The sequence below is a fragment of the Roseateles paludis genome (assembly GCF_039872745.1).
GTDB lineage: Bacteria > Pseudomonadota > Gammaproteobacteria > Burkholderiales > Burkholderiaceae_C > Pelomonas > Pelomonas paludis.
Genome location: NZ_JBDPZD010000001.1, coordinates 328035 through 384037, shown reverse-complemented (window position 1 = coordinate 384037; position 56003 = coordinate 328035). Strand labels below are relative to the sequence as shown.

Here is a 56003-nt window from a genome sequence, read left to right as displayed (position 1 = left end):
CGGCCGGTGGACAGGCGCTCGACGCCCACGCGTAAGAGCCAGCAGCCGGCGTCGTACTCGGCGCCAATGACCGAATCGGTCAGCCGGCGGTCGCGCAGGCTGTACTGCACGCGGCCGGCGCTGTACCAGGCGCCCTGGCAGCTGCCGCTGCTGCCCGAGCGGTCGCGGGGCACGGCAGGCCCGCCCCACAGCGGCCACTGCCAGGCGGCCTCGATCTGCTCGCTCTGGCCGCGCGCGAGGCGGTAGGCCAGGCTCAGCGTCTTGAAGGGGCCGGGCGCATAGCGGCCGCGCAGCACCGAGCGCACCGAGCGCTTGGTGTCGGGGTTGAACTCGACGGCGGCATCCGCCCACCAGCGCGGGTCCAGGTGGGCGCTGCCGGCCAGCAGGATGTCGGAGAAGCGCTGGTTGACCGGCGCACCCTCGGGCGTGATGCGCTGGTCGCGGAACAGGAAACGCTGCACGGCGCCGAAGCGGAACACCTCTTCACCCCGCTCGGCATTGACCCAGCGGCTGGTGGCCCCGACGCTGACGGCATGCAGGTCGGCCACGCGGTCCACGCCGGTGAAGGGGTTGTCCGCGTAGATGGAGTCGAAGTTGAAGTCCTTGGGCGCGGAGTCGAAGTTGGGCAGGTCGGCCTGCGCGCGGTAGGGCGTGTTCACGTAGAGCACACGCGGCTCCAGGCTCTGGCGCAGGCGCTGGCCAAAGAGCTCGGTGTCGCGCTCCAGCACCCAGCCGTGATCGAGGCTGAAGCTGGGGATGCTGCGGTTCATGCGGCGGCGGCCGTCGGGGCCAACTTCGTCCATCGAATAGGCCGCCACATTGACGGCCACGCGCGGGATCAGCCACCAGGCTTCGCCCCCCATGGGCGCGGCCACGTGGGCCAGCAGGTGGGCGCGCGAGCCGGTGCTGCCGGCCTGCGAAGTGAGTGCGCCGCCCGGCAGGTCGAAGCGGTTGAACTCCAGCTCCAGGCCGCCTTCGAGCCGCGCCTTGCGGCCCCAGGGGCGGAAGCTGTCGAGCACGGCCTCGTCGGCCGCCGTGGACGCGCGCAGGCCGATCTGCGGGCTGCGCTGGAAGGGGCTGAGGTAGCGGGTCGAGGTGTCCACCGTTTGCAGCACCTGCCAGCGCTGCATGCGCGCATAGGTCTCGACCTGGCCCCAGGCCAGCTCCTGCTGGCGCTGCACTTGCAGGTCGGTGGGCAGCAGGCGGTAGGTGCGGCTCTCGACGCGGCGCGTCATGTCCTTCCAGTAGGACTCGTCGGACACGCGCTCGGTGCTGACGCTGTAGCGCCAGTCGGCGCCCAGCTCGCCGTCGTTGCGCAGCTTGTAGGACCAGCGCTTGGAACCTGTCACGCGGTCATGCGGCAACAGGTCCACATTGATGCGACCCCGGTGGCCCGGCTCCAGGTAGCGGAACTCACTGTCCAGGCCAAAGCCCCGCCGCGTCATCACGAAGGGCGTGAAGGTGGCGTCGCGCTGCGGCGCGATGTTCCAGTAGTAGGGCTGGCCGTACTCGAAGCCGCTGCGGTTGTCGAAGAACAAATTGGGCGGCAGCAGGCCCGACTTGCGCTGCGAGCCCAGCGGAAAGCTCAGCGCCGGTGCGGCCAGGATGGTCACGCCCTGGAAGCGCAGCTTGGCGCCCTCGGCATGGCCCTCGTTGGCATCGGTGTCGATGCGCATGCTGCGCGCGGTGATCTGCCAGGCCGGCTCCTGCCCCTCCACCACCGGGCAGCTGCTGTAGTTGCCGGACTCGACCGCGATGCGGTGCTCGCCCTCGAAGCGGATGCGCGCGGCCTTGCCGGAGCCGCCGGTGGCCCCGAGGAAGTAGCTGGGGTTGAGGAACTCGCCCTCGAAGCGCTCCAGGTAGAGCTGCAGCGCCGGGCCGGTGAAGACATTGCCGCCCTGGCTGACCTGCACCTGGCCCTGGGCCTGGGCCAGGTCGTCCACAAAGCGGTAGTCGAGCTTGTCGGTGCGCAGCAGCAGGGCGCCATAGCGCAGCTCGACCGCGCCTTCGGCATGGGCTTGCTGCTCCAGCTGCGCCTCGGCACGTTCGGCGCTCAGTACCAGGGCGGGCTTGGGGGCGCCCGGGGCGCGGCTGGCGGCCTTGATGGGCGCGGCCATCACGCGGGAGCCCTTGAGCTTGAGCGAGGTGCTTGGGGCCGAAGCGGCCGCTGCCGGGGGTGTCGGCACCGTCAGAGACTCGGCCACCGCCAGGCCCTGGCCGGCAGCCCACAGGGCAAGGCACTGCATGGGGCGCAAGGCCCACGCCCCAAAGGGGCCTACAAAGCTCAGATTCAAGGGGCGCGGCACGAGAAAATCATTATCCATGAGCCCCCTTGATGCTTCGACCTCCGACAGCCTCGCCCGCACACTGCGCGAGGCCAGCCAGCAACTGCTGGATTGGCAGCGTGCTGCCCTGCAGGAGCCCCAGCCGCCAGCGGCTGACCCGCTGGCCGCAGCCGCAGCCTTGCAGGCCTTCTTCCACCGCTTGGGGCCCGCCACCGCCACCGAGCGCGAGCGCGCCGGCTGGAGCCACTGCATCCAGGTCCTGCTGGCTAGCAGCGCCCTGCCGCCACAGCGCCCGCTGCAGGCCGGGTGCCTGGGCAGCTGTGCGCATGACCTCGCCGCCCTGCTGCGCCCGCCCACCCTGGCGCTGGACGAAGCGGAAGAACTCGACCTCGCCGTGCGCTACTGGGAGCAGGCGCGCAAGGCGGGTTGGCTGGATGAAGACCTGGACGCCGACTTCGGCGAGTTCTGGCGCCGCGTCGATTGGTGTGCGCTGGCGCAGCACTTGAGCCTGCTCGGCGCCGGGCCGCACCCTGACGAGGCTAGGTTGGCCGCCTACATTGCCAAGACGGCCTCGCGCTATGCGCAGCTCTCGCCCCTCAAGCGGCTGACCGAGCAGGTCTGGCCGCAGCTCTTCGACCTCAGCTTCACGCTCCGATGAACGTGGAGCCCCTCGTCCGATCGTGCCGCGCTGAACGCGGGCCCGCCCAGCCGGTCCCCCGAGGGGACAAGGCTGTTTGCGGCATTGAGCCGCAAACAGCCTTCAGCGGGCCGGCTTGGGGCGGCCCGGCGCTCGGCCTGAAATTCGGCCCCTTTCATCGCCTACGGGGGGCACTTCGCGACTGGAAAACTCAAGTGAAAAGTTTGCTCGTGGGCCTTGCTTTGGCGACACCCTTGGTGGCCGCCGCTCAAGGCAAACCCCTCGTCTACTGCGCCGAAGCCAGCCCCGAGGGCTTTGACCCCGGCCTGTGGGACAGCAGCGGTACCAGCAATGCCACGCGCCAGATCTTCGAGGGCTTGCTCGCCTTCGAGCGCCCGGGCACCAAGCTGGTTGGCCGCCTGGCCGAGCGCTGGGAGGTGTCGCCGGACGCCAAGAGCTTCACCTTCACGCTTCGCCCCGGCGTCCAGTTCCAGACGGCGCCGGGCTTCAAGCCCACGCGGCCGATGAATGCCGATGACGTGGTGTTCACCTTCACGCGCTTCATTGATCCCAAGCTGCCATTCAACGTCGCCTTCCCGGCCAACTTCATCCTGCCCAACAACCTCGGTCTCGCGCGCCGCCTGGCCGGCATCGACAAGCTGGACGAGCGCACCGTGCGCTTTCGCCTCAAGGAGCCCGACGTCACCTTTGCGGCGGTGTTCGCCTACCCCTTTGCCGGCATCCAGTCGGCTGAGTACGCGGCGCAGCTGCTGAAGGACAACCGCGCCGCGCAGATCAACCTGCAGCCCGTGGGCACCGGGCCCTACCGCTTCAAGAGCTACACCAAGGACGATGTGCTGCGCCTGGAACCCCACCCCGCCTACTGGGGTGGCAAGCAGGCCACGCCGGCGCTCATCTTCTCCATCAGCCGCGAGCCCAATGTGCGCGTGCAAAAGCTGCTGGCCGGCGAGTGCCAGGTCAGCAGCCCGCTGCGCGATGTGGACGTGGCCGCGCTCGACGGTAAGCCCGGCGTTGTGCTGCAGAAGATCCAGGCGCTCAACATCTCCTACTTGAGCTTCAACCTTAAGAAGGCGCCCGTGAATCAGCGCGAAGTGCGCGAGGCGCTCGACATCGCCATCGACCGCAACGCCATCTTCAAGGCCCTGTTCCCGCGCGGCGATGCCACCCAGGCCACCAGCGCCTTCCCGCCCAGCATCCCTGGCTTCAACAAGGCGCTCAAGAACGAGCACAACCCGGCGCGCGCCAAAGAGCTGCTGGCCAAGGCCGGCTTCCCCAATGGCTTTGAGATCGAGCTCTGGGCCCTGCCCGTGGCGCGGCCCACCAACCCCAATGGCCAGCTCATGGCCCAGCTCATCCAGCAGGACTGGGCCAAGATCGGCGTCAAAGCCACGATCAAGACCTATGAGTGGGGCGAGTACCTCAAGCGCGCCAACAACGGCGAGCACCACGTCTACATGAGCGGCTGGAGCGGCGAGACCGGCGATGCCGATGAGTTCCTCAGCCCCAACCTCAGCTGCGCGGCCAACACCACCGGCATCAAGTTCTGCAATGCCGAGTTCGACAAGCTCATCGACGAAGCCCGGGCCAGCACCGACCCCAAGAAGCGCATCGCCCTCTACGAAAAAGCCCAAGAGATCTGGAAGCGCGAGCGGCCCTGGATCCCCATGGCCCACTCCACCGTCTATCTGCCGATGCGCAGCGAGGTGAAGGGCTTCAAGATGGCGCCCACCGGCAGCGTGGATTTTCTCGGCGTGGTGCGCCAATGACGGCCCACTCTCTTCGAGTTGAGGACCTGCCCGGCCACCCCGACTTCGTCTCGCTCGACGCGTTGGGTGCCGGCATCGCCATCGACCTGCGCTACGCCAGCCCCAACAACTTCGTCGGCCACTCGGTCTACGAAGGCCTCAACTGCCGCTGGCTGCGCCGCGAGGCCGGTGTCGCCCTGCAGCAGGCCGCCGCGTGGCTGGCCCAGCACCGGCCCGGCTACCGCCTGCTGGTGCTCGACGCCCTGCGCCCCCAACGCGTGCAAGAGCGTCTCTGGGCCGAGCTGGCCGGTACGCCGCTCACCCTCTACCTCGCCGAGCCCGCGCGCGGCTCCATCCACAGCTTCGGCATGGCCGTGGACGTGACCCTGCTCGACCCCCTGGGCCACGAGGTCCACATGGGCACAGGCTTTGACGAGATGACGCCCGCCTCCCACCCCGAGTTCGAGGCCGAGCTGCTGGCCCAAGGCCAGCTCACCCCTCAGCACCTGGTCGAGCGTGGCTGGCTGCGCGCCGCCATGCGCCACGCCGGCTTCCATGTGCTGGCCACGGAGTGGTGGCACTTTGATTTCGGGGACAAGGTGCAGGTTCGGGCGGCGTGCCCGCGGGTGCTTTAGCCGAGAGCCTTTTGCAAGCGCCCAATCGCCGTCGCCAAGGTCTCGTCCTTCTTCGCAAAGCAAAAGCGCACATGGCGCCGGTCCAGCGGCTGTTGGTAGAAGACGCTCAGCGGGATGGCGGCGACGCCGACCTCGGTGGTGAGCCAGCGGGCGAAGTCGGCCTCGGGCAGGCTTGAGACGGCGCTGTAGTCCACGGTCTGGAAGTAGGTGCCATCGCAGGGCAGCAGCTTGAGGGGCGTGGCGGCGAGGGCGGTGCGGAAGGTGTCGCGCTTGGCTTGGTAGAAGGCGGAGAGGCCTTGCCAGGGTGCCGGGTCGGCCAGGTAGGCGGCGAGGGCGTGCTGGGCGGGGCTGAAGACGGTGAAGACCGTGAACTGGTGGAAGGCGCGGAAGGCGGCGGTGAGCTTTTGCGGCGCGGCCACATAGCCGATCTTCCAGCCGGTGACGTGGAAGGTCTTGCCAAAGCTGCCGCACAAAAAGCTGCGCGCCGCAAGCTGCGGGTAGGCGGCCACGCTGTGGTGGCGGGCGCCGTCGTAGACCATGTGCTCATAGACCTCGTCGCTGACGACGAAGAGGTCGTGCTGCTCGGCCAAGGCCTGCAGGGTCAGCATGTCCTCGTGCGTGGCGATGCGGCCGCTGGGGTTGTGCGGGGTGTTGATGACGAGCGCCCGGGTGCGCGGCGTGAGGGACGCGCGCACGCGGTCCCAGTCGATGCGGTACTCCGCTGTCATGGGCACGCCGATGGCCGAGGCACCGGCCGCGCGGATCGAGGGCTCGTAGCTGTCGTAGCTGGGCTCCAGGATGATCACTTCATCGCCCGCGCCGACGCAGGCTTGCAGCGCGGTGTAGAGGCTCTGGGTGCCGCCGGCCGTCACGGTGATGTCGGTGTCAGCGTCGTAGTGGCTGCCGTAAAGCGCATTGGTCTTGGCCGCGATGGCCTGGCGCAGCGCGGGCAGGCCGGTCATGGGCGGGTATTGGTTGTGGCCAGCGAGCGCGGCCTCGCCCAGGAGGCGCAGCAGCCGTTCGTCCGCGCCAAAGTCCGGGAAGCCCTGGCCCAGGTTGATGGCGCCATGCTCGGCCGCCAGCGCCGACATGACGGTGAAGATGGTGGTGCCCTTGTCGAGCAGTTTGGCGGGGAACTTCATGTCGCTTTGGGCTTGGTGCGGCGTGCAGGCTTGGCGGTGGCGTTGCGCAGCGCGGTGAAGGCGGCGCCTTGGGCCAGCTGTGCGTCCACACGCTTGGCGATCTGGCCGCAGACCATGTCGCACAGCTGGTAGATGGACGGGTCGGCAATGCGGTAGTAGGCGTTGTTGCCGCGCGATTCGCGCAGTACAAAGCCCTGGCGCCCGAGCTGGCTCAGGTGGCGAGAGACGTTGGCGATGCTGTAGCCGGTCAGCTCGGCCAGCTCGCCCACGTTGTGCTCCTGGCTGCGCAGCAGGTTGAGGATCTGCAGGCGCGCCGGTTCCGCCAGGGTGCGGAAGAAGTCGGCCACCTGGTCAAGGGCTTGGGGAGGGAGTCCGTCCATGGAGGATGTCGCGTTATCGGCCGTGATCATGCCGCAGCCTTGGCAGGGTTTGATTGGGGACTTGCGTATTTGCATGATTGCGCAAATAATAGATTCAACGAAGCCGCGAAGCAAGTGCCGACCGGCCTCAAGACCACCCAAGAGAGACGCTCATGAAGTTCATCCCCTCCACGCGAATCCGCCCCTGGCTGCTGATGCTGGCCTTGGCTGGGGCCTCGGCGCTGGCAGCGCCCGAGAGCTTTGTGGTCCAGGCCGCCGCCGGCAGCCGGGCCATGCGCAGCTTTGACGGCGTCGTCGAGGCCGTGCGTCAGACTGCGCTGGCCGCCCAGGTCAGCGGCGCCGTGCTTGGCCTGGATGCGCGGCCGGGCCAGAGCGTGAAGGCCGGCCAGGTGCTGGTGCGGCTCGATGCCCGCGCGGCCGAGCAGGGTGCGGTGGCCAGCCTCGCGCAGGCTCAGGCCGAGCGTGCGGCGCTGGCGCTGGCGCAGAGCGAGCTGGAGCGCCAGCGTCAGCTGCGCGCGCAGGGCTTCATCAGTGCAGCGGCCTTGGAGCGCGCCGAGACCGAATTCCGCGCCAGCGAGGCGCGCGCCAAGGCGGGCCTCGCGCAGGCCGATGCCGCGCGCACCGGTGCGGGCCTGGCGGTGCTGCGCGCACCCTATGACGCCGTGGTGGCCGAAGTGCCCGCCATGCCGGGCGACATGGCCCTGCCGGGCAAGCCCCTGATGCAGCTCTACGACCCGCGCGCGCTGCGCGTGAGCGTGGCGCTGCCCCAAGGTTTGGCGCTCGACTTGGCGACGGTGCCCGTGCGTGTTGAGCTGACCGGCGCCGACGCACGCGAGCTGGCCGTGGACAAGCGCGAGCTGCTGCCCGTGACCGACCCCAGCACCCAGACCCAGACCCTGCGCCTGCAGCTCGCTGCGAGTACCGCGCCCGTGGTGCCTGGCCGCTTCGTGCGCGTGTGGCTCGACCTGCCAGCCGCGGGCGCGGGCGGCCCCGTCAGCATCCCGCTGCGCGCCGTGCTGCGCCGGGGCGAGCTGATGGCCGTCTATGTGCTCGACGCCCAGCAGCGCCCGCTGCTGCGCCAGGTGCGCCTGGCTGCGCCTCGGGGTGACAGCGTCGAGGTGCTGGCCGGCCTGCGTGCCGGTGAGCGCGTCGTGGCTGACCCCCGTGCCTTGCCGATGCGGGAGGCCCAATGAAGACCGAGCTGGGCATCGCAGGTCGCATTGCGGCGGCCTTTCAGAACAACCGCCTCACGCCGCTGCTGGCCCTGGTGGCCTTGTTGCTGGGCGTGTTCGCGGTGCTCGTCACCCCGCGTGAGGAGGAGCCGCAGATCGACGTGACCATGGCCCAGGTCTTTGTGGCCTGGCCGGGGGCCACGGTGGCCGACGTTGAGACCCAGGTGGCCACGCCGGCCGAGCGCGTGCTCTCGCAGATGGCAGGCGTTGAGCATGTGATGTCGCTCTCGCGGCCGGGCCTGGCCTTGGTCACCGTGCAGTTCAAGGTGGGTGTGCCGCGCCAGGCGGCGTTGGTGCGCCTCTTCGACACGCTCAACGCCAACAGCGACTGGCTGCCACAGGGCCTGGGCGTGATGCCCCCGGTCGTCAAGGCGCGTGGCATCGACGACGTGCCCATCGTCACCCTGACCCTGCACGGCGCCGAGGCCGACTCTCTGATGCTGGAGCAAGTGGCGCATGGCCTGGAGGTCGAGCTCAAGCGCGTGCCGGGCACCCGCGAGATCAAGACCGTGGGTGCCCCGGGCCGCGCCGTGCGCGTGCAGCTGGACCCCGCCCGCCTGGCTGCTGCGGGCGTGACGGTGAGCGAGCTGCGCCAGGCCCTGCAAGGCGCACAAGCGGGTGGCGCCGTGGGCGAGCTGCTGCGCGGCGCGCAGACGGTGCAGATCGAGGCCGGGCCCTTCCTCGCCTCCGCCGATGAAGCCGGTGAACTCGTTGTGGCCTCGCGCAACGGTCGTCCCGTGCTGCTGCGCGATGTGGCCACACTCACCGACGGCCCGCCGCCCGCCAGCCGCTATGTGTGGCACACCCAAGGCAAGGACGAGCACCCGGCCGTCACCCTCGCCATCACCAAGAAGGCGGGCGAGAACGCCATCGACGTGGCCCGCGCCGTGCTGGCCCGCGTGGATGCCGTGCGCAACACCCTGATCCCTGCGGGCGTGCAGCTCGCCGTCACGCGCAACTACGGCGCCACGGCCGACGACAAGGCGACCAAGCTGATCCAGAAGCTGCTTTTCGCCACCGCCTCCGTGGTCGCCCTCGTCGCCCTGGCCTTGGGCCGGCGCGAGGCGCTGATCGTCGGCATCGCCGTGGGCCTCACGCTCACCGCCACGCTGTTCGCGTCCTGGGCCTGGGGCTTCACGCTCAACCGGGTGTCGCTGTTTGCGCTGATCTTCTCGATCGGCATCCTGGTGGACGACGCCATCGTGGTGGTGGAGAACATCCATCGCCACCAGCAGCTGTCGCCCGGCAAGCCTTTGTTCGAGCTGATCCCCGGCGCTGTGGCCGAGGTCGGTGGCCCGACCATCCTGGCCACGCTGACCGTCATCGCTGCCCTGCTGCCCATGGCCTTTGTGAGCGGGCTGATGGGTCCTTACATGGGTCCCATCCCCATCAATGCCTCGCTGGGCATGGCGATCTCGCTGGCCGTGGCCTTCGTGCTCACGCCCTGGCTGGCAGCGCGCTTGCTGAAGTCGCAGGCTGATGCACACACCGACAGCCACGGCGGCCGCGTGGACAAGCTCTTCCACGCCGTGTTCGACCGCCTGCTGCACCCAGAGCTCGGCCGCCGCTGGCGCCGCCTGCTGTGGGCCGTGGTGGCGGGCCTGATCGCGATCTCGATGCTGCTGCCGGTGCTCGGTGCCGTGGTGCTCAAGATGCTGCCCTTCGACAACAAGAGCGAGTTCCAGGTGGTGGTGGACCTGCCTGCGGGCAGCCCCGTCGAGGCCACGGCGGGCGTGCTGCGCGAGCTGTCCGCCCACCTCGCCACCGTGCCCGAAGTGCAAGACCTGCAGGCCTACGCCGGCACGGCCTCGCCCATCAACTTCAACGGCCTGGTGCGCCAGTACGAGCTGCGCCAGACGCCGGAGCGCGGCGACCTGCAGGTCAACCTCGTCGGCAGCCACGACCGCAAGCTGCAAAGCCACGCCATTGCCACGCGCGAGCGGCCGGCGCTGCAGGCGATTGCGGCACGCCATGGCGCCAAGCTCAAGGTTGTCGAGGTGCCACCGGGGCCGCCCGTGCTGGCCCCGCTGGTGGCCGAGGTCTACGGCCCCGATGCCGCCGGCCGCCGTGCCGTGGCTGCACAGGTGCGCGAGGCGCTCGCGAAGGTGGACGGCGTGGTCGACACCGACGTGAGTGCCGAGGCCCCATCCCCGCGCGCCCTGCTCGCCATCGACCGGCGCAAGGCCGCGGCCCTGGGCGTGCCGGCCAGCGAGATCGTCGCCACGCTGCGCGCCTCGCTCGGCGGCGAAGACGTGGCCTGGCTGCGTGAGGGCAGCTTCTATCCGGTGCCGCTGCGCCTGCAAGGCGCCCCCGAGGCGCAGGGCGACCTCGATGCCCTGTTGCAGCTGCGCGTGCGTTCAAGCACGGGTGCCCTCGTCCCCTTGCGCGAACTGGTCCAGCGCGTGGACGGCCTGCGCGAGCAGCCCGTGTGGCACAAGGACCTGATGCCCGTCGAGTTCGTCGTGGGCGACACCGCAGGCGCCATCGACAGCCCGCTCTACGGCATGGCCAAGGCCCGCGCGCATCTGGCCGCCATCAAGACGCCCGACGGCCAGCCCGTGGCCGAGCACTTCATCCGCCAACCGGCGGACGGCTGGCGCGGTTACAGCCTCAAGTGGGACGGCGAGTGGCAGATCACCTACGAGACCTTCCGCGACATGGGCGCTGCCTATGCGGTGGGCCTGGTGCTGATCTATCTGCTGGTGGTCGCTCAGTTCAAGAGCTACCTCACGCCGCTCATCATCATGGCGCCCATCCCGCTCACCATCATTGGCGTGATGCCGGGCCACGCACTGCTCGGCGCCAACTTCACGGCCACCAGCATGATCGGGATGATCGCCCTGGCCGGGATCATCGTGCGCAACTCCATCCTGCTGGTGGACTTTGTGAACCTGCAGTTGCGCGAGGGCGTGCCCTTCGCCGAGGCCATCCGCCACTCAGCCATCGCCCGCGCGCGGCCCATCGTGCTCACCGGCCTCGCGGCCATGGGCGGCGCGCTCTTCATCCTCAGCGACCCCATCTTCAACGGGCTCGCCATCTCACTCGTGTTCGGCATCGCCGTCTCCACCGTGCTCACGCTGGTGGTGATCCCGACGCTGTACTACGTGGCCTATCGCAACCGTCTGCACGTCCTCCAAGGAGACTGACATGAGCACCGCCCAACGCCCCCGCATCGTCATCCTCGGCGCCGGCATTGCCGGCCTGCCGGCGGCCTATGACCTGCACGACCGCCTGGGCAGCCAGGCCGAGATCACCGTGGTGGGCGGCCGGCCCTACTTCCAGTTCGTGCCTTCCAACCCCTGGGTGGCGGTGGGCTGGCGGGACCGTGCCGCTATCACGCTCGACCCGGTCACCACGCTCAGCAGCAAGGGCATCCGCTACCTCAGCGAGCAGGCGACGCAGATCGATGCCGAGGCCAAGCGCGTCAGCCTCAGCGACGGCAACAGCCTCGACTACGACCACCTCATCATCGCCACCGGCCCCAAGCTGGCCTTTGACGAGGTTGCCGGTGCGGGCCCGGCGCATGCCGGCGGTGGTGGCCACACGCACTCGATCTGCACGGTTGACCACGCCGAGGCCTTCTGGGCCGAGTACCAGAACTTCCTTCAGGACCCCGGCCCCATCGTCGTGGGCGCCATGCCTGGGGCCTCGTGCTTTGGGCCGGCCTACGAGTTCGCCTTCATCCTCGATGCGGACCTGCGCAAGCGCAAGCTGCGCCACAAGGTGCCCATCACCTTCGTCACCAGCGAGCCCTACATCGGCCACATGGGCCTGGGCGGCGTGGGCGACAGCAAGAGCATGCTGGAGAGCGAGCTGCGCGGCCACGACATCAAGTGGATCTGCAATGCCAAGACCACGCGTGTCGACGCCGGCCAGCTGCACACCACCGAGCTCGATGACCTCGGCCAGCCGCGCCGCGAGCATGCGGTGCCCTTCAAGCTCGCCATGATGCTGCCCGCCTTCAAGGGCGTGGACGCCGTGGCGGCCGTGCCGGGCCTGTGCAATCCGCGCGGCTTCGTGCTGATCGATGAGCACCAGCGCAGCAAGGCCTATCCCAACATCTGGTCGGCCGGTGTGTGCGTGGCCATCCCGCCGGTAGAGGTGACGCCCGTGCCCACCGGCGCGCCCAAGACGGGCTACATGATCGAGACCATGATCACCGCCATCGTCGAGAACCTGGTGGCCGACCTTGAAGGCCGCCCGGCCACCGCGCGCGCCACCTGGAACGCCATCTGCCTGGCCGACATGGGCGACACCGGCGCCGCCTTCGTCGCGCTGCCGCAGATCCCGCCGCGCAACGTCAACTGGTTCAAGAAGGGCAAGTGGGTGCACCTGGCCAAGATCGGCTTCGAGAAGTACTTCCTGCGCAAGATGCGCAAGGGCAGCGCCGAGCCGCTCTATGAGAAGTACGTGCTCAAGGCCCTGGGCATCCTGCGCCTGCAAACCCCGCCGCAACAACAACCCTGAAGGAGTTCTGACATGACCACCTGGCGCATCGTCCGCATCGTCGCGGGCAGCTTCATCCTGATCTCGCTGCTGCTGGGCGCACCGGCCAGCCCGTTCTTCGTCTCGCAGTGGTGGCTGGCCTTCACAGCCTTCGTGGGAGCCAACCTGCTGCAAAGCGGCTTCTCGTGCTGGTGCCTGATGGAGCGCCTCCTGCGCAAGCTCGGGGTGCGGGAGGGCACATGAGCCACCTCGTCTGCCCCCACTGCGGCGCCGTCAACCGGGTGCCGGACGAACGCCTGGCCGAGGACCCGAGCTGTGGCCGCTGCAAGCAGCCGGTGGCGCCCGCCTACCCGGTGGCCTTGACCGACACCACGCTGCCTGACTACCTGGCCAAGACCGAGGCACCCGTGCTGGTGGACTTCTGGGCCACCTGGTGCGGGCCCTGCAAGTCGATGGCGCCGCACTTCGAGATGGCGGCGCGCCAGCTGCGTGGCGTGCGCTTCGTCAAGCTGGACACCGACGCCAACCCGGTAGCGGCCCGCCAGTTCGGCATCCGCTCGATCCCGACGCTGATCCTCTTCCAGGGCGGTGCCGAGCGGGCGCGGCTCAGCGGTGCCGTGCCCAGCAGCGAGCTGCTGCGCTGGCTGCAGGCGCAGGGCGTGGCTTGAGTCGCGGCGGCCGGGTGGCGGCAGGGCATTCCCCATGCTGCCGCAGGCCTGACAGGCGGGGTGCGCCGAGTACAGTCAGCGCGCCCCATGGACAAGCGCTGCCTGCCTCTCGACTGCATCGGCCCTGCCCGACGCTGGCGGCTTGCGGCCTTCGTTGCGCTGCTGGCTGCGGCCTTGGTGCCCGCCTGGGCGGCGCCCGGTGACCGGCCTGCCAGCGCGCTGATCGAGATCCGCTACTGGGACTGGACCAAGACCCCCAAGCGCGACGACTACCAAATGGCCGCGCTGCGCCTGGCGATGGAGAAGACCCGGCCCGACTGGGGCGACTACCGCCTGCTGCGCGTGGCCAAGCCGCTGAGCACGCCGCGTGCGCGGGCCGAGGTGTTTCGGGGCGAGCTGGTCAATGTGCACGTGGCGCCCTGGCGCCCGATTGAGACCGAGCTCGACAAGCTCAACGAGAACAATCTGCGCGTCAATGTCGGGCTGTTTGGCGGCACCTTCGGCTGCCGCAGCCTGCTGATCCGCACCGAGGACCGCGAGGCCTTCCGCCGCATCAAGAGCCTCGACCAGCTGCGCCAGCGCCAAGGCGGCATCGGCCGCGCCTGGGTGGACGGGCGGGTGATGCGCGACAACGCCATGCCGGTGGTGGACAGCGCCGATGTGGGCTCCCTGCTGTCCATGCTGGCCGGGGGCCGCTTCGACTACCTGCCCATGAGCATGCTGGAGGTGGACACCCTCTTCCAGGAACACCACCTCAGCGGCTCGGCGCTGATGGCCTCACCCGATGTGATGCTGTACTACCCGCTGCCCATGATTGCCTACGTCAGCCCCACCGAGCCGGCGCTGGCCAAGCGCCTGGACCAAGGCCTGCGGCGTGCGCGGGCCGATGGCTCGCTGGCGCGGCTGACGGCCGAGCACTTCAAGGACGAGATCGATCGCTTCAAGGCCCAGGCACCGCGTGTGCTGACCTTGCAGCACCCGGGCCTGCCGGCCGAGCTGGCCGGTGAGCCGGCGATGTGCCAGGCCGGCACCGCGCGCGGCAAGCGCTGAAGGAGTCGGCCTTCAGGGCAGGTCGGCCGGCGGTGGCGGCACATTGGCCGCGTCGTCCACTGCCTTGGCCGGGCCGATGGTGGCGCCGAGGCGCTCGCGCAGGCTGGTGGCGCCCTGGCCCAGCAGCTGCGCGTAGACGCTGCCATTGGCCAGCACATTGCGCACGTAGTCGCGCGTCTCGTTGAAGGGGATGTTCTCGGTCCAGATCGCGGCGTCCAGCACCGGGCCTTCGCGCCAGCGGCGTGGGCGGCTGGGGCCGGCGTTGTAGGCGGCGGCGGCCAGGGCCTGCGAGCCCTCGAAGGCATCGAGCACCAGCTTCAAGTAGCTGGTGCCCAGGCGCAGGTTGTAGTCGGGGTCATGCACGAGAGCCGGGCTGTAGGGCATGCCGGCCTTCTTGGCCGTCCAGCGCGCGGTGGCGGGCATCACCTGCATCAGGCCGCCGGCGCCCACGTGTGAGCGCGCATCCACCACGAAGCGCGACTCCTGGCGGATCAGGCCGTAGACATAGCCCGGGTCCACGCCCACCTCGCGGCTGGTGGCCAGCAGCGCGGCGCGGTAGGGCGTGGGGTAGCGCTGGGTCAGGTCGATCTCGGTGCGGGTGCGCTCGCTGGCGCTGATGCAGCGGTCCCAGACCTCGCGGTCGCAGGCCTCCTGGGCGGCGGCCAGCAGTTGCCGGTCACTCAGGCCGCGCATGCTGAAGTTCCATTCGCGCAGGCCCTCGGAGCGCAGCCCGAGGTCGATCAGGCGCAGCGCGCGCTGCAGGCCGGCGTGGGCGCGGGCGGCCTCACGCTCGTCGGGCGTCAGTGGCGCGGGCGGGGCGGGCAGGCGCGGGGCCTGGCCCAGCAGCTCGGCCGCCAGCCGCGGGAAGTAGGCCAGCCCGCCGCCCTGCGCCGCCAGGCTGGCCAGCTGGGTGCGGGCTTCCTCGGTTTTGCCACTGGCTTGCAGGGCCTGGGCACGCCAGAACTGCCAGCCCAGTTGACGCTGCTCGGTGGCCGACATGCGGCCCATCGCCTGCAGCACGGCCGGCCAGTCGCGGGCGCGCAAGGCAGCCCGCGTGGCGGCGCCCAGCAGCTCGTCGCTCCAGGGCCCGTCGGGCTTGAGCTTGAAGGCCTGGGCAAAGGCCTCGCCTGCGTCGGCCTGCAAGCGCCAGGCGTACTGCCGGCCGATTTGGCCCCAGAGCCAGGCTTGCAGGTCAGCCGGCAGCTTGGCCGCCCAGGTGTCGCGCAGCAGGCCGGCGGCTTGCGCGGGGTCGTTGGCGGCCACGCGGGCCAGGGCCAGTGTGGTCAGCTCGGCGTCGTCACGGCTGTGGCTGCGGGCCTGGCGCGTGAGATACCGGCCGGCGTTGTCCTGCAGGGCGGCCAGCTGCTTTTCCTTGCCGGTGCTCAGCAGGGCCACGGCCTGGCGCGCGGCTTTGGGGCGGTTCTGCTCGGTGGCCAGGCGTGCCTTGGCCCAGATGTGCTCGTGCTTGAAGGCGCGGGCGTCGAGCATCGCGGCGGCCAGGGCCTGGCAGCCGTCGTCGGCTTCCTTCTGCGCCAGCCAGGCGGCATGCGCGGCCTCGATGGAGACCTTGCTGTCGAGCACCGCCTGGGTCAGCAGGGCATAGCAGGCCACCTCGCGGTCGTCCTGCATCTTGTAGGCCGCGTGGTTGGCACGGAAGCCTTCAAAGTCGCGCCGCCGGCCCAGCTCCAGCAGCCAGTCGTTGCGCAGCCGGTCCTCGACATAGCTGCCCGGCCAGCGGGCGTAGAAGGCGTCCAGGTCAGGCTGCGACAGCGTGATGAGCCGGGCTTTGAGGTCGAAGTAGTCCACCCAGGGCGCCAGCGGGTCGGCCTGCTGGCGTGCGGCGGCGGCCAGGCGCGGCAGCTCGGCGCGGCGCTTTTTGTCGGTGGACTTCCAGGCCTCGCGGGCCTGGACGACCAGCTCGGGGGCAGGTGCCGCAGTGGCGGTCCCCAAGAGCACCAGCCCCAGCAGCGTCGCGCCGATACCATGCCCCACCATCCAACGCCTCAACACCACGGCCACCATGTCTCAAGTTCTTGATCGCCCCGGGCTGCGCCAGCAGCTGCTGGCTGCGCGCCGCGATTGGGCGGGCACGGCAGCCTTTGCGGCGGCCCAGCAGCGGGTGAGTCAGTCGCTGCGCGAACTGCTCGCGCAGCTGGAACCCGAGGTGCTGGGAGTCTACTGGCCGCTGCCTGGGGAATTTGAGGTCACGGGCCTGTCAGCACATCAAGCCCTGCCCTATGCCTTCAAGGCCGATCGCCGCATGGACTACCGGCGCTGGGATGGCCGTGCCCCGACGCAAAATGACGAATGCGGCATCCCCGCCTGCACAGGCGCCGTGGTGGTGCCCGATGTGGTGCTGGTGCCTTGTGTGGGCTTCACCCGAGGCGGCTACCGCCTGGGCTATGGTGGCGGCTACTTTGACCGCTGGCTGGCCGCGCACCCTGGGGTGACCAGCGTGGGCCTGGCCTGGTCGGGGGCTGAAGCCGCCTTTGCGCCCGAAGCGCACGACCTGCCGCTGAGCTTGATCCTGACCGAGACCGACGTGATCGTCCCCGAATGATGCCGACCCCCACCACCTTGCAAGTGCTTGCTGCCGTGCTGTTTGCGGTGGCCCTGGTGCACACCTTTGCCACGTCCTTCTTCGAGCGCCTGGCGCACCGCCAGCCGGCCCATGCCGGGCTGTGGCATCTGCTGGGCGAGGTGGAGGTGGTGTTCGGCTTTTGGGCCCTGGTGCTGGTGCTGTGCATAGCGGCGCTGCAAGGCGGGTCATCGGCCGTGACCTACCTGGAGTCGCGCAACTTCACCGAGCCCTTGTTCGTGTTCGCCATCATGGTGGTGGCCGGCACGCGGCCCATCCTGCATTACGCGGCGCTCAGCGTGCGGCGCCTGGCCCAGCTGATCCCGCTGCCCACCGAGCCGGTGCTGGTCTTTTTGCTGCTGTCCCTGGTGCCGCTGCTCGGCTCCTTCATCACCGAGCCGGCCGCCATGACCCTGGCCGCGCTGATGCTGCGCGACGTCGTCTTCACTGCCGGGGCCTCGCGACGCCTGCGTTACGCGGTGCTGGGCGTGCTCTTCGTCAATGTGTCCATCGGCGGCACGCTCACGCCCTATGCCGCACCGCCGGTGCTGATGGTGGCGGGGCCCTGGGGTTGGGATCTGGCTTTCATGCTCGGCACCTTTGGCGCCAAGGCGGCGGTGGCGGTCACGGTCAACGCGTTGGCCGTGACCCTGTTCTTTGCGCGGGAGATCCGCTCACTGGGCAGTGCACCTGACGATGCGGCCGCCGAGCACATCCCGCTGACCGTGCTGCTGGTGCACTTGCTGTTCTTGGTCGGCGTGGTGATGTTTGCCCACCACCCGGTGGTCTTCATCGGGCTGCTGCTGTTCTTCCTGGGCTTCACCACCGCCTATGCGCGCTACCAGCAGCCGCTGATCCTGCGCGAGGCGCTGCTGGTGGCTTTCTTCCTCGGTGGCCTCGTCGTGCTGGGCGGGCAGCAGCAGTGGTGGCTGCAGCCGGTGCTGCTGCGCATGGACGCGACCTCGGTGTTCTACGGTGCAGCGGCGCTGACGGCCATCACCGACAACGCGGCGCTCACCTACCTCGGCTCGCTGGTGCAGGGGCTGTCGGATGAATTCAAGGTGGCCCTGGTGGCCGGCGCGGTGACGGGCGGTGGCCTGACGGTGATTGCCAATGCCCCCAACCCGGCCGGCGCCGCCATCCTGCGCGGCCGCTTTGAAGACGGCGCGATCTCGGCCCTGGGGCTGCTGCTGGCGGCGCTGCCGCCGACGCTGGTGGCGGTGCTGGCCTTCCGGCTGCTCTAGGAGCGTGGGCGGCAGAAATCCAGGCCCGCGCCGGGGCGAGTTGCGGGGCCAATCTAGACGCCGGCGAGGCGTTGGATGGGCACCAACAACGAGCCGGCAACGACGAGTGGCCCCGCAAATCGCCCCGGCCCGAAGGGTTGACCCCAGAAGGGGGGCGATTCGGCGTTGCACCGCTTGTCCGGGGGCCCACCCCGCACTGCGCGCTGCGCCTTGCCTCGCCCCCCTTCTGGGGCCAACGCGGGCCTGGATTTCTGCCGCCCACGCTCCTAGGACTTGTCCGCCTGCGCCTGCGCCAGCACGCGGCTCACAAAGGTCGGCACGTCGAACTCCTTAGCGACCACCGAGCGGGCGCCCAGGCCCAGCAGGGCCACGCGACGCTCCTCGTCGATCTGGGCCGTCATGCAGTAGACCGGCGGCAGCACGGTGCCGGGGCGCGTCTGCGCATTGAGCTGGCGCAGCAGCTCCTCGGCCGAGCCGTCGGCCAGGTTGACGTCGCTCAGCACCAGGTCAAAGGCGGGCACGGTGTCGCCGAGGCCCGCCACCGAGGCGGCCAGCAAATCGCGCGCGCCCGTCACGGTCTCGGACAGCGTGACACCCACGCCTTGGCTCTCGAAGGCCTGCTGCAGCACCAGCGCGTAGACGGGCGAGTCCTCCACCACCAGCGCGCGGCGGATCTGCCCATCGGGCCGCGCCTCGGCCTGCGCGGCCTCAACCGCCAGGTGCAGCGCAAAGGTGCTGCCGCGCCCCGCCTGGCTGTCCACGCTGAGATCGCCGCCCAGTGCGGCAGCCAGGTCGCGGCACAGGTGCAGCCCAAGGCCGCTGCCGGGCCGGTCGCCCTCGCCCGCCGCATAGCGCTGGAAGAGCCGCTGGCGGGCCGCATCGGTCAGGCCCGGGCCCTGGTCCACCACTTCAAGTGACAGCAGCCGCCAGTCGGGCCGGCCTTGGGGGTCGGCCTCCATCGAGGCGCGCAGCAGCACCTCGCCCTGCTGGCTGAACTTGAGCGCATTGACCAGCAGGTTGCGCACGATCTGCTGCAGGCGCAGCGCGTCGATGCGCCACCAGCCCTGCATCGAGGTGGCGGGCTCGAAGCGCAGGCCCAGGCCCTTGGCGGCGGCCATGGGCAGCAGCTCGTCAATCAGCGCGCGCAGCACCCGCTCCAGCGCCTCGGGGCGCAGGTCGAGCGTGAGCTGGCCGGCATGCAGGCGGTGGCGGTCGAGCAGGCCATCGAGCAGGCTCAGCGTGCCGCGTGTGGAGCGCTGCAGCGCGTCGAGCAGCGGGCGCTGCTTTTGCAGCACGGCGATCTCGGGCGCGCTGGCCTGGGCCGGTGGCGAGGCCAGCAGCGTGGCCGCGCCGCTGACGCCCTGCAGCGAGTTGCGCACCTCGTGCGCGAGGAAGGCCAGGTAGTGCTCGCTCTGCGCCTTGGCCTCGCGGGTGCGCCCGATCTCGCGGCGCAACCGGCGCGAATGCAGCCACCAGGCCGTGCCCAGCAGCGTGAGCAGGCCGGCGGCCGCCAGCAGCCAGGGCAGGATGCGGTCCCAGTCCAGCCGGGGGGCAGACTCGGCGGCGCTCCAGGCAGCCTCGATGGCGGGCATCTCTTCCTCCAGCACCACATTGAGCGCATCACGCAGCAAGGGCGCCAGCGGCGCGCGTGCCCGGCTCAGGCCCAGGTTGTGCTCGTCGTAGAGGCCGGCCACCGTGCCGGTGATCTGGATCTCGCCGGTGGACTTGCGCCCCAGGCGCTCGTAGGTGCCCTGCAGGCCGTAGATCAGCGCGTTGACGCGCCCGCCCTGCAACTGCGCGCCGCAGTCCTCGAAGTCGCGGCACTCGACGAGTTGCAGCGTCGGCCATTGCGCCTGCAGGTAGGGGATGGCGAAATAGCCCTTGATCACGCCCACGCGCTGCTCGGTCAGCTGCGCCAGGCCCCAGATTGGGTACTGGCGCCGGCTCACGATCACCAGCGGGTGCGAGCGGTAGGGCCCCACGAAGCTGATGTACTCGCGCCGCGCTGCAATGTCGGTCAGGCCCAGCATCACGTCGACGCGGCCCTCGCGCAGCGCGGTCAGGCCGTCGTCGAGCGTCATCGGCACGAAGGTCTCGATGCTGAGGCCCGCCACGTCGGCCACGCGCTTCATCATGCGGATGCCGATGCCGTCGGCGCTGCCGTCTTCCTGGCGGATCGAGTAGGGCCGGTCGCCGGACAGATAGGCCACGCGCAGGGCAGACACGCCCTCGGGCGCGCGGCCGGGGCGGGCCTGGCGGCCGTCGCGCGGCAGCCAGCGCGCCTGCAGCACCCCGAGCTTGCCGCGCTCGATGCGCGCCAGCGCGGCGTCCAGCTGGGTGGCCAGGGCCTCATCGGCCTGCGAGGTGGCCAGGCGCATATAGCCCTGTGGGTAGCCATAGCTGCGCAGCACGGCCAGCGGCACGGTGGAGGGCCGCTCGGCAATCAGCGCGCGCAGGGCGGGCAAGGCCTCCAGCACGAAGTCGGCCTCGCCCTGGGCCACGGCGGCCAGCGCGGCCTCCAGCGTGGGGTAGCTCAGGCGCGTGGCGTCGGGGAAGCGCTCGCTGGCGATGGTCTCGCTGGCAAAGCCGGCAATCACCGCCAGGCGGCGACCCGACAGGTCGGGCGTGGCCGGCACCGAGGTGACCTGGGCGGGGCCCACGATGCCCTGCTGCACGGCCGCATAAGGCCGCGTGAAGCGCATCAGCCGCGAGCGGCTGGCCGTCTGGGCCACGGCGGTGATGACGCGCACCTCGCCGCGCTGCAATGCCGCCTGCAGGGCCGCAAAGGTCTCGTAGCGCCGCCAGGCAAAGCTCAGGCCCGTGGTGGCCGAGATCTCGGCCATCAGCTCGGCATCAAAGCCCTCGGGCGCCTGGCCGCTGGGCGCGTTCTCGTAAAAGGGCGGGAAGCGCCCCAGCACCCCGACCGCGATGCGCTGCCCGGCCATCGGGCTGGCTGCGCGGCTGGCCGGCGCGGGAGCCGTGTCGGCCGCCCAGGCTGCCGCAAAGACTCCCAGGCACAAGCACAGGGCGATGGCCCAGCCGCGCAGACTCCTCGTCATCCAATCCCCCTCGTCAGAGGGGTCAAAGATAACCCTAGCGCTGTCAGGGTGGCAATGAAGATTCAAGGGACTCGGCCGCCCCTGTGTGCCGGTATGGCGCGCCTGCCAAGAATTCATCGCTCGGCGCGGGCGGATCGCTTTCAATATCGGCCCCGCTGCTTGCATCGCGCCCGCCATGCCGACCTTGATCTCTCGCTCCCACCGCGCCTTGTTGGCCCTGCTGCTCGGCCTTGCATGCTCCTGGGCCACGGCCTGGCAGTCTGACCAAGGCGATGGCACCTACGCCAACCCGGTGTTCTGGGCCGACTACCCGGACCCCGACGTCATCCGCGTCGGCGAGGACTTCTACTTCGCCACCAGCACGTTTGCCGGCTCGCCGGGCATGCGCATCCTGCACTCGCGCGACCTGATCAACTGGACGATTGCAGGCTATGTGCTGCCGCGCCTGACCGGCTCGCCCGCTTTTGACCTGCAGGGCCGGGGCGCGAATCCGGGCGTCTATCGGCGCGGCATCTACGCGCCCAGCCTGCGCCACCACCAGGGCCACTTCTACCTGGTCGTCACGCCCGTGGGCCTGAACACGCGGCTGTGCAAGGCGGCCCAGGTGCAGGGCCCGTGGGACTGCCACGAGCTGGACCGCGAGGCCTTCGACCCCGGGCTCTTCTTCGACACCGACGGCAAGGCCTATGTGGTGACCAGCGCCAGCACCGACGGCACCATCACCCTGCTCAGCCTGAGCGAGGACCTCAAGCGTGTGACCAACGCCCGCAAGATCCACTACATCAAGGGCGGCGAAGGCGTGCACGTGCTCAAGCGCGACGGCCTCTACTACCTCTTCAACGCCGTGCCGTGGCGGCTGGGCATGAGCATCTCGCGCTCCCGCTCGCTCGACGGCCCGTGGGAGACCATCGAGAGCATCAACACCGCCGAGACCGGCGGCCACCAGGGCGCCATCGTCGAGCTGGCCGACGGCCGCTGGTGGGGCTTTGTGATGCAGGACAAGCCCGCCATCGGCCGTGTCACCCACATGAGCCCCATTTTCTGGAAAGACGGCTGGCCCATCTGGGGCACGCCCGAGGCCCCGGGCCGTGTACCGGCCCGCGCCACCAAGCCCATCCAGGGCCAGCCGCTGGCCCAGCCCGCGACGAGCGACGAGTTCAGCGAGCCTCAGCTTGGCCTGCAGTGGATGTGGAACCACAACCCCGTGGACAGCGCCTGGTCGCTGCGCGAGCGGCCCGGCCATTTGCGCCTGCGCGCGCTGCCGGCGGCGGACTTCTGGCACGCCCGCAACACGCTCACGCAAAAGAGCCAGGGGCCCGTCAGTCACGTTGAAATCTCGATGGACGTGTCGCGCCTCGCCGTGGGCGACCAATGCGGCCTCGGCACCCTGGGCCGCTACAACGGCCAGCTCTACGCCACGCGCGACGCCGGCGGGCAGCTGTCCCTGAACTGGCGCTTGATCACCGACCAAGGCGACAAGGACCCGCAGACCGTGCAGGACGGCCCGCGTGTGCCCATCAGCACCGAGCGCATCGAGCTGCGCATGGACCTTGACTACGTCACCACCAACCGCGCCCGGCTGTCGTGGCGTGCGGCAGGGCAGGCCACATGGCAAGCGGTGGGCGAGCCCTTCGATCTGAGGTTCGACTGGCGCACCGGCACCTTCCAGGGTCCGCAGGTGGCGATGTTCTGCTTCCACACCGGGGAGCAAGCCGCCGGCTACGTGGACATCGACTGGTTCCGCTTCAGCGACAAACCCTGATCAAGCGGTGATCAGCTGATCACCCCGCCGCTCCAGCACCGCCACCTGGCCGGGCTGGAGCTTGAGCGTGGCCTGGCCACCGGCCCAGCGCAGCTCGCAGCGCTCGGCGCAGCCCTCTTTGCGGGCCTGCACGCGCAGGCGCTGCACGGCACCGCCGGCCCAGTCCATGTCCAGCACAAAGCCGCCGCGCGCGGCCAGGCCTTGCACGCGGCCGGTGGGCCAGGCCGAGGGCAGGGCGGGCAGCAGCTCGACGCGGCCGCGGTGGCTTTGCACCAGCATCTCGACGATGCCCGAGGCGCCGCCGAAGTTGCCGTCGATCTGGAAGGGCGGGTGCGCGTCAAACAGGTTGGGGTAGCTGCGCTCGGGTTGCAGCAGCAGGGCCAGCACCTCGTGAGCGTGGTTGCCGTCCTTGAGACGGGCCCAGAGGTTGATGCGCCAGCCAATGCCCCAGCCGGTGGCGTCGTCGCCGCGCCGCGTCAGCGCATTGCGCGCGGCGGCAAAGAGGGCGGGCGTTTCCTCGGGCGTGATCTGGTCAGACGGGAACAGCGCGTACAGGTGCGAGACGTGGCGGTGGTGGATCTCGGGGGCGCGCAGGTCCCAGTCCTCCTGCCACTCCTGCAACTGGCCGCTGCTGCCCACGCGGTCGGGCGGCAGCTGCTCGCGCGTGGCCAGGCATTGGCGGGCGAAGTCGGCATCAGTCTTCAGCGTGCGGGCCGCCTCGGCGGTGTGGGCAAAGAGGTCGCGCAGCAGCTGGTTGTCGCAGGCCGGGCCGGCGCACAGCGAGCTGCCAAAGGGGTGGGCGTTCTCGGGCGAGAGGCTGGGGCAGGTGACGAGCTTGCCGCTCTTGGGGTCGCGCACGAGGGTCGCCAGCTGGAACTCGGCGGCGCCCTTCATCAGCGGGTAGATGCGGCGCAGGAAGGCCACGTCGCGCCGGTACAGCCAGGCCTCCCAGAGGTTTTGCAGCAGCCACACGCCGCCCATCGGCCATAGGCCCCAGAAGGAGCCGTCGGTGGGCGTGGCCACGCGCCACACGTCGGTGTTGTGGAAGGCCACCCAGCCCGGAGCGCCGTACGCCTCGCGCGCCACGCGTTGGCCGGTCTGCGCCAGGTCTTCGACGAGGCAGACCAGGGGCTCCAGGGTCTCGCCCAGCTGGCAGGCCTCGGCCGGCCAGTAGTTCATCTGGGCGTTGATGTTGATGGTCCACTTGCTCTGCCACGGCGGGTTGGTGCGCTCGTTCCACAAGCCCTGCAAGTTGGCTGGGTGGCGCGTGCCGGCGCGTGAACTGGCCAGCAGCAGGTAGCGACCGTAGTCCACATAAAGGGCGGCGAGGCCGGGGTCCTTGCCCTCGGTGGAGCGGGCGATGCGCTCGTCAGTCGGCAGCGCGGCGTTGGGGCCTTGGCCGAGGTCGAGGCTGAAACGCTCGAACAGCGCGCGGTGCGCGGCCTGGTGGGCCGCGCGCAGCTCTGCTTCAGTTCGCCCAGCCAGCTTGGCAAGCACTGCGCGGTTGGCGGCAGTGGGGTCGCCCGAGACGTCGTCATAGCGCTTGTAGCCGGTGGCGCCGGCAATCAGGAGCAGTACTTCGTCCGCGCCCTCGACCGCGAGGCCGCCGCGCTCCGAGCGCAGCCGGCCGCCGGTGGCGCGCACCTGCACGCGGCATTCAAAGGGCAGACGGCCGCTGATCTCGCCCTGGTCCGGGCTGCGGCCGGTGACGACCAGGGTGTGGCCGTCCTCGATCTGCACCTGCTGCTGGTGCGGCGCGCTCAGCTGCAGCACCACGTGCAGGGCCTTGGCTCGCGTGCTGGACAGGCGGACCACGATCACATCGTCCACCGCCGAGGCATAGACCTCGCGCGTCCAGGTGCTCGGGCGGCCAAAGTCTTTGGTTGTGAAGCTCGTGCTCGCCACCGCCCCGGCCAGGTCCAGGCTGCGCTCGTAGCCCGCCGCGTTTTCCAGCCCCGGGAAGTGCAGCGACAGCTCGGCCAGCGGCTGGTAGGCCATCTGCCCGCCGGGCTTGGGGATGAAGGTCTCGTCGGCCAGCTTCTGGGCCTCCGCGTACTGGCCGGCAAAGATCAGCTGCCGGATCTTGGGCAGAGCCTCGCGCGCCTTGGGCAGTGGCGGCGCATAGGGGCCGCCGGCAAAGAAGCTGTTCTCGTTGAGCTGCAGGCGCTCGGTCGAGATGCCGCCAAACACCATGGCGCCCAGGCGCCCATTGCCCACTGGCAGGGCCTGCACCCATTCATCGGCCGGGCGGCGGTACCAGAGGCGCTGCGTGCCGGCGGCGGGCGCCGGACTGGTTGCTGCCAGCGTGGTCAGCGGCGCGCAGGTCAGGGCGGTGGTGGACATCAGGCTTTGCTGGAGCCAGCGGCGGCGGTCGGAGCGGGGTGTGGACATGGGCGTGCGCCATCAAGGCGTTCGAATGACAGGTGAACGGCAGGCCGGACTATGGCGCTTCGGGCGCAGTTTTTTGCGCGCTGCAAACGGTTCGGATCGATAACTTCTTTTCATCCTTGCCCGTGGATGAACGAATGGATTGCCTGCATGGCGTGGCAGACACTAGCGCCCCGACCTGGGGCTGCCTCAGCCTGTGCTGATGGGCCCCTTTTCCTTGTCTGGAGCATCGATGACCACCCGTTTCAAGCTCGCCGCCGCTGGTGCCTTGGTATTGCAACTGCAGAGCGGGGCCGCCCTCGCGCAGATCCCCGTCGTCTCGGGCGCCGAGTCGCGCGCCCGTGCCATCGTGTCGCAGCTGACGCTCGACGAAAAGGTGGACCAGCTGCTCAACGGCGCGCCGGCCATCCCGCGCCTCAAGATCCCCGCCTACAACTGGTGGACCGAGTCCCTGCACGGCGCCTTCGGCCCCGGCGCGACGACCAACTTCCCCCAGCCCGTGGGCCTGGCCGCGAGCTTCAACGACAAGCTGATGCTCGATGTCGCCTCCAGCATCAGCACCGAGGTGCGCGCGGTCTATGTGCTGGAGCGCGCCAAGCCCACCTTCAACAAGATTGGCGGCGCGCTGAACACCTGGTCGCCCAATATCAACATCTTCCGCGACCCGCGCTGGGGCCGTGGCCAGGAGACCTATGGTGAAGACCCCTTCCTGACCGCACAGCTGGGCAAGGCCTTCGTGAGCGGCATGCAGGGCCCCAACCCCGACCTGCCCCATGTGATCGCCAGCCCCAAGCACTTTGCGGTGCACAGCGGCCCCGAGTCCACGCGCCACCATGCCGACGTCTGGGTCTCGATGCAGGACCTGGAGGACACCTACCTGCCTGCCTTCCGCGCCACCATCGTGGACGCCAAGGCTGGCTCCATCATGTGCGCCTACAACCGCATCAATGGTGAGCCCGCTTGCGCCAGCAACCTGCTGATGGTGCAGACCCTGCGCAAGGACTGGAAGTTCGACGGCTATGTGGTCTCCGACTGCGACGCCGTGACCGACATCCACGCCCAGCACAAGTACGCGGTGGACGCACCCGCTGGCGCCGCTGCCGCGATCAAGGCCGGCATGGACAACGAGTGCAATGGCGCCACGCTCGGCAACGTGCCGGGCCTGGGCGAGCGCTACAAGCAGGCGCTGGCCCGCGGCTACATCAGCCAGGCCGAGATCGACACCGCGCTGGTGCGCCTGTTCTCGGCCCGCTTGCGCAATGGCGACCTGCCGGGCTTGCTGCCGCAAGAGCGCGCATTCCCGGCTGCCGAGGCCATCAACTCGGCTCCGCACCGCCAGCTTGCGCTGCGCTCGGCGGTCGAGAGCCTGGTGCTGCTCAAGAACGACGGCGCGCTGCCGCTCAAGGCCGGCACACGCATCGCCGTGGTGGGCCCGCTCGCTGATGCCCGCCGCGTGATGCGCGGCAACTACTCGTCCGCCACCACCGGCCCCACCGCCACCATCGCCGAGGCCCTGCGCGCGCAGTTCTCTGCCGGCCAGGTGAACCTGGTGCCCTTCGGCCCCTCCATCACCGACGGCGACCCGGTGCCCGCCAGCGCCTTCGTCGCGCCCGATGGCAAGCCGGGTCTGCAGGCCAGCTACTTCAACCTCGAAGCCGGTTCGCCCACCAAACCGGGCCAGCGCCGCTTCCAGGCCAAGGCCTTTGCCTCGCACAGCGTCAAGCAGCTTGAAGCCCACGCCAAGGACTTCGCCGGTGCTGGCGACGTGACCCGCGTGCTCTGGACCGGCTCCTTCGTCGCGCCCGAGACCGGCAGCTACCGCCTGGGCCTGGCCGGCATCAAGGGCCAGATCACCGTGGGTGGCAAACCCGTCGTGCTGGCCAAGCGCCCCACGCACTGGGCCGAGCCCGTGGCCCTGACCCAGGTGGACCTGAAGCAGGGCGAGCGCTATGCGCTGCAGTTCGAGACCGAGTCCGGCGTCTCGCAGCCGCCCGGCATGGTCTGGAAGCGCGTCTCGCGCGACCCGCTGGGCGAGATGCGTGCCGCTGCTGCCAAGGCCGACGTGCTGGTGGCCGTGGTGGGCCTGACCTCCGACCTCGAGGGCGAGGAGATGCCCGTCAAGGTCGAAGGCTTCAGCGGCGGTGACCGCACCTCCATCGACCTGCCGCGCGACCAGCGCGAGTACTTGGCCGAGGCCGCCAAGCTGGGCAAGCCGCTGGTTGTCATCAACCTCAGCGGCAGCGCGATCGACCTCTCCTGGGCCAAGGCCAATGCCGCCGCCCTGGTGCAGGCCTGGTACCCCGGCGAAGGCGGTGGCCCGGCCATCGCCCAGGTGCTGGCCGGCACGGCCAACCCGGCTGGCCGCCTGCCCGTCACCTTCTACAAGGGTGTGGCCGACCTGCCGCCCTTTGACAACTACGACATGCAGGGCCGCACCTACCGCTTCTACAAGGGCGAGCCGGTCTATGGCTTTGGCTATGGCCTGAGCTACTCCAGCTTCCGCTACGAAGCGCCCAAGGTCGAGGTGCAGGAAGGCCGTGACGACACCAGCCTTGTGGTGCGCACCGCCATCACCAACACCAGCAGCCGCGATGGCGACGAAGTGGCCCAGCTCTACCTGACGCCGCCCACGTTTGAAGGCGCCCCGCGCCTGGCCCTGCGTGGCTTTGAGCGCCTGCACCTCAAGGCCGGTGAGCGCCGTGAAGTGAGCTTCCGCCTCAGCGCGCGCGACATCAGCTTTGTCGCCCGTGACGGCGTGCGCCAGGTCATGCCCGGCAGCTACCGCCTGAGCGTGGGTGGCGGCCAACCGGGCTCCGGCCTGCCGGCTGAATCGGCCAGCTTCTCGCTCGCGCGCCAGGTCGTCTTGCCGCGCTGATCCTTTCACCTCAACCCCAGGACCTTGCCATGCTGCAACTCCGTCGCTCCTTTGTCCGCGCTGCCCTCTCGGTGGCCGGCCTGTTCGCCATCGCTCCTGCCTTTGCGCAAGACGGCACCATCTACCCGCTCGACGCCATCCCCGAGCCCAACGCCATCAAGCTGAACACCGGCGGCGTGAAAGACCAGCCCGCCAAGGAAGGCTGGTTCCGCCAGTGGGGCGAGCCCATGGTGCACAACGTCACCACCGCCACGCTCACGCCCTTCCTGCCCGAGCCGGGCAAGGCCACAGGCGCGGCCGTGCTCGTGGCACCGGGCGGTGGCTTTCGCTGGCTGTCCATCAACAACGAAGGCTGGAAGGTGGCCAAGGCCCTGGCCGACCGCGGTGTGGCGGCCTTCGTCCTCAAGTACCGCCTCATCCCCACGCCTGACAACATCCCCGGCCTGACCGCGTCGATGAACAACATGTTCGCCGCCGTGGGCGCCGGCTCGCCCGCCAGCGCCCCGCCCGCGCGGCCGCCCGCCTTCAGTCTGGACAACCAGCTGCAGGACGCCGAAGCCGCCTACGCCTTGATCGTCTCGCGCGCCAAGGAGTGGGGCGTGGACACCTCACGCATCGGCATGATGGGCTTCTCGGCCGGCGCCGGGCTGACCATGCACAGCACGCTGAACTCCAAGACCATGAAGCTCGCCTTCATCGCCCCCATCTACGGCGGCATGGGTCCGGTTGAGGTGCCCAAGGACGCACCCGCAATGTTCACCGCCATCGCCACCAACGACTTCCTCTTCAAGGGTCAGTTCGGCGTGGTCAAGAGCTGGTTCGAGGCCGGCCGCCCGGTCGAGTTCCACCTCTACCAAAACGGCGGCCACGGCTTTGGCATGGGCTACCCGGGCAACACGGCCAACGGCTGGTTCCCGGTCTTCATGCACTGGATGGACGTGAACGGCTGGCTCAAGCCTGCTGTGGCGGCCGCCAAGTAAACGTCGGGCGCGTCAGGCGCTTCAGGCGAGAGGGTGGGTTTGGGGCGCGGCTGCTGCCGGGTCCCGCCCCGGCGGGCGGGTAACTTTCTTCTGCGGCGCCAGAAGAAAGTCACCAAAGAAGAGGCGCTGAATGCAATCCGCATTCCGCTGAAAAGCCCGCTCGCGTTGCTCGGGCCGTGCACTGCATCGAAGCGAGCCGCTGCGCTCTCGCGTCCGGCCTGTCACGAGCGTCAAGGCTTCGACCTCTTGGCCGCTTAAGGCGCGGCTGCACGCCGACGCCTGAGAGATATCCCAAAGGGGCGTCGCCCGAGCGACGCGGCTGTTGGTGGTGAGCCCGGCGTTCAGCCGCGCGTCGAACGGCCCACTGATGCGATCAATCGGGCTGGCGACAAGTCCGATGCGAGAGCGCAGCGGCTCGCCTCTCTCGCATTTCGAACTGCCAAACGCAAGTCGGCCTCTGAAGTGGAGGAAGCGCCTCTCTTTTGGTGACTTTTCTCTGGCAAGACAGAGAAAAGTTACCCCGCCGCCGGGCGGGACTCCCGGCATGGGCCTCGCCAAAAAGCCACTGCGACGAAAGCCCCCCGGGCACCGCTGCCGGCAGCAGCAACAGCCCCACAGGCCATCACCGCCGCAAAAGCCTCCGCCGTCGCATTCCCATTGCGGCTGTTGAGCCCGGCCACGCAGATGCGGCCCGAGCGCAGGATGTAGACGCCGAACTCATCCTTCAGCCGGTCCGCCTGCGCGGCCGGCAGGCCCGCGTAGCTGAACATGCAGCGCTGGAACTGCTGGACTGGCACCGGCTGATGCGGCGCCGTCGCTTGACCGATGTTGGGAAAAAGTCACCCTCGCACGAGGGAGTGACATCGAAATTGGCGGCTGGCAGCCTTGGATGATGTCCGAGCTATCTACCCCGTCTGCGCCGCCAACTGCACTTGGGGAGCTCATCCAGCGGGTCAATGCCAACGAGCCGGGCGCCCAAGAGGCGCTGTTCAGCGCGGCCTATCCCGAACTTCGGAAGCTGGCGCACTCGCGCTTGTTCGACGGCGGCCGCAGTACGGTGATGAATACGACGGCCTTGGTTCACGAGTCCTACCTGCGCTTTATCAAAGGCGGACGCTTGTATAGCGAAGAGCGGCGCGCCTTCTTCGCCTATGCCTCTCAGGTGATGAGATCCGTCATCATTGACGCCGTTCGAGAAAGCCAGGCCCAGCGCAGAGGCGGTGGCCTCACGATGCTGACCCTGGACACCTCCAGGCCCGATAGCTTGCCCAGCGCCGAAGATGACTTGCTGCGCGTGCACGAGGCCCTACATGCCTTGGCCCAAGCCGAGCCACGACTCGCCAAGGTGGTGGAGATGCGCTACTTCGGTGGTTACAGCGAAACCGAAATCGGTGAAACCTTGGACCTGACCGAACGTACGGTGCGACGAGACTGGGAAAAGGCCCGGCTGTTGCTCAGTGCTTTGATGGAAATCTGATCGGCACGCTGCGCACCTATCGTGCGGGCCCATGCCTTGATGGCACTGCCTGCGGCGCGTTGGGCGCGGATCTGAACGGCGCATGCTTCGCCGGCAGCTTGAAAGCCGTTACCTGTCCATGTCGCTGAGCCCGTCCGAAATCACCACCCTGAGCAGCCTGCTTGATCAAGCACTGGCGCTGCCCGTCGAGCAACGCCAAGGGTGGCTCGACGCCCTCGACCCAGAGCACGAATCCCTCGCCCCTCAGTTGCGCAAGATGCTTGCGCTCGATGGCCGCGCAGAGGCTGACCCGTTCCTGCAGAGCCTGCCGCGGCTGCAACGCCACGAAGCCGTCGCCAGCGCCGGTGATGCCATCGGCCCTTATCGCCTGCTGCGCGAGATTGGCAGGGGCGGCATGGGCAGCGTGTGGCTGGCCGAGCGGACCGATGGCAGCTTCAAGCGCACCGTTGCGATCAAACTGCCGCGGCTGGCCTGGGATGAAGGTCTGGCCGGACGCATGGCGCGCGAACGTGACATTGGCGCACTGCTCGAACACCCGAGCATCGCGCGGCTCTACGACGCCGGCTTCGACCAACTTGGCCGACCTTACCTGGTGATGGAGTTCGTCGACGGCCTGCCCATCGACGCCTGGTGCGCGGCGCACCAGGTTTCGCTGCACGATCGACTGCGCCTGTTCGTGCAGGTGGTGCGTGCGGTGGCCTATGCGCACGGTCGGATGGTGGTGCACCGCGACCTGAAGCCTGCCAACGTGCTCGTGACCACCGGTGGCAGCGTGCGGCTGCTCGACTTCGGCATTTCCAAATTGCTGGACGACATCGGGCCCGCTCAGCCCGGACTGACGCTCGAACAAGGGCGCGCGCTGACGCCGGTTTACGCGTCGCCGGAGCAGATCGGCGGCCGGCCCGCCACCGTGCAAAGCGATGTCTACAGCCTGGGCGTGCTGCTGTATGAGCTGTTGACCGGCAGCCTGCCCTTCAAGCCGCAGCGCGAAACGCCGGGCGCCCTGGAGGCCGCGATCTTGGCCGGTGAGCGTGTGCCCGCCAGCCGCCGCGTGACCGACCGAGACACGGCACGCGCGCTGCGCGGCGACCTCGACGCCATCCTGGGCCGCGCCCTGCATGCTGAGCCCGAGCGCCGCTATGCCAGCGCCGATGCGCTGGCCCACGACATTGAGCGCTTCCTTGCAGGCGATGCCGTCGCCGCCCGTCCCGACAGCCTGGCCTACCGGCTGCGTATCGCCTTGCGCCGGCACCGGCTCGCCGCGATCGCGGGATCGCTGATCCTGCTCTCGCTGCTGGTCGGCGGTGGCCTGGCCGTGCGGCAATCGCAGCGGGCTGCCGCCGCCGCAGAGCGCGAGCAACTGGTGAAGTCCTTCGTCGGCGACATGCTGCGGGCATCACTCAGCACGCCACACGACGGCAGCGGAGCGCGCGGTGTCGTCCAGGGTTCGGTGGACAACGGCATGCGCCTCATCCAGACCCGCTTCGTCGGCCAGCCCGCGTTGCAGGCCGAGTTGCAGGGCACCGTCGGAGCCATTTACTCCAGCATGGGGGCGTACGCCTATGCGGCTGAGTACCGGCAACGCCGACTCGGCGCCCTGCGTGACAGCGGCGCCGGTGGCCCGGCCATGGCTGAGGCCGAGGCTCAGCTCGCCGAAGACCTGTTGCGTGCCGGCAAGTCGGCGCAGGCGGCCACCCATGCCGCTCAGGCAGTTGCCTTCGCCCAGGGACAGCCTGCGGCGCTCAACGATGCCCTCGCCTTGATGGCACGCGTGCACCTGGCGGACGGCAAGCCAGCTGAGGCCGCCAAGACGCTGGACCGACTTGAAGCGGGCTTGGCTGGCGTGCGCGAAGAGACCCTCGCGCTGGCCTGGCTGCGCGCGGGGCGTGCGCTGTGGCAGATCTCGCAGGCCGTTGGCGACGAAGGCGACCGACAGTTGGCCCAGGCCATCGAGATCGCCACGCGCCGCGAGGGGCCTACCTCGCTGGCGGCCATTGACATGCGCCTGGCGCTGGCCCGTGAGCGCGGCCGCCGCAACTTCGGCGATACCGAGGCGCAGCGCCAGTTCGCGGCCGCGCTGCAGGCGCTGGAGGCCCGTGGCGGGCCCGATGCCGTGCGTGCGGCGTATGAGCGCGCCCAGCTCTGGTGGCTGCTGCCGGGGAACAATCCCCACATGCCCTACGCGCAGGCGGTGGCCGAGCTGCGCAAAAGTCAGAGCGCCATCGACAACGCTGCGCTGCCCGTGCCGGCGCTGATGCGCGCCGAGATGGACTTCTTCCGGGGCCAGATTGAAGTCCAGTACGGCAACCTGGTCGAAGCCGAGCGTTGGCTGGGCGCCGGACGCGATCTGGTGCTGCAGGCCAACGAAGCGCCCGCGCCGCGCTTCAGGGCGTTGGGCTACCTGGCCACTCTGGCGAACGAAACCGGCCGCCCCGACGAAGCCGACGCACTGTGGCTCGAACGCCAGAAGCTCCGTGCGGCCATGGGGCAGCAGCGCCATCTCTACAGCGCTTACGACTTCGTTGGGCGCGCGGCCAACTTGACCATGGCGGGCCGGTTCGACGAAGCCGGCCGGGTGCTGGCCGAGGCGCCGCACTTCGAGGCCGCAGCCAGCGGCGCGGCCATGCCCAAGGCCGTGGCAGCGCTGCATTTCGCCGCCGCGAGGCTGCAGTTCGAACGAGGCCGGTTTGCGGCCGCGCGCGCCGCGATCGCAGACGTGCCGGTGACCGTGGACGCCGGGGATGGGGTGGGCAGCGGTGCCGTGTTACGCGCGCAACTGCAGTGCGCCGACGCGCAGACGGCGCGCGCCGGTTGGGCATCGCTGGAGAAAGAGATCCAGGCCGAGGCACCCGTGCGCTATGCCCATGCGCCCTACCTGGCCTGGCTGCGCGCGCAGTCGGGCCTGTGCGCCTTGTCCTTTGGTGACCGCGCCACGGCCATGCATCGGGGGGCCGAGGCCCGAGCGGCGTTCGTCGTCCAGCCGGGTGTTCACCCCTACCACAAGGCACCGCTGGAGCGGCTGGAGGCCGCCCTTCGGCAGACGCGCCCGCAGGGTTAAACCTCCCCGCCCGGCTGCGCCATTGAAGCTGGCCGATGACTCCAGCGCGTTGAACGGCAGGGCTCTGGCCGGCCAGACCCGAGTTATTCAAGCGAGCCGTGTACAAACAGGCGGGTATTGACGGCCCATGCAAGTATCAGTCGCGCTTGCGGCGCCTGAAAGCCAGCAGGCCCAAACCGGCCATCAACAGGGCATAGGCCTTGGGTTCGGGCACGGCGACGGCGACACCAATATCCATAATATGTAGCCCGTCTGCATCGGCAACAATAGTCGAATTGGCGTAGCCGTCGATCACCACAGAAAACAAATCTCCATAACTGCAGCTGCTGGCGTCAAGGCAGCCCAGAAAATCAAGACCCCGGACATTATCGGTCGTGACGCCAGCGCCCAGCACGAAATGGACGGCACCGTTCAGGAACGTATGATTTGCCGCGATCACATCGTGCGCTAATACGCCGTTTTTCTCTGCCACTTCCAGTACCAGTTGGCCGCCGAAAAGATTGAGGTCGCCATTGATGGTGAGCGTGCCTGGGCTATTTCCAGGAAATAGTTTTGGATCCGATGGATCCACCACCCCATTGTTGTCAAATACGTTAAGGGTGGCATTGATGGTGCCGGAACCCCAGAGCTCACCACCGTAAAGGGATACGTCCCCGCCAAATGTGTTCAATGTCCCGTTGACGATGAGCTTGCCACTGTATTGAGTGAAGCTCTTGGCGACGATGTTGGCATTTGTTTGGATGTCAAACGTCCCGCTGTTGTTGATTTTTCCTTGCACTTTCCCCGGGTCCAGTGGATCAGCCGAAGATGTGATTGAAGCTCCCGCCAGCAGCGTGAAGCTTCCAGTGTCCAAGTTTTGAATGGTGCCGTTGTTATGAATATTTCCACCATGCAGGACTCTGCCAGGATTGGAGAAGTCAGCACCGACTTGAATGGTGGTCTGACTACCAGCAGCAGTTTCAAAAGTCCCGGGAATCCAGTTGGTGAAAGCTCCGCCGCTCTGCACATTGATCTGGCTGCCCGAATCTGCAGTGAAGTGGCCAAAGTTCCCTAGATAGCCCGTGATATTGAGCGTGCCGCTTCCGCCACGTGAAGGCGTGGCAGTTCCGCTGAGCTTGGTCTCGCCCCAAAATATCGTTTGATTGACGTTAGGGCCAAGGGCTATGGTGTGTGTTCCGGAAAGCAGAACCGTGCCGCCAAAGAGGCCGCGAAATGCGGCTTCGGTATGAGTCCCGCCACCCAATTCGAGGGTGCCGCTTTCAGCCCATACTTCTCCCTGATTGTTGAGACGGCTTATGTAGCTGACGCCAGGAGAGCCCACTCGTTTGTAGAGCAATGCGCCAGCCTCATTGTTGAAGCTGAATATCTGCTGGGCAGGCGTCGGAGTGCCTGAGTAAACGTCATACGCGGTAGAGACGTCGATGCCGGTGTCACCAAATATGCTGTAAGTCGCACCAGACTTATTGTTGAACATTGCATTTTGCAGGTGCAATTCACCCTCTGGTGCTTGATAGAAATTGCCATAGTTGTTGAAGTTTGTTGTGCCTTGCGTCCCGCCGGCAGGATTTTGCTCGTAACCGCCCCGCATCGTGAATTTTCCAGAGATTTGGCCGCTCACGTTGAAATTTACTGTTTGGCCGGGGTTCGAGATTTTCTGGAAACTATTCCATGCGTTATCGGAAAATAGCCCGCCTCCGTATAGTTCTGCTGAGGCAATGTTCAGCGTATGGTCAGTGAAGGTTTGCGCCGCTAGGGGGCCGCCAAACAGCCATACAGTGGCGGCGGTCGAATTCCGCGCTCTATTCGTATCCCACCAGAATCCGGTCGAATCTGTCATCGTTAGACTTATGATGTCACGCACGGGATCTGCGGCGCCATAACCACCGAAGGGTATTAGCCCGGCGCCGTCATCCAGCACTACCGTGCCGGTGCCGATCGGGGTCCCGGCGTGTGCGGGTTGCAACCCCAAAGCACTGCTGGCCAGGGTGGCAGACGCCAGCACAAGCTGCTTCAGGCCAAGCCACGATGGCGTCGGAATTCGACTTGTGCCCGAGCGCGCGGCCGTATTGCCCGGCGGCGTGTCGATAAAAGGGCGAACTTCGATCATGCGGTACTCCTGATTAAGCGTAAGGACGGTTTTCTAAATGCTGTTGTGCTACTTGAGCCAAGGGTGGCCCAACTAGAAATTCAAGCAGTTGCATATCAAGGAGCAAGTCCGCCCTGTCGTGTCGGAGCCGGCGGAATGGCAACTACGCGCGTGAGCCGTGTTCAGTCCCTTCGATGCATCGGCGTTGATCGGCAGGCAGTTGATTGCCCTGCAGAGTCATTCCGCCGTACTTGTTCAGACGGGCTTCGCCGCCAGAATCGGACATCGAGAGGAAAACGCATGGCTGGCCCCGGGCCTGTCGCGGTGGGACGCGACAAATGTGGGCAGAGCGACGCCTGCGCGAGCTGGTCGCGGCGAACAGGCTTACGACATCGACGGCACAGCGGGCGGTGGGCCTTCGCGACCCAGTCCCCTAGCGTTAACAGGCCCTAGGCCATCACGGCCGCAAAAGCCTCCGCCGTCGCGTTCACATTGCGGCTGTTGAGCCCCGCCACGCAGATGCGGCCCGAGCGCAGGATGTAGACGCCGAACTCGTCCTTCAGCCGGTCCGCCTGCGCGGCCGAGAGGCCCGTGTAGCTGAACATGCCGCGCTGGGTCAGGAAGTAGTTGAAGTCGCGGCCCGGCAGGCGGGCCGACAGCACCTCAAACAGCTGGCGGCGCATGGCCTGGATGCGGGTGCGCATCTCGGCCACTTCGGCCTCCCACTGGGCGCGCAGGGCCGGGTCGCTCAGCACCCGGGCCACCAACTGGCCGCCGTGGTGCGGCGGGCTGGAGTAGTTGCGCCGCACCGTGGCCTTGAGCTGGCCCAGCACCCGGCCAGCCTGCTCGGCATCCGGGCACACCACCGACAGCGCCCCGCAGCGCTCGCCATAAAGGCTCATGCTCTTGGAGAAGCTGTTGGCCACGAAGAAGGCGAGCCCTGTGTCCGCCAGCAGGCGGATGGCAAACGCGTCTTGCTCGATGCCGTCGCCATAGCCCTGGTAGGCCAGGTCGAGGAAGGGGATTAGCCCCCGCTCCTGCAGCACCGGCGCAAGCAGCCGCCACTGGTCCTGCGTCAGGTCCACGCCCGTGGGGTTGTGGCAGCAGGCGTGCAGCAGCACCACGCTCTTGGCGGGCAGGCTGCGCAGGCGCGCCAGCATCTCGTCAAAGCGCAGGCCGCCGGTGGCGGCGTCGTAGTAGGGGTAGGTCTCGCAGGGCAGGCCGGCGCCTTCGAACACCGCGCGGTGGTTGTCCCAGGTCGGGTCTGACAAATAGACCGTGCTGCCCGGGAAGTAGCGCTTGATGAAGTCGGCGCCGACTTTGAGCCCGCCGCTGGAGCCCACGCCCTGGATGGTGGCCACGCGGCCGGCCTTGACGGCGCTGCTCTCGGCCCCAAACAGCAGGCCCTGCACGGCGCTGCGGAAGTTGGCCGCGCCTTCCATCGGCAAATAGGGCCGGGCGCCGGCCTCGGCCACCACGGCCAGCTCGGCGGCGCGCACCGAGGGCAGCATGGGGATGCGGCCTTCGTCGTCAAAGTAGATGCCGATCGAGAGGTTGATCTTGCCCGGCCGAGGGTCCTTCTGGAAGTTCTCGTTCAGGGTCAGGATGGGGTCGCCCGCATAGGGCTCGACGTGCTCAAACATGGACGGCTCCAGAGACGCTCGGCAGCAAGGGAGGCGGGATTATCCGGGCCTCATCGGTGGCTGCCCCGGCCGTGCTGCGATGCAATAATTCAGGCCTCGCCAATACCGGAGAAATCCTTGGACAGCAGTCACCCTCGGTGACCGTCCACTCCAGAGGCTGAGCCGCTTCAAGAAGCAGGCTCTGCGCCCCGGAGTGAGACGGGTTCCCCACCACAACCCCGCCACCCCGGACGGCGCCGCCGTCCTCCCTGCCCGCCCCACCCACTCCCCGCGGGGCGCTGCCGGAGACGATGCATGTTGAACGTATTCACGCTGGACAACGGCCGCTTGAAGGGCGGCCTGTTCCAGGAAGAAATCGAGTCTGCCGAAGAACTCGCCCAGGCCCGCCCCATCTGGGTCGACCTGGAGAGCCCCACCGCCGAAGAAAAAGGCTGGATCCGCGACCGCTTCGGGCTCACCATCCCCGAGAACATCGTGGACGAAGACCTCGAAGAGTCCGCCCGCTTCTACGAGGAGGACAACGGTGAGCTGCACATCCGCACCGACTTCCTCATCGAGGGCAACGACGACCCCGACGGCACCCCCGCCCACAACGTGCGCGTGGCCTTCATCCTCTTCAACAACGTCCTCTTTTCCATCCACAACGAGGACCTGCCCGTCTTCCGCCTGCTGCGCCTGCGCGCGCGGCGCATCCCGGCGCTGATCGAAGACGCCAAGGACGTGCTGCTCAAGCTCTACGACGCCGACGCCGAGTACTCCGCCGACGTGCTGGAGGGCATCTACGACAAGCTCGAAGCCGTCTCCACCCGCGTGCTCAAGAGCGAGGTCACCGACACCGAAGCCGGTGAAGTGCTGGCGGCCATCGCCCGCGAGGAAGACTTGAACGGCCGCATCCGCCGCAACGTGATGGACACGCGCCGCGCGGTCAGCTTCATGATGCGCAGCCGCATGCTCAACGCCGAGCAGTTCGAAGAGTCCCGCCAGATCCTGCGCGACATCGACTCCCTCGACTCGCACACCGCCTTCCTGTTCGACAAGATCAACTTCCTGATGGACGCCACCGTCGGCTTCATCAACATCAACCAGAACAAGATCATCAAGATCTTCTCGGTGGCCAGCGTCGCCCTGCTGCCCCCGACCCTGATCGCCAGCATCTACGGCATGAACTTCAAGCACATGCCCGAGCTGGACGCCGCCTGGGGCTACCCCTTTGCCCTGGTGCTGATGCTGGTCTCGGTGGCCGCGCCCTTCATCTACTTCCGGCGCAAGGGCTGGCTCAAGTAGGCAGAACAAGGGCGAGGCGCGCGGACCTGCCTCGGGGCTTCACGCGCTCCTAGCCCTTGACGCACACCACCTGCTTCAAGGTGTGCACCACCTCCACCAGGTCGGCCTGAGCCGCCATCACGGCGTCGATGTCCTTGTAGGCGGCGGGGGTCTCGTCGATGACGTCCTTGTCCTTGCGGCACTCCACGCCCTCGGTGGCGGCGCGGTGATCGGCCAGGGTGAAGCTGCGCTTGGCGTCGCCACGGCTCATCACGCGGCCCGCGCCGTGCGAGCAGGACTCGAACGACTCCGCATTGCCCTTGCCGCGCACGATGTAGCTGCGCGCCCCCATGCTGCCGGGAATGATGCCCAGCTGCCCGGCTTTGGCGCTCACCGCGCCCTTGCGGGTCACGAAGACCTCCTCACCAAAGTGCTGCTCGCGCTGCACGTAGTTGTGATGGCAGTTGACCGCCTCAATGTGGCTCTGGAAGCTCTTGCACAACACCGTCTTGGCCGCCTCGATGACGCGACGCATCATCAGCTCGCGGTTCAGGGCCGCGAACTTCTGGGCCCAGCCCACTGCACGCACGTAGTCGCCAAAGTAGCGGCTGCCCTCTTCGAAGTAGGCCAAGTCGCGGTCCGGCAGGTTGGCCTGGTGGCGCAGGGCATCCTGCTTGGCCAACTCGATGAACATCGTGCCGATGGCATTGCCCACGCCGCGTGAGCCCGAGTGCAGCATGAACCACACGGCGCCCGCTTCGTCCAGGCAGACCTCGATGAAGTGATTGCCGGAGCCCAGCGTGCCCAGGTGCTGGATGTGGTTGGTCTTGGCCAGCTTGGGGTAGTCGCGGCAGAGCTCGGTGAACTCGGGCTCCAACTGCGCCCAGGCGGTGTTGACCGAGCCCGGTGGCTTCTGCCAGGCGCCCGGGTCGCGGTTGCCCGGCACACGGCCGTGGGGCACGGCACGCTCGATGGCCGCTCGCAGCGGCGCGAGGTTGTCGGGCAGGTCCTCGGCCGTCAGCGTGGTTTTGCAGGCCATCATGCCGCAGCCGATGTCCACGCCCACGGCCGCCGGGATGATGGCCTTGAGCGTCGGGATGACCGAGCCCACCGTCGCACCAATGCCCACGTGAACGTCGGGCATGGCGGCGATGTGCTTGAACACGATGGGCAGGCGCGCGGCATTGGCCAGCTGGCGCTTGGCCCCGTCCTCCACCGGCACGCCGTGCGTCCACATCTTGAGGGGCACGCCGCCGGCGACCGGTTCTTCGATGAATGAGGGTTCCATGATCTTGAATCCTATGCAGAGCCCTGGCCGGCCAGCGGGCCAGCCAGGGGCGGTATTCAACGGAGCTTCACCAGCCCATTGAGTACCTGGTCCAGACCTCCGAACACGGAGATCTTGTCGATGCGTTCGGCCACGCGTTCCAGCGTTTCGAGCTCCTTGAGGCGCAGGGCGACGGGGTTGTCCTCCATCACCTTGGCCGTGTTGAGCAGCGAGCGGGTCGCAGCGGTTTCCTCGCGGCGGCGGATCACGTTGGCCTCGGCCGACTTGCCGGCCTCCACCACCTGGGCGAGGATGGTCTTCATCTCGCCCGGGAGCACGATGTCCTTCACGCCCACACCGGCCAACTCAATGCCGAAGCTCGCGAGCTTGGCCTTGACCTGGGCGGTCACCACCTCGTCGATGACGCTCTTGTTCTCCAGCAGTTCATCCAGCGAGCGCGTGCCCACGGCCGCGCGCAGCCCGAACTGCAGCTCGCGATACAGGTGCTCGGCCGGCTTGGCCAGCGCCTTGTAGGCGGTCAGCACCTCCGAGAAGCGCCAGGTCGCCGAGAGGTTGAGGCGCAAGGCCACCTTGTCGCGGGTCAGGATCTCCTGGCCCGTGACCTCCACGGCCTGCAGACGCAAGTCCACCAGCTCCACGTTCACGCTGCGGTTGAACTTCCAGAACGCGAACGAGCCTGGGCCGAGCAGGCGGTCGATCTTGCCGTCCACCCACAGGATGGCAGCGCCGTGTTCGGGCACCACCACCTGCAGCACGCCAGCCAGGCCAGCCACGCTGCGCGGGCGCAGTTGCGTCTGCACCAGCCGCGCCGTCAGCGCCGGCGAGAGCTCGATGGAGCGCGCCAGGTCGATCACCTCGACCCGCACGTCCACCAGGCCCTTCCAGTACAGACGCCGCGACTCAGGCGGCAGCAACTCCACCAGCACGCCGTTCTCGAAGCGCAAGCCCGCCTGGTCGGCGTCCAGCTCCACGCGCACGAACTCAGCCGCCACCACCTCGGGCTCCTTGGCCAGCAGGTAGTCCGTCAGCCGGTGCACAAAGGCCGTGTTCTCCAGCGAGAACACTTCCACCTGGAGCTTGTCCAGGCCGGCAAACAGCCAATGCGTGCCGGGCTGCAGCACGCGCTCAAAGTCGCCATTGCGCAGCAGCACGCCGCGCTCGTTCTTCTTCACAGTGACACGCTTGATGGTCATGGTTTTCTCCTTCTTGATGGGTTCAGCGTGTGGTTTGAAATGGGGTGCCGTTACAGCGCGGGCACGGACCTCGGATGCCAGGGCCTGGGTGTCGCGGCGCGTTCATGGGCCTGCCCTCCCTGAGCAAACCTCGAACTGACCGTGAACGCAGGCCCCGCGTGCCCGAGGCACGGGTGACCACGCTGATGCCTGCTCGCCCCAAAGGGCTGGCCGGCACGTTCGGCGGGGTGGTCTTGCGACCGTGGTTTCACTGGCGTGATAGGCCAGAGGTGGAGTGGGAGTCGAACCCACGACACACGGATTAATCGTCCGTTGCTCTACCCGACTGAGCTATCCAGTGGCGGCGAAGTCAGGAATCGAACCCGACCCTTGCGAGACACCCATGTCTTCGCCCATCGGCCTCTTTCAGCAAGGCGGCATGCGACGCAGCAACGGGACGAGCCCGGCCCCATCGCACCGGCGGGGGTGTGGACCCCCTGACCTGTGAGCCTTTGCCTTCCGAGGCAGACCTTGTGGCGCTTGAGTTGACCGTGTGCGGGTCAGCTCAAGCGCGATTCCTTCGGCAGCCGTGCGGCCAGCCATTCATGCACGTCCGCCCGGATGCGCCTGCCCTTGAGCAGGAAGTCCTCGAAGCGGCTCGGCACATACGGCGTGAAGAGCAAAGGCATGCCGGCTTCCTCCGGTGTGCGGTCTGCCTTCAGCGCGTTGCAGGCCCGGCAGGCCGCCACCGTGTTCATCCAGCTCAGCGGGCCACCGCGTGAGGCCGGCAGGATGTGGTCGACCGTCAGGTCGCGCGCGTCTTGCCTGTCTCCACAGTAGGCGCAGGTCTGGCGATCGCGCCGGATCACCTTGGCCTTGCTGAAGCACGGCGTCACGTCGAACAGGTTCAAACGCGAATGGCCGCGCAAGGCCAGGATGGCCGGCACCTCAAGCACCGACTGCTGCCCCGTGCGCACGTTGGTGCCGCCGCGCAACACGGCCAGCGGCACTTCGCCCAGCGACCAGGCCACCGAACGGGTGGCCACATAGCCCGCCGCCTGCTCGACCGAGATCCAGGCCTGCGGCAGGCCCGACATGTCCAACTGCAATACATCGTGCATGGCGTCCTCCTTTCAGTGGCTGGGCACGATTCAAAAACTACTGGCAGAGGCGGCAGGGTTCGAACCTGCAACCTGCGGAGTCAAAGTCCGCTGCTCTTCCCATTGAGCTACACCCCATCAGCTGGGCGAGCCAGCGCCTGCTCAGCGCTGGTAGTGATGCCGGTTCACCCCGTCAAAAGCAGCCGCTGCGGAGGCAGCAGCGCTTGAAACGTCTTCCCTGACCCACAAGGGCAGGGGTCGTTGCGGCCGAGCTTCTCCAGAAGCTCCTTGTCGCCGCGAACGACGCGTTCACCGCGCTTGACTTGGGTCTCCGAAGGGAACCCCTTGCGGCGTTTGCTCATTACCTGGAAAGCAGGCGTCGGTGTCTGGTTTGTTCACGATGGTCTCCTTCTGTCATGGCGCCGCCAGCGGGCTTCGATCCCGCGCCCTCCGGTTCGACAGACCGGCGCTCTTCCTGCTGAGCTATGGCGGCACGTGTTGTTTGGTCCGTGTGGCAGGACTCGAACCTGCAACCCTTGGCTCCCAAAGCCATTGCGCTCCCTGGTTGCGCCACACACGGGTTTGCTCTCAATGGGTGTCGGTGACGGGTTCCGACGCCGCCCAATCGTTGCGGCCGGTTTGCGCCCGTCGAAGCGAAAGCTCGACGACGGGCTCTTGGGTTTGGTATCCCGTGCGGGGATCGAACCCGCCTCTTCGGCTTGAAGGGCCGAGGACCTCACCAGAAGTCCAACGGGACGTTATTGATTGGTGCCTCGTGAAGGAGTCGAACCTCCGCCCTCCGGTTTCGTAGACCGGCGCTCTGCATCCACTGAGCTAACGAGGCATGCCATCTCGGCTGTGTCCGCACGCGAGGGCGGGTAGGCACTGCTGCCCGCCCTCGCTGCATGCCCGCTCCGTCTGCAGAACGTGCTGGGCACACATGCACACCGGGCCAGCCAGTGCTTGTGCACGGGCACACCCGAGATGGCGCTGAAAACAAAAAGGCCCGGTTCCTGTTGGAAACCGGGCCTCGGTGGATGCAGGGCATCCGAAAGAGGTTGAGGGCTCAGTGGATGAGAGCCCTCCCCGGTGTGGAGCGGTACAGCTGGGCTGCCCGCTCAAGCGATGTCGGCGCCACCGCCTTCACGCAGGCCACCACGCCGCCACGGGGGCGGTTGGTGTCTTTGTTGAAGAAGGTGATGCCAAACATGATGGGAATTTGTTGAAGTGAATTGGGCCTGCGGTTTGCAAGCGACGGGTCGAATTGTGAAGAGTGTTCACGCCATCGTCAAGCAACTTGTCGCCCCTAGAATGCGTGTGAAGGTTTTTCACAACAGCGTGCGCCGTGTCCAGCCCCGCCACCATCCGCCGCCTCAACGCCCTTGCCCTGTTCCAGGCCTTTGCTGAAGAACGCATCACGGCCGGTGACCCGCCCAAGGGCCTGGAGGCCGCCTGGGCGGCCCGCCTCGAGGTCAGCGGCGCAACCTGGTCCATGGCCAAGAGCGGCGCCCGACCCATCGGCGACAAGCTCGCCCGCCAGATCGAGCAGCATTGCGGCAAAGAGGCCGGATGGCTCGACACCGAGCGCGCGCCCACCGGCCTCAGCCCCGGAGAGCAACAGTTCCTGGCCCTGGCCCTCAAGACCTACCGCGAGACCAACAGCGATGGTCGCAAGCGCTTGCGGCAGCTGCTGAAAGGGTTTGGCGCCGCAGGCTGAGCGGGGGGGGCGGCGGCGTGGGTCGCCGGCAGGGCGCCGCCAGCCAACAAGGCCTTCCCTGCCTCCACAGCTTTATGGCTGCCATCCGGCCAGCCATCGGTTAGCGTGTCCCCCTCGTCAATCAGTTCATTGACCACGCAGGGGGCGCCATGCATCACATCACCGACATCAAGACCGTCAGCAAAGAAATCGCGGCGGGGCTCAAGGTGCTCAAGGAGCGCATCGCGGCGGCGCAGGTGCCCTCGTCCAAGCTGGACGAGTCCTTCAACCTCGCCACCTGGAACATCCGCGAGTTTGGCAAGAAGCCCCGCACCCAGGCCGCCATCCACTACATCGCCGAGGTGCTCGGGCAGTTCGACCTCATCGGTATCGTCGAGCTGCGCGACGACCTGCGAGACCTGCGCCGTGTGCTTGACGTGCTGGGCCCCTACTGGCGCGCCGTCTACTCCGACGCCGTGCTCGACGCCGGCGGCAACCGTGAGCGCGTCGCCTACCTCTATGACAAGCGGCAGATCGCCTTCAACGGCATGGCCTCTGCCGCCTTTGCGCGCCGCACCAAGCAGGGCACCGAGTGGGTCCCCGACTTCAACTGGTGGCGCCCGCCCTATGTGGCCTCGTTCAAGTCCGGCAGCTTTGACTTTGTCGTCGTTTCCACCCACGTCCGCTGGGGCGACGACGAAGCCGGCCGCGAGCCCGAGCTTCAGGCCCTCGCCCAGTGGGTGGCCGAGAAGCAGGAGCTCTTCAGCAAAGACAAGCGCTCCTTCGACGACCAGGACCTCTTCGTCATGGGTGACTTCAACATCCCCTCACTCGACAGCCCTCTCTTCAAGGCCATCACCTCCACCGGCCTGCGCCTGCCCACCGCGCTTGCCCAGCAAGACCTCGGCTCCAACCTCGAGCGCAACAAGCGCTATGACCAGCTCCTGCACCTGCCCCACTACCCCGACAACTTCACCAACCAAGGCGGCGTGCTCGACTTCTACGCGGGCGACCACACGCCCCTCTTCCCCGCGCTCACCAAGCAGGCCTTCACCTTCCAGATGTCCGACCACCTGCCCCTGTGGGTGCAAGTCAACACCGACATCGACGGCAAGCGGCTCGACCAGATCATCCAGAGCTAGGGCCTGTTCACACTGCGGCGCCCGCCTAAGACGGCAACGCACGGCCGCCCGTCTTGCGGCCGCGGCGCGTTATCACAGGACCGGGGCTTCCTCCATCGCCCGCGAGCCAGGCGTTCGTCGGGTGTGACATCGTGGTCACGGCGCGGCAGATTTCTGTAGGGCATCAGGCCCTGAGCAGGCTCACTTGCGGGCATGCTCCACATCTTTACAGCCTCACACAAGACCGCATGGCCAAGCCCAACTACTCGTACGAGAAGCGACAACGCGAACTCGCCAAGCAGAAGAAGAAAGAAGAAAAAGCCCAGCGCAAGGCCAACCCCCGGCCCGCCGGTGAGGCCGACCCTGCTGACGACGCCCCTCACGACGCCTCTGACGCACCCGCCTCGACGGAGCCAGACACCCCTGGCCCGGGCGACACGCCGGCGTAAGACCCAGCTTCAGGCGCGGCCCCAGGCCACGCCTCAGGGCGCGCCCCAGCCCTCCGGTGCCTGCAGCGCCCCCAAACGGCCCAGTGCATCCCGGGGCACCGCCTTCTCCCACGAGCCATACATCGGGTTCGGGATCACGAACCAGCGCTTGCCCAGCAGCGTCATCGCCCGGTCCGTCTCCGCGTCGGGCGTGCCCGCCCGCAGCGCCGCCACCTTGGCCACGGGCAAAAAGTCGCCCATGTCGTCCCCCACCAGCATCACGATCTGGTGCGTCTGGGCCACCAACTGGCGGCGCGAGGTCTTGTCACTGCTGTCCCACTCCGGCCGCTGCTTCTTCAGCATGAAAGCCTCCGGCTGCGCCGCCCGCTCAAAGCCCAGCGCCAGCAGGTTGCGCCGCGTGTGCTCCAGCGCCGGGCAGGGGTCTGCGTCCTTGGGCACGCACTCGCGGTTGGTGATGAAGAACACATCCACCTTCAGCTTGGCCGCCAGCCGCACAAACTCCAGCGCCCCCGGGATCGCCTTCGCCTGCCGCAGCGCCATCCAGTCCTGCCACGTCGGCTCCACATAGTGCTGGTTGGCCTTGGCCAGCCACGCGCTGTAGGCCGCGTTGTCCAGCACCGTCTCGTCCAGGTCCATCACCACCGCCTTGCGCCCCGTGCTCGCCGGCCCCGTTTCCAGCGTGGCCCACGCGCCCGCCTTGACGGGCGCCTGGGCCGCAGCCACCAAGGCCGCCGACGCCGCCCGGTACATCGCCAGCGACACCGCCTGGTGCTCCACCGCCTGCTGCGTCCACAGCACGCCATTCACCTGCGCCAGGCTGTCGGGCGTGGGGGTGGGAGGCGCGGGTTGTGCGGCGGCGGTGAGGGTGACTGCGAGGAGGAGGGTGGGGGTGAGGGGGGGGAGGGGCATGGTGGGTGACGAATTGATTGGGGCCTGACCTAGTCAGCGATCAGGCATCGCTGCCCGGCTCAAAAGCATCAAAGGGACTTCCGGCAAACGCGTAGTCAAACATCGTGTCATCGGGGTGGTTTCGGGGCGCCATCAGGCTGGTTCCAGAAACCATCAATCGGCGCGTGTGCAGTGGGAGCTTGCGGTGATGCAAATGCAGCAGCGCGACATAGAGGCCGGCCACGGCATTCAGTGCGTTGTCCAGCGTCGCTGTCTTAAAGCTAGCGGAGCGCTGATGCTTAAGCTTGTTGTACGAGTGGGACCACCAGGTTGGACCGGAAGCGGCAGACCACTCAACCCAGGGATGCAGGCGCAACTCCGTTCCTTTGACGTCGATTTCCAGCAACTTGAAGAACGGTAGACGGTCTGCGATTACCGTTTCGTAGGCAGGCAGCTTGCTTGCCTTCGATCCGGCGCACAGCTCGCCTGTGAGCTCCTTCAGCACGCTATCGGTTTCCGACCCCGCTAGAAGAATGACCTTCGCAAACTCCAATGAATGGGTGCTGAGATTGCTTTGCTCGAAGGCCACAAAACGCTGGCAGGCTGCCAAGTCGCTTTCGATCGCGAGGAAGTAGTTCCAGAGGTCGAGGCGGAGCATGGGCGGTCTATCGCTTTTGCTCACCGTCACGCATTGGAAGTCGGCAACGTCTTGGGGATCTTTCCAGGCTTGTCGTACTCGATCTTGCTGTCCCCGACTGCCAGTGAAATCTTTGACGCACTTCCAACTAGCGCTGAAGCGAGCTCGTCAGCAGGGTGAACGACCTGAGGAGTGGTCTGATCTTTTGTGAAGAGTCCTCTGGTGAGGCTCTCGATCAATGCAGCGGGAATCAATGAGTCAGTTTCCTTGCGCCACTCAAGGCATGTTTCGACCACCCAATTGGCTCGATTTACGTCAAGGTGGAATTGCTTGAGCGAGCTCTCGGTGGCTGCATATTGCTCCGCCCAGCGACTCTGCCACCGGATGTAATAGAGAACGGCACCAACAAGGCCAACGGTCAATAGCGAGAAACGGATCCAAAGAGCGATCCGCTCGGTGCTTGAATCATGAAGCATCGCCGTTGTCAGCTCCTCTGTCGCCGCCTTGGCGACGGATGAAGTCGGTGCCGCGGCTGTTGGAATATGGGACAGGCGTGAAGTCGCTGCGACGACGGCTTCCTGAGTGAGTCTGCTCACCACTATTTCATAGCCGGTCCAAATGAGAAGCAGAACAAAGATGCCAATCAGTGCGCGCATTCCCCCGGCTACCGGCCCGCGGGCCTGAGAAGTGACAGGCGAGACTTCGAAGTTTCTGACGCGCTCTGTGACGTCATTGAGCATCCCGTCGCGGATCTTTCGCCTTGCAAACGTGTTGTCACTGTCATCCAGTTCTTTCGCCCGGCTCTCTAGCGCCTCCTCTCGTTCAAGCAGCTTGGCTTGCTGCCTTTCCGCTTCTAGCTGTGCTTGTTCTCGTTTGGCTGCGTAGTCCGCCTCCAGCTGTTCGGACTTCTTTTTGACTATGTCATCGAGTTCTTGGCGCACCGTGATCGTCTGTTTGAACAGCTCTTCGAGCTGTCGCTGCAGGCGGGCGAACGTTGACTCTTGGACGGCGAGCAATTCCGTTAGCTCGCTAGTCGCTCCGGCTGACTTTCGGATAGCTACCGGCCGGAACGTCTCCAGGACTTGGGCGCCAACTTTCAGTCGTTCCGTATCGATGCCATTCGGATCGAGGTGTAGCTCGTCCAGTACAGCTGACTTCTGGCTAGCTTCAGCTGTGCTTCCTCCTCGGTAATACGACACTGAAACGTTGAGGATCCTGACGTTGAAGTAGTCAATGAGCTCGCCGTTTTGGTCGATCAGTTGCTGCCACAGAGGTTGTGCCGAGGTGTTCGGAAACGGAATGCCACCAAGGCTCTGCTGCAATACATTCACATTCGCGTTGAATGGTCCAAATTCGTGCGCAAGCCTGCTTAGCGCATCTGCAATTTGGACGTCAGTCAGTCTTGCAATCTTGTAGACCTGATGGGCCATCTTTCCCCCTACGTTGGCTAGCACTTGATCGCCATCGATAGCATTGGGCGCTACTTCTTGGCAGTTGAGCAGCTCACTTATAGCGTCTGGTCATCGAATGCCCAAGCTTGGTGGTGGGCGCCCATCCCGCTGTCGGTTTGCTCTGAGTCCTGAACCGGAGACGCTCCCGAATCAACCACTTGCGCCGAGCTGAGTCATGCGACCTTGAACCGGTGTCTCACTCAAGTCTGAACAATCGGTTTTTCGTTTCACTCAACTTTGAACTTTTGGCAGCGGGTGAACGCGGGGCGGGCGAGCCGTAGTGCGTCTCAGCCGCTTCGCCGGTGGCAAGGCCCGGAAGTTCCGGCAGCGAACTCAAGCCACAGCGTGCGAAACATTTGCGAGGCACCCACAAAAAAGGGGCGGCCGAAGCCGCCCCTGGGTAGCGGATGAACCGATCAGCGCTTGCTGTTCGGTGTCACCTTCACCGGCGCCCAAGCATGGCCGGGCTTGGTGGTGGGTGGCAACGGCCGGTTGTCCGGCACGGCTGCGTAGTTCGGCTGTTTGCCGCCCTGCGGGCCTACCTGCTGGTAGATCCCACCCTGACTGCCCGTGCTTTCGCCGGGCTTCTTCGGTGCTGCCATGGATTTCTCCTTGAAAGTTGCAGCGTCAAATCCGACCTGTGAAGCCCTGGATCAGGGGGAAGTCGGGATCGCCCAGCATTTCCGCATGGCATATCCTTCGCCCACTGCATTGGTGCAGGACGGCAGTCCTCGTCGGAAACGGTGAGGTGCTGCCAAAGCCGCTCTTGGGTTCCAGCCTTGAGCGGCTTTTCTCTTTAGCACTCTCGAATTGCGAGTGCTAGAAGGCACTATATCTGTGGTTCCGTACAGGTTCAACCGCCACCAGTAGCGTATCAATCCGCTTGACAGGGGCAAAGCCAGAGGAGAAAAGGCCCCCTCGATGGCTCGAAGCGAGCCTATGGGCGACTGTCCCCGTGGTGTGGCTAGATGAGCCAGAGGGCGGATTGCCATCTCTTAGCGAGACGTTTGCAACGCTGCCCTTGCTCGAATCAAAAGTCCCAGCTGTAGCTGGAGTCGCTTTCCTTGTGGGTAACGATCACGCGGCTACGGGTGGCTCGACAAATCCACTCCTGCATATCGAATGGTTGCTGCGTGCGTAGCGCTCGAGGACTCAAGACCGCCGCGCAGTGAGTGCCGGGGCAACGAACGGATTCGTAACGGATCCACTCAATGCCATGAACTCGTGCTTCTGCAGCCACCGCCTGCGTGTGGCTGTAGTCGGCGCCATGAGTCCAAAGCGCTCGCCCGCCATCCCAAGGCGGCTCGGTGAGCGTGAGCGCACGCCCGTTGACGCGCGTCTGGAAGAGAGTGTGCAGCGTTAGTAGACCGTCGCCGTCTTTGGCTATGCCGGCCGAATCGAGGATGAACCGGTGACGCCAGTAGGCGGTCTCGGCGCACACAGCCTCGACGGAGGAGGCGCCGTACCAGATGCCCGCCTCGTTCGGGCGCCTGAACCTGGACGCGTATTGCGACGTGTACCTAAACGGCGTGGAGAGGAGGTAGTGCAGGCCCTCGCAACCCTCCGGCAACGGCGGCTTCGAGCCCTCCAACATGTCCTCCAGCGCCTCATGCTCTGCGGTGGAATCGACCAGGCGCCATGTCGCGACCTGGGACTGGCTCTCGACGCCGCGCCAGACCGTCATGTCGGCCTGGTCACATGCCTGGAACCAGCCGACGTCCCACGAGAACGGATCTGCTGGCGAGTTAGGCCCCATCAGATCGGCGCCCGCATGCCATCGAGATAAGCCAACGTCCTGCCCAGTCCTTCAGGCGAGAGAATCAAGTTCGCCGGGACACCGTTCAACGCCGTATTGTGAGAAGTCATCCAAGTGCGACGCTTGGTTTCGTTGCCGCCGACCAATGCGTCGAGCGAACGAAAGATGCGAACCAGCATCAGGCTCAGTTGACCCTCCTTGGAGGCAGGATCGATACCGCGCTCTCCATGAAGGATGCGCGATACGGTCGGCGCGCTGAAGCCAACGGTCAGCGCTAAGGTTCGACCGCTCATGCCCAGCCCGTCCGCCGCACGTTGAGTCGCCTTAGCCAGAACAAACGTCCGGTCGACTTCCATCACGGGACTGGCTTGCATGGTGCACTCCTTAGTTTTCTGTTTTCCTTAGAAAGAATAGTACCCACAAACAAAATTCTTTGGGTATCTTTCTGGTAACAACCGTTGATGCTGAGGCATCAGCTTGCCCTTCAGGGCGTAAGCGGACTGGTCGCTACCCGAGGAACGACTTCAGAGCCTGCTTGAGGCGCTTGCGACCGTCACTGTTCGTGTTGCGGTAGGCCTTCAGGCACAACGCCAAAAACTGCTGCTCTCCAGGCGACAACGACCCTTCCCCGCCCATCCCCCCAAATCTGCAGCCTGTCGCACCCCACTAGGGGCGCCTGGGGTGGCTTGTTATGGTGTGCTACATCACCAACACACCCCGGGAAGCGAGCCGTATGCAGACCCCCTGGACAGACCAGGCCCCGATCTATCAGCAGTTGGCTGATCGGTTGGCCGTGAAGTTGCTGGACGGCGTGCCGTCGGAGGGCGAGGCCCTGCCGTCGGTGCGGGCCTTGGCCAGCGAGTTTTTGATCAACCCGCTCACGGTGACGCGGGCGCTGCAGACGCTGGCCGAGCATGGCCTGGTGGAGCCGCGCCGGGGCCTGGGCATGTATGTGCGGGCCGGCGCCCGGGAGCGGCTGCGGCGGCAGGAGCGTGAGCGCTTCTTGCAGCGCGACTGGCCGGCGCTGCGCGCCAAGTTGAAGCGCCTGGGGCTGGGGCCGCAGGATCTGGATTGGGGGACGACCTGATGAACACGAGCACAACAACGATGAATCCTGCAGCGGCGCTGGTGCAGGCGCAGGGCGTGTCGCTGCACTACGGCAAGAAGGCGGCGCTGCGCGACGTGTCCTTCACTATCCCCAAGGGCCGGGTGGTGGGCTTGCTGGGCCACAACGGCGCGGGCAAGACGACGCTGATGAAGGCGCTGGTGGGCCTGCTGGCGGTGGAGGGCGAGCTGCAGGTGATGGGCGTGTCGCCCCGCCAGGACCGCGCGCAGTTGCTGACGCAGCTGAGCTATATACCCGACGTGGCGGTGCTGCCGCGCTGGGCGAGGGTGTCGGAGCTGATCACGCTGATGGCGCAGCTGCAGCCCAAGTTCAGCGCCGAGCGGGCGCGCGAGCTGCTGCGCCGCACGAGCGTGGGGCTGGACGACAAGGTGAAGAGCTTGTCCAAGGGCATGGTGGCGCAGACGCACCTGGCGCTGATCGCGGCGATCGATGCGCGGCTGATGATCCTGGACGAGCCGACGCTGGGCCTGGACGTGCTGTCGCGCAAGAACTTCTACGAGATGCTGATCGACGAGTGGTGCGACGGCGAGCGCAGCGTGCTGATCTCGACCCACCAGGTCGAGGAGGTGGAGGCGCTGCTGTCCGACGTGATCATGCTGGACGAGGGCAAGGTGGTGCTGTCGATCAGCCTGGAGGACATCGATCAGCGCTTTGTGGCGCTGAACCACGATGCCGCCGTGGCCGACGCGATGGCGGCCGCGCACCCGCTGCTGCGCTACCGCGACCAGGGCCGCACGACCTCGCTGTTTGACGGCGCACCGCCGGAGAGCCTGACGGGCCTGGGCCAGCGCGTGCGGCCGAGCCTGGTGGACCTGTTCGTGGCGCTGACACGCAACCCGGCCCTCAACAACAAGACTTCGGCTTCGGCCTGAGTGGAGACCGTGATGTTCAAACACTTCCCGACCCTGTTGCTGCGCGAGTGGATGCAGCACAAGCGCGGCTGGCTGATTGCGGCGCTGCTGCCGGGGCTGCTGTTCATGGCGATGCTGCCGATTGGCGATGTGCAGGGCATGCCCCAGGGCCAGCCCGAGCTGCTGACGCTGGCGACGCTGATGCTGGCGGGCATCGTGACCTGGGGCATCTGCCTGATGGTGGCGGTGTTCCAGCTGCCGGGCCTGGCGCGGCGCGATGTGCAGGACCGGTCGATCGAGTTCTGGCTGTCACTGCCCGGCGGGCATGGCGAGAGCCTGCTGGCCACGCTGGTGGCCCATGGCTGGCTGGCACCGCTGGCGGGCCTGGCGGTGGGCACGCTGCTGGGTTTTCCCATCGTGGTGCTGCTGGTGGGGCTGAAGGTGAGCTGGGGCGCGCTGGGTGATGTGGCCTGGGGCCAGGTGCTGGCCGTGTTGCCGCCGCTGTGGCTGCGGGCTGCCTTGGGCACGCTGCTGACCCTAGTGTGGCTGGCGCCGATGGTGCTGGTGCTGATGGCGGCGTCCGCCTGGCTCAAGCGCATCGGCGTGCCGCTGGTGCTGGGCGGTGGCGGCGTGGCCATCCTGATCATGCACAAGATTTATGGCATCGAGTGGCCGGTGGCGCAGCTGACCGCGTGGACGGCGCAGCTGAACAAGGCGGTGGTGACCGAGCCGAATGGCTTGTCGGGCGCGATGGGCGGCTATGCCAGCCCGTGGGTCTGGGCGGGGCAGGACGCGTTGGCGGGCCTCTCCAGCCTGGTCTCGGTGCAGGCGCTGGGCTGGGCGGCGATTGCGGGCGTGGCCTTCTGGCTGCTGATGCTCAAGCGCAGCCGCATCGCCTGAGAGCCCAGCTCACACGTTCAATCGTGGGCCGCGCGCCAGCGGCCCACTTCGTCAGAAATCTGAACAAGCCCAGTCAGCACCCGCACACCGGTTGGCCGGCTCGGCGAGGCCAGCGCGCGGTTGCTGCCGCCGGCCCAGACCTCGACAGCCGCTGGCAGCAGCGCGCGCAGCCGGCCCAGGCCGTCGTGCACCGCCCGGGTGGCCAGCACGGCGCTGAAGCTCAGGGCCACCACGTCAGCGCGGTGCGCGGCCACCGCCGGCCCGATCTGCTCGGGCGGGGTCTGCGCGCCGAGCGAGAGGCAGGTGCAGCCATCGAGGCAGAGCAGGGCTTCGGCCATCAAGAGGCCGAGCACATGGCTCTCGCCGGGCAGGGTGGTCAGCAGCACACGGGGCCCGGGCTGGGTGGCCGGCGCGGGCAGGGACTGCAGCGCCTGGCGCAGCACCAGCTGCAGGGACTCGCTGAACACATGCTCCTCAAACACCTGCAGCTCGCCGCGCATCCAGGCGTCACCCACGGCCTGGATCAGCGGGGCAAAGAGCTGGGTCACCGCGCCGGCCAGGCCTTGGCGCAGCAGGGCTTGGGTCAGGGCCTGGCGCAGGCCGTCCACATCGTGGCGCTTGAGGCGGGCCAGGCATTCGGCGATGTCGTTGGCCAGCGGGCCGGCATCGACGACAGGCAGTGCACCGGGCAGGGCTGCGGCCCGGGCTAAGGCGGCTGTGCCCCGGCGCGGGGAGGACGTGGCGGATGTGGCGGACGAGGGCGCGCTGAGCCAGCCTTGCAGCTGGGCCTCGCTGGCCAGCACCACGCGGCCGGGGCGGTGCCCGGCGTCCAGCAGGCGCTTGATGAGGCGCAGCCGGGCCACCTGGCTGGCGGGGTAGAGCCGCTCGCCCGCACCGTCACGCCCGGGCTGCGGGAAGCCATAGCGGCGCTCCCAGATGCGCAGGGTCTCGCGGCGGATGCCGGTATCGCGTTCCACGGCCGAGATGCCGATGCCCTCGGCCTCGGGCCGGTGGTCTGGCTGCTCGGAGATTGAAGTCATTTTGTATAGGACAAAATGTGGACAAACTCGATTCTCTGCCTTAGGATCGACTTCGTCCACCGATTTGTATAGGACAAATCTTAGCCAAAGCCACAAGCGGCGGCGTCAAGAACCCTGTCCGGCGGCCGTCGCAAGCGGCCGCCACCTTCCCCAGCAGTCGGTGCCCACCTTGTGCTTTAGGCCCTGCCGGGCTGCCTCCACCGCTGTGATCTGCCATGTCCACCTCCGCGACTTCGACTCCCTGGCTCGGGCCGCAGCGGCGTGACGCTGTCGCGCCGGTACCGGCTGCTGCCGACCCCACCCTGGGCGCCGCCCAGGCCCACGCCAGCCCGCTGCGCGACTGGCTGCGCCGCAAGGGCCGTGGCCCGGCCCCGCAAGGCGCCGGCCCGCGCGTTAAGGTTGCGGTGGTGGGCAGCGGGGTGGCTGGCCTCGCGGCGGCCTGGGCGCTGGCTGAGCACGCCGAGGTGACCCTGTTTGAAGCCGACGCCCGCGCCGGCGGCCACGCGCACACGGTGGACGTGGAGCTGGACGGCATCCGCCACGGCGTGGACACCGGCTTCCTGGTCTACAACGAGCGCACCTACCCGCTGCTCATTCAACTCTTCGAGCAGCTCGGCATCGCCACCGCGCCGAGCGACATGTCCTTCTCGGTCCAGGTGCCGGGCATTGACCTGGAGTGGAGCGGCCACTCGCTGGCCACGGTCTTCGCGCAAAAGCGCAACCTCGTGCGCCCCGCCTTCTGGGGCATGCTGACCGACCTGCTGCGCTTCAACCGCCTGTGCACCGCCCTGGCCCAGCGCGGCGATGAGGCCCGGCTGGCTCAGCCGATTGGCGACTTCCTGCGCGAGCAAGGCTTTGGCGCGGCCTTCCGCGACTGGTATCTGCTGCCCATGGTGGCCTGCATCTGGTCCTGCCCCACGGCGCAGATGCTGGCCTTCCCGATCCGCACGCTGATCCGCTTTTGCCACAACCATGGCCTGCTGCAGGTCGAGGACCGGCCGCAATGGTTCACGGTGCGCGGCGGCTCGCGCCACTATGTCGATGCGTTGCTGCCCGCCGTCCAGCACCTGCGCCTGGCCACGCCGGTGCGCGCCGTGCGGCGGCTTACGGGCAGTGTGACGGGCGGCGTGACGGTGACCACCGACGCCGGCCCCGAGACCTTCGATCACGTCGTGCTGGCTGGCCACTCTGACCAAAGCCTCGCGCTGCTGCACGACGCCTCGCTGGCCGAGCGCGCCGTGCTGGGTGCCGTGGCCTACCAGCCCAACCGCGCGGTGCTGCACCTGGACGAGCGCCTGCTGCCCCAGCGCCGCTCCGCCTGGGCGGCCTGGAACTACGAGCGCGCAAGAACTGAGGAAGGGCGCGACGCCGCGCCCGACACCGAGCAGGTCTGCCTGCACTACCTGCTCAATCGCCTGCAGCCCCTGCCTTGGCAGCGCTCGGTCATCGTGAGCCTCAACCCCGTGCGCCAGCCAGACCCGGCCCTGGTGCTGCGCGAGATCGAATACGCCCACCCGGTGTTTGACGAGCGTGCCGTGCGCGCCCAGGCCCAGCTGCCGGCGCTGCAGGGCGAGGGCGGCGTGTGGTTTGCCGGGGCCTGGACGCGCTACGGCTTTCATGAGGACGGCTTGCTCTCCGGCCTGGGCGTGGCCCAGGCGCTGGAGTCGCGGCTGATGGCGCATGGCTGAACCCACGGCCTTGCTGGCCCGCGGCGAGGTGCGCCACAAGCGCCTGCGCCCGGCGCTGCACGCCTTTGCCTACCCGAGCTTCTTCGTCGTGCTGCCGCTGCGTGCGCTGGCCCGGCAGGCGGCGCCCTTGCGCTGGGGTCTGTTGCGCTTCGAGGCGCGTGACCACGGCGACGGCGGCTCCGATGC

At 67.6% G+C, this 56003-nt stretch carries 45 protein-coding genes, 5 tRNA genes and 1 pseudogene (2 of these 51 cut by a window edge); 25 read left to right on the top strand and 26 right to left on the bottom strand.

Going from position 1 to position 56003, the window contains the following annotated elements; genetic code table 11:
* On the bottom strand, window positions 1-2246 hold the 5' portion of the coding sequence (locus tag ABDJ85_RS01860) for an LPS-assembly protein LptD (RefSeq protein ID WP_347703021.1). 151 nt of this gene lie to the left of the window's left edge; the window shows 2246 of its 2397 coding nt (coding positions 1-2246); it begins with the start codon at window positions 2244-2246; its stop codon lies off the left edge, out of view.
* Between the two features lie 76 nt (window positions 2247-2322).
* Between ABDJ85_RS01860 and ABDJ85_RS01855 the strand changes: the two genes are divergently transcribed.
* From ABDJ85_RS01855 to ABDJ85_RS01845, 3 genes are all read left to right on the top strand, one after another.
* A complete protein-coding gene (locus ABDJ85_RS01855) occupies window positions 2323-2943 on the top strand; it encodes a hypothetical protein (protein ID WP_347703020.1) in 621 nt (206 codons plus the stop codon).
* A 194-nt stretch (window positions 2944-3137) separates the two neighbouring features.
* Entirely contained in the window at window positions 3138-4709 is a 1572-nt protein-coding gene (locus ABDJ85_RS01850) for an ABC transporter substrate-binding protein (protein WP_347703019.1), read from the top strand.
* Window positions 4706-5323, top strand: a complete 618-nt coding sequence (locus ABDJ85_RS01845; RefSeq protein WP_347703018.1) for a M15 family metallopeptidase — start codon at window positions 4706-4708, stop codon at window positions 5321-5323. Before ABDJ85_RS01850 ends, ABDJ85_RS01845 begins: the two co-directional genes overlap by 4 nt.
* Here the strand turns inward: ABDJ85_RS01845 and ABDJ85_RS01840 are convergent.
* Together ABDJ85_RS01840 and ABDJ85_RS01835 are read right to left on the bottom strand one after the other, a co-directional pair.
* Entirely contained in the window at window positions 5320-6465 is a 1146-nt protein-coding gene (locus tag ABDJ85_RS01840; protein WP_347703017.1) for a methionine aminotransferase, read from the bottom strand. The two genes, ABDJ85_RS01845 and ABDJ85_RS01840, sit on opposite strands and share 4 nt — an antisense overlap.
* A complete protein-coding gene (locus ABDJ85_RS01835) occupies window positions 6462-6845 on the bottom strand; it encodes an ArsR/SmtB family transcription factor (protein ID WP_347703016.1) in 384 nt (127 codons plus the stop codon). The genes ABDJ85_RS01840 and ABDJ85_RS01835 overlap by 4 nt, the downstream gene beginning before the upstream one ends.
* A 152-nt stretch (window positions 6846-6997) precedes the next feature.
* On the opposite strand from ABDJ85_RS01835, the gene ABDJ85_RS01830 reads away from it, so the two are divergent.
* The 6 genes from ABDJ85_RS01830 (at window position 6998) to ABDJ85_RS01805 (ending at window position 14241) form a co-directional block, all read left to right on the top strand.
* A complete protein-coding gene (locus ABDJ85_RS01830; protein WP_347703015.1) occupies window positions 6998-8038 on the top strand; it encodes an efflux RND transporter periplasmic adaptor subunit in 1041 nt (346 codons plus the stop codon).
* Window positions 8035-11223, top strand: coding sequence for an efflux RND transporter permease subunit (locus ABDJ85_RS01825; RefSeq protein ID WP_347703014.1), 3189 nt, complete (start codon window positions 8035-8037; stop codon window positions 11221-11223). The genes ABDJ85_RS01830 and ABDJ85_RS01825 overlap by 4 nt, the downstream gene beginning before the upstream one ends.
* A gap of 1 nt (window position 11224) precedes the next feature.
* On the top strand, window positions 11225-12544 hold the full coding sequence (locus ABDJ85_RS01820; protein WP_347703013.1) for an NAD(P)/FAD-dependent oxidoreductase: 1320 nt from the start codon (window positions 11225-11227) through the stop codon (window positions 12542-12544).
* A gap of 12 nt (window positions 12545-12556) precedes the next feature.
* Window positions 12557-12766, top strand: coding sequence for a YgaP family membrane protein (locus ABDJ85_RS01815; protein WP_347703012.1), 210 nt, complete (start codon window positions 12557-12559; stop codon window positions 12764-12766).
* The gene (trxC, locus tag ABDJ85_RS01810) at window positions 12763-13191 is read left to right on the top strand and encodes a thioredoxin TrxC (protein ID WP_347703011.1); all 429 of its coding nucleotides are present in this window, start codon (window positions 12763-12765) and stop codon (window positions 13189-13191) included. Before ABDJ85_RS01815 ends, trxC begins: the two co-directional genes overlap by 4 nt.
* An 87-nt stretch (window positions 13192-13278) precedes the next feature.
* The gene (locus ABDJ85_RS01805; RefSeq protein ID WP_347703010.1) at window positions 13279-14241 is read left to right on the top strand and encodes a hypothetical protein; all 963 of its coding nucleotides are present in this window, start codon (window positions 13279-13281) and stop codon (window positions 14239-14241) included.
* A gap of 12 nt (window positions 14242-14253) precedes the next feature.
* Here ABDJ85_RS01805 and ABDJ85_RS01800 read toward each other — a convergent pair whose 3' ends face one another.
* Window positions 14254-16263, bottom strand: a complete 2010-nt coding sequence (locus ABDJ85_RS01800) for a lytic transglycosylase domain-containing protein (protein ID WP_347703009.1) — start codon at window positions 16261-16263, stop codon at window positions 14254-14256.
* Here ABDJ85_RS01800 and ABDJ85_RS01795 point away from each other — a divergent pair.
* Window positions 16262-16801: a 5-formyltetrahydrofolate cyclo-ligase gene (locus ABDJ85_RS01795; RefSeq protein ID WP_347703008.1), complete on the top strand. Its 540-nt coding sequence runs from the start codon at window positions 16262-16264 to the stop codon at window positions 16799-16801. The genes ABDJ85_RS01800 and ABDJ85_RS01795 overlap by 2 nt on opposite strands.
* A complete protein-coding gene (locus ABDJ85_RS01790) occupies window positions 16801-18063 on the top strand; it encodes a putative Na+/H+ antiporter (protein WP_347703817.1) in 1263 nt (420 codons plus the stop codon). Before ABDJ85_RS01795 ends, ABDJ85_RS01790 begins: the two co-directional genes overlap by 1 nt.
* A gap of 266 nt (window positions 18064-18329) precedes the next feature.
* Here the strand turns inward: ABDJ85_RS01790 and ABDJ85_RS01785 are convergent, their stop codons facing one another.
* The gene (locus ABDJ85_RS01785; RefSeq protein ID WP_347703007.1) at window positions 18330-21122 is read right to left on the bottom strand and encodes a transporter substrate-binding domain-containing protein; all 2793 of its coding nucleotides are present in this window, start codon (window positions 21120-21122) and stop codon (window positions 18330-18332) included.
* A 175-nt stretch (window positions 21123-21297) separates the two neighbouring features.
* Here ABDJ85_RS01785 and ABDJ85_RS01780 point away from each other — a divergent pair, with 175 nt between their 5' ends.
* Window positions 21298-22884 carry a glycoside hydrolase family 43 protein gene (locus ABDJ85_RS01780; RefSeq protein ID WP_347703006.1) on the top strand — a complete coding sequence of 529 codons (1587 nt, stop codon included), beginning with the start codon at window positions 21298-21300 and terminating at the stop codon, window positions 22882-22884.
* Here ABDJ85_RS01780 and ABDJ85_RS01775 read toward each other — a convergent pair whose 3' ends face one another.
* Window positions 22885-25275 (bottom strand): glycoside hydrolase family 95 protein, encoded by a 2391-nt coding sequence (locus ABDJ85_RS01775; RefSeq protein ID WP_347703005.1) that lies wholly within the window; start codon window positions 25273-25275, stop codon window positions 22885-22887. It lies immediately after the preceding gene.
* 229 nt (window positions 25276-25504) lie between these two features.
* Here ABDJ85_RS01775 and ABDJ85_RS01770 point away from each other — a divergent pair, with 229 nt between their 5' ends.
* Both ABDJ85_RS01770 and ABDJ85_RS01765 read left to right on the top strand, forming a co-directional pair.
* Window positions 25505-28147 (top strand): glycoside hydrolase family 3 C-terminal domain-containing protein, encoded by a 2643-nt coding sequence (locus ABDJ85_RS01770; RefSeq protein WP_347703004.1) that lies wholly within the window; start codon window positions 25505-25507, stop codon window positions 28145-28147.
* A gap of 29 nt (window positions 28148-28176) precedes the next feature.
* Window positions 28177-29127, top strand: a complete 951-nt coding sequence (locus ABDJ85_RS01765) for an alpha/beta hydrolase (RefSeq protein WP_347703003.1) — start codon at window positions 28177-28179, stop codon at window positions 29125-29127.
* 620 nt (window positions 29128-29747) lie between these two features.
* Here ABDJ85_RS01765 and ABDJ85_RS01760 read toward each other — a convergent pair.
* Window positions 29748-29906 (bottom strand): annotated as a pseudogene (locus ABDJ85_RS01760) (aminotransferase class I/II-fold pyridoxal phosphate-dependent enzyme); the annotation flags it as partial.
* Between the two features lie 113 nt (window positions 29907-30019).
* On the opposite strand from ABDJ85_RS01760, the gene ABDJ85_RS01755 reads away from it, so the two are divergent.
* Together ABDJ85_RS01755 and ABDJ85_RS01750 are read left to right on the top strand one after the other, a co-directional pair.
* Window positions 30020-30604 (top strand): ECF-type sigma factor, encoded by a 585-nt coding sequence (locus ABDJ85_RS01755; protein ID WP_347703002.1) that lies wholly within the window; start codon window positions 30020-30022, stop codon window positions 30602-30604.
* Window positions 30605-30686: 82 nt separating this feature from the next.
* Window positions 30687-33662, top strand: coding sequence for a serine/threonine-protein kinase (locus ABDJ85_RS01750; protein WP_347703001.1), 2976 nt, complete (start codon window positions 30687-30689; stop codon window positions 33660-33662).
* 136 nt (window positions 33663-33798) lie between these two features.
* Here the strand turns inward: ABDJ85_RS01750 and ABDJ85_RS01745 are convergent, their stop codons facing one another.
* On the bottom strand, window positions 33799-35769 hold the full coding sequence (locus ABDJ85_RS01745) for a PEP-CTERM sorting domain-containing protein (protein WP_347703000.1): 1971 nt from the start codon (window positions 35767-35769) through the stop codon (window positions 33799-33801).
* A 428-nt stretch (window positions 35770-36197) separates the two neighbouring features.
* On the bottom strand, window positions 36198-37391 hold the full coding sequence (locus tag ABDJ85_RS01740; protein ID WP_347702999.1) for an amino acid aminotransferase: 1194 nt from the start codon (window positions 37389-37391) through the stop codon (window positions 36198-36200).
* Window positions 37392-37685: 294 nt separating this feature from the next.
* On the opposite strand from ABDJ85_RS01740, the gene corA reads away from it, so the two are divergent.
* The gene (gene corA, locus ABDJ85_RS01735; RefSeq protein ID WP_347702998.1) at window positions 37686-38675 is read left to right on the top strand and encodes a magnesium/cobalt transporter CorA; all 990 of its coding nucleotides are present in this window, start codon (window positions 37686-37688) and stop codon (window positions 38673-38675) included.
* Between the two features lie 49 nt (window positions 38676-38724).
* Here corA and ABDJ85_RS01730 read toward each other — a convergent pair whose 3' ends face one another.
* From ABDJ85_RS01730 to ABDJ85_RS01685, 10 genes are all read right to left on the bottom strand, one after another.
* Window positions 38725-39942, bottom strand: coding sequence for an RtcB family protein (locus ABDJ85_RS01730; RefSeq protein ID WP_347702997.1), 1218 nt, complete (start codon window positions 39940-39942; stop codon window positions 38725-38727).
* Window positions 39943-39998: 56 nt separating this feature from the next.
* Window positions 39999-41135, bottom strand: a complete 1137-nt coding sequence (locus ABDJ85_RS01725; protein ID WP_347702996.1) for a slipin family protein — start codon at window positions 41133-41135, stop codon at window positions 39999-40001.
* Window positions 41136-41405: 270 nt separating this feature from the next.
* Window positions 41406-41471: transfer RNA gene (locus ABDJ85_RS01720), tRNA-Asn, on the bottom strand.
* A 203-nt stretch (window positions 41472-41674) separates the two neighbouring features.
* Entirely contained in the window at window positions 41675-42235 is a 561-nt protein-coding gene (locus ABDJ85_RS01715) for an HNH endonuclease (protein ID WP_347702995.1), read from the bottom strand.
* A 164-nt stretch (window positions 42236-42399) separates the two neighbouring features.
* Window positions 42400-42576, bottom strand: coding sequence for a YecA family protein (locus tag ABDJ85_RS01710; protein WP_347702994.1), 177 nt, complete (start codon window positions 42574-42576; stop codon window positions 42400-42402).
* 55 nt (window positions 42577-42631) lie between these two features.
* A tRNA-Asp gene (locus ABDJ85_RS01705) sits at window positions 42632-42707 on the bottom strand.
* A gap of 10 nt (window positions 42708-42717) precedes the next feature.
* Window positions 42718-42794 (bottom strand) — tRNA-Pro (locus ABDJ85_RS01700).
* A 102-nt stretch (window positions 42795-42896) separates the two neighbouring features.
* Window positions 42897-42971: transfer RNA gene (locus ABDJ85_RS01695), tRNA-Glu, on the bottom strand.
* A gap of 9 nt (window positions 42972-42980) precedes the next feature.
* Window positions 42981-43058 (bottom strand) — tRNA-Arg (locus ABDJ85_RS01690).
* A 222-nt stretch (window positions 43059-43280) separates the two neighbouring features.
* A complete protein-coding gene (locus ABDJ85_RS01685; protein ID WP_347702993.1) occupies window positions 43281-43424 on the bottom strand; it encodes a hypothetical protein in 144 nt (47 codons plus the stop codon).
* Window positions 43425-43559: 135 nt separating this feature from the next.
* Between ABDJ85_RS01685 and ABDJ85_RS01680 the strand changes: the two genes are divergently transcribed.
* From ABDJ85_RS01680 to ABDJ85_RS01670, 3 genes are all read left to right on the top strand, one after another.
* Window positions 43560-43931 (top strand): hypothetical protein, encoded by a 372-nt coding sequence (locus tag ABDJ85_RS01680; RefSeq protein ID WP_347702992.1) that lies wholly within the window; start codon window positions 43560-43562, stop codon window positions 43929-43931.
* Between the two features lie 149 nt (window positions 43932-44080).
* On the top strand, window positions 44081-45052 hold the full coding sequence (locus tag ABDJ85_RS01675) for an endonuclease/exonuclease/phosphatase family protein (RefSeq protein ID WP_347702991.1): 972 nt from the start codon (window positions 44081-44083) through the stop codon (window positions 45050-45052).
* 227 nt (window positions 45053-45279) lie between these two features.
* A complete protein-coding gene (locus tag ABDJ85_RS01670) occupies window positions 45280-45480 on the top strand; it encodes a hypothetical protein (RefSeq protein ID WP_347702990.1) in 201 nt (66 codons plus the stop codon).
* A gap of 33 nt (window positions 45481-45513) precedes the next feature.
* Here ABDJ85_RS01670 and ABDJ85_RS01665 read toward each other — a convergent pair whose 3' ends face one another.
* The 6 genes from ABDJ85_RS01665 to ABDJ85_RS01640 form a co-directional block, all read right to left on the bottom strand.
* Window positions 45514-46389: a 5'-nucleotidase, lipoprotein e(P4) family gene (locus ABDJ85_RS01665; RefSeq protein WP_347702989.1), complete on the bottom strand. Its 876-nt coding sequence runs from the start codon at window positions 46387-46389 to the stop codon at window positions 45514-45516.
* Window positions 46390-46429: 40 nt separating this feature from the next.
* Window positions 46430-47026, bottom strand: coding sequence for a hypothetical protein (locus ABDJ85_RS01660; protein ID WP_347702988.1), 597 nt, complete (start codon window positions 47024-47026; stop codon window positions 46430-46432).
* Between the two features lie 26 nt (window positions 47027-47052).
* Window positions 47053-48435 (bottom strand): YfjI family protein, encoded by a 1383-nt coding sequence (locus tag ABDJ85_RS01655; protein ID WP_347702987.1) that lies wholly within the window; start codon window positions 48433-48435, stop codon window positions 47053-47055.
* 437 nt (window positions 48436-48872) lie between these two features.
* On the bottom strand, window positions 48873-49058 hold the full coding sequence (locus ABDJ85_RS01650) for a hypothetical protein (protein ID WP_347702986.1): 186 nt from the start codon (window positions 49056-49058) through the stop codon (window positions 48873-48875).
* A gap of 428 nt (window positions 49059-49486) precedes the next feature.
* Window positions 49487-50140: an RES family NAD+ phosphorylase gene (locus ABDJ85_RS01645; RefSeq protein ID WP_347702985.1), complete on the bottom strand. Its 654-nt coding sequence runs from the start codon at window positions 50138-50140 to the stop codon at window positions 49487-49489.
* 71 nt (window positions 50141-50211) lie between these two features.
* On the bottom strand, window positions 50212-50586 hold the full coding sequence (locus ABDJ85_RS01640) for an antitoxin Xre/MbcA/ParS toxin-binding domain-containing protein (RefSeq protein WP_347702984.1): 375 nt from the start codon (window positions 50584-50586) through the stop codon (window positions 50212-50214).
* Between the two features lie 359 nt (window positions 50587-50945).
* Here ABDJ85_RS01640 and ABDJ85_RS01635 point away from each other — a divergent pair, with 359 nt between their 5' ends.
* The 3 genes from ABDJ85_RS01635 to ABDJ85_RS01625 are packed head-to-tail and all read left to right on the top strand — an operon-like array spanning window position 50946 to window position 53089.
* Window positions 50946-51299: a GntR family transcriptional regulator gene (locus ABDJ85_RS01635; RefSeq protein WP_347702983.1), complete on the top strand. Its 354-nt coding sequence runs from the start codon at window positions 50946-50948 to the stop codon at window positions 51297-51299.
* Window positions 51299-52210: an ABC transporter ATP-binding protein gene (locus ABDJ85_RS01630; protein WP_347702982.1), complete on the top strand. Its 912-nt coding sequence runs from the start codon at window positions 51299-51301 to the stop codon at window positions 52208-52210. Before ABDJ85_RS01635 ends, ABDJ85_RS01630 begins: the two co-directional genes overlap by 1 nt.
* Window positions 52211-52222: 12 nt before the next feature.
* The gene (locus ABDJ85_RS01625; protein WP_347702981.1) at window positions 52223-53089 is read left to right on the top strand and encodes a hypothetical protein; all 867 of its coding nucleotides are present in this window, start codon (window positions 52223-52225) and stop codon (window positions 53087-53089) included.
* A 17-nt stretch (window positions 53090-53106) separates the two neighbouring features.
* Here the strand turns inward: ABDJ85_RS01625 and ABDJ85_RS01620 are convergent, their stop codons facing one another.
* On the bottom strand, window positions 53107-54129 hold the full coding sequence (locus tag ABDJ85_RS01620) for a MerR family transcriptional regulator (RefSeq protein ID WP_347702980.1): 1023 nt from the start codon (window positions 54127-54129) through the stop codon (window positions 53107-53109).
* A gap of 215 nt (window positions 54130-54344) precedes the next feature.
* Here ABDJ85_RS01620 and ABDJ85_RS01615 point away from each other — a divergent pair, with 215 nt between their 5' ends.
* Window positions 54345-55817 carry an NAD(P)/FAD-dependent oxidoreductase gene (locus ABDJ85_RS01615; protein WP_347702979.1) on the top strand — a complete coding sequence of 491 codons (1473 nt, stop codon included), beginning with the start codon at window positions 54345-54347 and terminating at the stop codon, window positions 55815-55817.
* Window positions 55810-56003 carry the 5' end (the start) of a DUF1365 domain-containing protein gene (locus ABDJ85_RS01610; RefSeq protein WP_347702978.1) on the top strand. The gene runs 562 nt beyond the window's last position, so the window shows 194 of its 756 coding nt (coding positions 1-194); the start codon lies at window positions 55810-55812; its stop codon lies beyond the right edge, outside the window. The genes ABDJ85_RS01615 and ABDJ85_RS01610 overlap by 8 nt, the downstream gene beginning before the upstream one ends.

Bases quoted from the DNA above. Each gene is read 5' to 3' on its own strand.
- ABDJ85_RS01740 (WP_347702999.1), bottom strand. From the start codon at position 37,391: ATGTTTGAGCACGTCGAGCCCTATGCGGGCGACCCCATCCTGACCCTG.
- ABDJ85_RS01845 (WP_347703018.1), top strand. From the start codon at position 4,706: ATGACGGCCCACTCTCTTCGAGTTGAGGACCTGCCCGGCCACCCCGAC.
- ABDJ85_RS01630 (WP_347702982.1), top strand. From the start codon at position 51,299: ATGAACACGAGCACAACAACGATGAATCCTGCAGCGGCGCTGGTGCAG.
- ABDJ85_RS01820 (WP_347703013.1), top strand. From the start codon at position 11,225: ATGAGCACCGCCCAACGCCCCCGCATCGTCATCCTCGGCGCCGGCATT.
- ABDJ85_RS01640 (WP_347702984.1), bottom strand. From the start codon at position 50,586: ATGCAAGCCAGTCCCGTGATGGAAGTCGACCGGACGTTTGTTCTGGCT.
- ABDJ85_RS01615 (WP_347702979.1), top strand. From the start codon at position 54,345: ATGTCCACCTCCGCGACTTCGACTCCCTGGCTCGGGCCGCAGCGGCGT.
- ABDJ85_RS01645 (WP_347702985.1), bottom strand. From the start codon at position 50,140: ATGACGGTCTGGCGCGGCGTCGAGAGCCAGTCCCAGGTCGCGACATGG.
- ABDJ85_RS01715 (WP_347702995.1), bottom strand. From the start codon at position 42,235: ATGCACGATGTATTGCAGTTGGACATGTCGGGCCTGCCGCAGGCCTGG.
- ABDJ85_RS01650 (WP_347702986.1), bottom strand. From the start codon at position 49,058: ATGGCAGCACCGAAGAAGCCCGGCGAAAGCACGGGCAGTCAGGGTGGG.
- ABDJ85_RS01675 (WP_347702991.1), top strand. From the start codon at position 44,081: ATGCATCACATCACCGACATCAAGACCGTCAGCAAAGAAATCGCGGCG.
- ABDJ85_RS01830 (WP_347703015.1), top strand. From the start codon at position 6,998: ATGAAGTTCATCCCCTCCACGCGAATCCGCCCCTGGCTGCTGATGCTG.
- ABDJ85_RS01825 (WP_347703014.1), top strand. From the start codon at position 8,035: ATGAAGACCGAGCTGGGCATCGCAGGTCGCATTGCGGCGGCCTTTCAG.
- ABDJ85_RS01840 (WP_347703017.1), bottom strand. From the start codon at position 6,465: ATGAAGTTCCCCGCCAAACTGCTCGACAAGGGCACCACCATCTTCACC.
- ABDJ85_RS01785 (WP_347703007.1), bottom strand. From the start codon at position 21,122: ATGACGAGGAGTCTGCGCGGCTGGGCCATCGCCCTGTGCTTGTGCCTG.
- ABDJ85_RS01765 (WP_347703003.1), top strand. From the start codon at position 28,177: ATGCTGCAACTCCGTCGCTCCTTTGTCCGCGCTGCCCTCTCGGTGGCC.
- trxC (WP_347703011.1), top strand. From the start codon at position 12,763: ATGAGCCACCTCGTCTGCCCCCACTGCGGCGCCGTCAACCGGGTGCCG.
- ABDJ85_RS01710 (WP_347702994.1), bottom strand. From the start codon at position 42,576: ATGAGCAAACGCCGCAAGGGGTTCCCTTCGGAGACCCAAGTCAAGCGC.
- ABDJ85_RS01655 (WP_347702987.1), bottom strand. From the start codon at position 48,435: ATGGCCCATCAGGTCTACAAGATTGCAAGACTGACTGACGTCCAAATT.
- ABDJ85_RS01620 (WP_347702980.1), bottom strand. From the start codon at position 54,129: ATGACTTCAATCTCCGAGCAGCCAGACCACCGGCCCGAGGCCGAGGGC.
- ABDJ85_RS01730 (WP_347702997.1), bottom strand. From the start codon at position 39,942: ATGGAACCCTCATTCATCGAAGAACCGGTCGCCGGCGGCGTGCCCCTC.
- ABDJ85_RS01800 (WP_347703009.1), bottom strand. From the start codon at position 16,263: ATGGTGGCCGTGGTGTTGAGGCGTTGGATGGTGGGGCATGGTATCGGC.
- ABDJ85_RS01625 (WP_347702981.1), top strand. From the start codon at position 52,223: ATGTTCAAACACTTCCCGACCCTGTTGCTGCGCGAGTGGATGCAGCAC.
- ABDJ85_RS01770 (WP_347703004.1), top strand. From the start codon at position 25,505: ATGACCACCCGTTTCAAGCTCGCCGCCGCTGGTGCCTTGGTATTGCAA.
- ABDJ85_RS01725 (WP_347702996.1), bottom strand. From the start codon at position 41,135: ATGACCATCAAGCGTGTCACTGTGAAGAAGAACGAGCGCGGCGTGCTG.
- ABDJ85_RS01835 (WP_347703016.1), bottom strand. From the start codon at position 6,845: ATGGACGGACTCCCTCCCCAAGCCCTTGACCAGGTGGCCGACTTCTTC.
- ABDJ85_RS01665 (WP_347702989.1), bottom strand. From the start codon at position 46,389: ATGCCCCTCCCCCCCCTCACCCCCACCCTCCTCCTCGCAGTCACCCTC.
- ABDJ85_RS01795 (WP_347703008.1), top strand. From the start codon at position 16,262: ATGTCTCAAGTTCTTGATCGCCCCGGGCTGCGCCAGCAGCTGCTGGCT.
- ABDJ85_RS01670 (WP_347702990.1), top strand. From the start codon at position 45,280: ATGGCCAAGCCCAACTACTCGTACGAGAAGCGACAACGCGAACTCGCC.
- ABDJ85_RS01790 (WP_347703817.1), top strand. From the start codon at position 16,801: ATGCCGACCCCCACCACCTTGCAAGTGCTTGCTGCCGTGCTGTTTGCG.
- corA (WP_347702998.1), top strand. From the start codon at position 37,686: ATGTTGAACGTATTCACGCTGGACAACGGCCGCTTGAAGGGCGGCCTG.
- ABDJ85_RS01745 (WP_347703000.1), bottom strand. From the start codon at position 35,769: ATGATCGAAGTTCGCCCTTTTATCGACACGCCGCCGGGCAATACGGCC.
- ABDJ85_RS01780 (WP_347703006.1), top strand. From the start codon at position 21,298: ATGCCGACCTTGATCTCTCGCTCCCACCGCGCCTTGTTGGCCCTGCTG.
- ABDJ85_RS01685 (WP_347702993.1), bottom strand. From the start codon at position 43,424: ATGTTTGGCATCACCTTCTTCAACAAAGACACCAACCGCCCCCGTGGC.
- ABDJ85_RS01660 (WP_347702988.1), bottom strand. From the start codon at position 47,026: ATGCTCCGCCTCGACCTCTGGAACTACTTCCTCGCGATCGAAAGCGAC.
- ABDJ85_RS01775 (WP_347703005.1), bottom strand. From the start codon at position 25,275: ATGTCCACACCCCGCTCCGACCGCCGCCGCTGGCTCCAGCAAAGCCTG.
- ABDJ85_RS01750 (WP_347703001.1), top strand. From the start codon at position 30,687: ATGCTTCGCCGGCAGCTTGAAAGCCGTTACCTGTCCATGTCGCTGAGC.
- ABDJ85_RS01805 (WP_347703010.1), top strand. From the start codon at position 13,279: ATGGACAAGCGCTGCCTGCCTCTCGACTGCATCGGCCCTGCCCGACGC.
- ABDJ85_RS01855 (WP_347703020.1), top strand. From the start codon at position 2,323: ATGAGCCCCCTTGATGCTTCGACCTCCGACAGCCTCGCCCGCACACTG.
- ABDJ85_RS01815 (WP_347703012.1), top strand. From the start codon at position 12,557: ATGACCACCTGGCGCATCGTCCGCATCGTCGCGGGCAGCTTCATCCTG.
- ABDJ85_RS01755 (WP_347703002.1), top strand. From the start codon at position 30,020: ATGTCCGAGCTATCTACCCCGTCTGCGCCGCCAACTGCACTTGGGGAG.
- ABDJ85_RS01635 (WP_347702983.1), top strand. From the start codon at position 50,946: ATGCAGACCCCCTGGACAGACCAGGCCCCGATCTATCAGCAGTTGGCT.